The 57,332-nt window shown below is 56.1% G+C and carries 51 protein-coding genes and 1 pseudogene (1 of these 52 running past the window's edge); 31 read left to right on the top strand and 21 right to left on the bottom strand.

Annotation, left to right across the window (positions count from 1 at the left end):
* A protein-coding gene (locus tag ACHH0Z_RS21880) for a molybdopterin guanine dinucleotide-containing S/N-oxide reductase (protein ID WP_045409074.1) crosses the window boundary here: on the bottom strand, positions 1-635 show its 5' portion. The gene continues 1,645 nt to the left of window position 1, outside the view; only the first 635 of its 2,280 coding nucleotides appear in the window; it begins with the start codon at positions 633-635; its stop codon lies beyond the left edge, outside the window.
* Positions 636-847: 212 nt separating this feature from the next.
* Here ACHH0Z_RS21880 and ACHH0Z_RS21875 point away from each other — a divergent pair, with 212 nt between their 5' ends.
* The 6 genes from ACHH0Z_RS21875 to ghrB all read left to right on the top strand — a co-directional run bounded on the left by ACHH0Z_RS21875 (position 848) and on the right by ghrB (position 6,900).
* Entirely contained in the window at positions 848-1,510 is a 663-nt protein-coding gene (locus ACHH0Z_RS21875; protein WP_008502762.1) for an OmpA family lipoprotein, read from the top strand.
* Between the two features lie 179 nt (positions 1,511-1,689).
* Complete coding sequence (locus ACHH0Z_RS21870; RefSeq protein WP_008502761.1) at positions 1,690-2,706, top strand: LacI family DNA-binding transcriptional regulator; 1,017 nt, start codon at positions 1,690-1,692, stop codon at positions 2,704-2,706.
* 103 nt (positions 2,707-2,809) lie between these two features.
* The gene (locus ACHH0Z_RS21865) at positions 2,810-3,559 is read left to right on the top strand and encodes a sugar phosphate isomerase/epimerase (RefSeq protein ID WP_032623049.1); all 750 of its coding nucleotides are present in this window, start codon (positions 2,810-2,812) and stop codon (positions 3,557-3,559) included.
* A gap of 3 nt (positions 3,560-3,562) precedes the next feature.
* Entirely contained in the window at positions 3,563-4,501 is a 939-nt protein-coding gene (locus ACHH0Z_RS21860) for a sugar kinase (RefSeq protein ID WP_023294842.1), read from the top strand.
* A 116-nt stretch (positions 4,502-4,617) separates the two neighbouring features.
* A complete protein-coding gene (locus tag ACHH0Z_RS21855) occupies positions 4,618-5,898 on the top strand; it encodes an MFS transporter (RefSeq protein WP_021242469.1) in 1,281 nt (426 codons plus the stop codon).
* A gap of 27 nt (positions 5,899-5,925) precedes the next feature.
* Positions 5,926-6,900, top strand: coding sequence for a glyoxylate/hydroxypyruvate reductase GhrB (gene ghrB, locus ACHH0Z_RS21850; protein ID WP_045409056.1), 975 nt, complete (start codon positions 5,926-5,928; stop codon positions 6,898-6,900).
* A gap of 58 nt (positions 6,901-6,958) precedes the next feature.
* On the opposite strand, the gene cspA is transcribed toward ghrB, so the two are convergent.
* Together cspA and ACHH0Z_RS21840 are read right to left on the bottom strand one after the other, a co-directional pair.
* Entirely contained in the window at positions 6,959-7,171 is a 213-nt protein-coding gene (cspA, locus tag ACHH0Z_RS21845; RefSeq protein WP_003860775.1) for an RNA chaperone/antiterminator CspA, read from the bottom strand.
* A 247-nt stretch (positions 7,172-7,418) separates the two neighbouring features.
* Positions 7,419-8,129, bottom strand: coding sequence for a DUF3053 domain-containing protein (locus ACHH0Z_RS21840; protein WP_008502756.1), 711 nt, complete (start codon positions 8,127-8,129; stop codon positions 7,419-7,421).
* 331 nt (positions 8,130-8,460) lie between these two features.
* Here ACHH0Z_RS21840 and ACHH0Z_RS21835 point away from each other — a divergent pair, with 331 nt between their 5' ends.
* The gene (locus ACHH0Z_RS21835) at positions 8,461-8,748 is read left to right on the top strand and encodes an HTH-type transcriptional regulator (protein ID WP_008502755.1); all 288 of its coding nucleotides are present in this window, start codon (positions 8,461-8,463) and stop codon (positions 8,746-8,748) included.
* Between the two features lie 39 nt (positions 8,749-8,787).
* Here the strand turns inward: ACHH0Z_RS21835 and ACHH0Z_RS21830 are convergent, their stop codons facing one another.
* The 4 genes from ACHH0Z_RS21830 to ACHH0Z_RS21815 form a co-directional block, all read right to left on the bottom strand.
* On the bottom strand, positions 8,788-10,407 hold the full coding sequence (locus tag ACHH0Z_RS21830; RefSeq protein ID WP_045409054.1) for an ABC-F family ATP-binding cassette domain-containing protein: 1,620 nt from the start codon (positions 10,405-10,407) through the stop codon (positions 8,788-8,790).
* 230 nt (positions 10,408-10,637) lie between these two features.
* Positions 10,638-12,707, bottom strand: coding sequence for a glycine--tRNA ligase subunit beta (gene glyS / locus ACHH0Z_RS21825; protein ID WP_045409052.1), 2,070 nt, complete (start codon positions 12,705-12,707; stop codon positions 10,638-10,640).
* A gap of 9 nt (positions 12,708-12,716) precedes the next feature.
* The gene (gene glyQ / locus ACHH0Z_RS21820; protein WP_003860141.1) at positions 12,717-13,628 is read right to left on the bottom strand and encodes a glycine--tRNA ligase subunit alpha; all 912 of its coding nucleotides are present in this window, start codon (positions 13,626-13,628) and stop codon (positions 12,717-12,719) included.
* Positions 13,629-13,788: 160 nt separating this feature from the next.
* Complete coding sequence (locus ACHH0Z_RS21815; RefSeq protein ID WP_021242465.1) at positions 13,789-14,094, bottom strand: YsaB family lipoprotein; 306 nt, start codon at positions 14,092-14,094, stop codon at positions 13,789-13,791.
* A gap of 182 nt (positions 14,095-14,276) precedes the next feature.
* Between ACHH0Z_RS21815 and ACHH0Z_RS21810 the strand changes: the two genes are divergently transcribed.
* Complete coding sequence (locus ACHH0Z_RS21810; RefSeq protein ID WP_045409050.1) at positions 14,277-15,272, top strand: acyltransferase; 996 nt, start codon at positions 14,277-14,279, stop codon at positions 15,270-15,272.
* Here the strand turns inward: ACHH0Z_RS21810 and ACHH0Z_RS21805 are convergent.
* From ACHH0Z_RS21805 to xylA, 4 genes are all read right to left on the bottom strand, one after another.
* Positions 15,265-16,185, bottom strand: coding sequence for a GlxA family transcriptional regulator (locus ACHH0Z_RS21805; RefSeq protein ID WP_032675749.1), 921 nt, complete (start codon positions 16,183-16,185; stop codon positions 15,265-15,267). The genes ACHH0Z_RS21810 and ACHH0Z_RS21805 overlap by 8 nt on opposite strands.
* On the bottom strand, positions 16,185-16,724 hold the full coding sequence (locus ACHH0Z_RS21800; protein WP_023326455.1) for an isochorismatase family protein: 540 nt from the start codon (positions 16,722-16,724) through the stop codon (positions 16,185-16,187). Before ACHH0Z_RS21800 ends, ACHH0Z_RS21805 begins: the two co-directional genes overlap by 1 nt.
* Before the next feature lie 103 nt (positions 16,725-16,827).
* Positions 16,828-18,282 (bottom strand): xylulokinase, encoded by a 1,455-nt coding sequence (gene xylB / locus ACHH0Z_RS21795; RefSeq protein WP_045409048.1) that lies wholly within the window; start codon positions 18,280-18,282, stop codon positions 16,828-16,830.
* Between the two features lie 67 nt (positions 18,283-18,349).
* Positions 18,350-19,672, bottom strand: coding sequence for a xylose isomerase (gene xylA / locus ACHH0Z_RS21790; protein ID WP_102046728.1), 1,323 nt, complete (start codon positions 19,670-19,672; stop codon positions 18,350-18,352).
* A 371-nt stretch (positions 19,673-20,043) separates the two neighbouring features.
* On the opposite strand from xylA, the gene xylF reads away from it, so the two are divergent.
* The 4 genes from xylF to xylR all read left to right on the top strand — a co-directional run bounded on the left by xylF (position 20,044) and on the right by xylR (position 25,021).
* Positions 20,044-21,036: a D-xylose ABC transporter substrate-binding protein gene (xylF, locus tag ACHH0Z_RS21785; protein WP_008502746.1), complete on the top strand. Its 993-nt coding sequence runs from the start codon at positions 20,044-20,046 to the stop codon at positions 21,034-21,036.
* A gap of 72 nt (positions 21,037-21,108) precedes the next feature.
* A complete protein-coding gene (locus ACHH0Z_RS21780) occupies positions 21,109-22,650 on the top strand; it encodes a xylose ABC transporter ATP-binding protein (protein WP_008502745.1) in 1,542 nt (513 codons plus the stop codon).
* Positions 22,628-23,809: a xylose ABC transporter permease XylH gene (xylH, locus tag ACHH0Z_RS21775; RefSeq protein WP_008502744.1), complete on the top strand. Its 1,182-nt coding sequence runs from the start codon at positions 22,628-22,630 to the stop codon at positions 23,807-23,809. Before ACHH0Z_RS21780 ends, xylH begins: the two co-directional genes overlap by 23 nt.
* Before the next feature lie 33 nt (positions 23,810-23,842).
* Positions 23,843-25,021, top strand: a complete 1,179-nt coding sequence (gene xylR, locus ACHH0Z_RS21770; RefSeq protein ID WP_023345227.1) for a D-xylose utilization transcriptional activator XylR — start codon at positions 23,843-23,845, stop codon at positions 25,019-25,021.
* Between the two features lie 39 nt (positions 25,022-25,060).
* Here xylR and ACHH0Z_RS21765 read toward each other — a convergent pair whose 3' ends face one another.
* Positions 25,061-25,885, bottom strand: coding sequence for a protein bax (locus ACHH0Z_RS21765; RefSeq protein WP_021242459.1), 825 nt, complete (start codon positions 25,883-25,885; stop codon positions 25,061-25,063).
* A gap of 313 nt (positions 25,886-26,198) precedes the next feature.
* On the opposite strand from ACHH0Z_RS21765, the gene ACHH0Z_RS21760 reads away from it, so the two are divergent.
* From ACHH0Z_RS21760 to ACHH0Z_RS21740, 5 genes are all read left to right on the top strand, one after another.
* Positions 26,199-28,229 (top strand): alpha-amylase, encoded by a 2,031-nt coding sequence (locus ACHH0Z_RS21760; RefSeq protein WP_039267037.1) that lies wholly within the window; start codon positions 26,199-26,201, stop codon positions 28,227-28,229.
* 183 nt (positions 28,230-28,412) lie between these two features.
* Complete coding sequence (avtA, locus tag ACHH0Z_RS21755) at positions 28,413-29,669, top strand: valine--pyruvate transaminase (RefSeq protein ID WP_023294831.1); 1,257 nt, start codon at positions 28,413-28,415, stop codon at positions 29,667-29,669.
* Positions 29,670-29,985: 316 nt separating this feature from the next.
* On the top strand, positions 29,986-30,294 hold the full coding sequence (locus tag ACHH0Z_RS21750) for a hypothetical protein (RefSeq protein ID WP_052672922.1): 309 nt from the start codon (positions 29,986-29,988) through the stop codon (positions 30,292-30,294).
* A 29-nt stretch (positions 30,295-30,323) separates the two neighbouring features.
* Positions 30,324-31,160, top strand: a complete 837-nt coding sequence (locus ACHH0Z_RS21745) for a collagen-like triple helix repeat-containing protein (protein WP_229046525.1) — start codon at positions 30,324-30,326, stop codon at positions 31,158-31,160.
* Between the two features lie 90 nt (positions 31,161-31,250).
* Positions 31,251-32,969, top strand: a complete 1,719-nt coding sequence (locus ACHH0Z_RS21740) for a ShlB/FhaC/HecB family hemolysin secretion/activation protein (protein WP_045409043.1) — start codon at positions 31,251-31,253, stop codon at positions 32,967-32,969.
* On the opposite strand, the gene ACHH0Z_RS21735 is transcribed toward ACHH0Z_RS21740, so the two are convergent.
* Positions 32,953-33,408: a 4Fe-4S dicluster domain-containing protein gene (locus ACHH0Z_RS21735; RefSeq protein ID WP_023345224.1), complete on the bottom strand. Its 456-nt coding sequence runs from the start codon at positions 33,406-33,408 to the stop codon at positions 32,953-32,955. The genes ACHH0Z_RS21740 and ACHH0Z_RS21735 overlap by 17 nt on opposite strands.
* Positions 33,409-33,411: 3 nt before the next feature.
* The gene (gene yiaJ, locus ACHH0Z_RS21730) at positions 33,412-34,230 is read right to left on the bottom strand and encodes an IclR family transcriptional regulator YiaJ (protein ID WP_395149563.1); all 819 of its coding nucleotides are present in this window, start codon (positions 34,228-34,230) and stop codon (positions 33,412-33,414) included.
* Between the two features lie 224 nt (positions 34,231-34,454).
* Here yiaJ and yiaK point away from each other — a divergent pair, with 224 nt between their 5' ends.
* The 8 genes and pseudogenes from yiaK to araD all read left to right on the top strand — a co-directional run bounded on the left by yiaK (position 34,455) and on the right by araD (position 42,174).
* Positions 34,455-35,453 (top strand): 3-dehydro-L-gulonate 2-dehydrogenase, encoded by a 999-nt coding sequence (yiaK, locus tag ACHH0Z_RS21725; RefSeq protein ID WP_025910535.1) that lies wholly within the window; start codon positions 34,455-34,457, stop codon positions 35,451-35,453.
* Positions 35,454-35,463: 10 nt separating this feature from the next.
* Positions 35,464-35,931: a YhcH/YjgK/YiaL family protein gene (locus tag ACHH0Z_RS21720; RefSeq protein ID WP_045409036.1), complete on the top strand. Its 468-nt coding sequence runs from the start codon at positions 35,464-35,466 to the stop codon at positions 35,929-35,931.
* A gap of 151 nt (positions 35,932-36,082) precedes the next feature.
* A pseudogene (locus ACHH0Z_RS21715) lies at positions 36,083-37,008 on the top strand (DUF4862 family protein).
* A gap of 43 nt (positions 37,009-37,051) precedes the next feature.
* Positions 37,052-38,371 (top strand): MFS transporter, encoded by a 1,320-nt coding sequence (locus tag ACHH0Z_RS21710; RefSeq protein WP_021242448.1) that lies wholly within the window; start codon positions 37,052-37,054, stop codon positions 38,369-38,371.
* 95 nt (positions 38,372-38,466) lie between these two features.
* Entirely contained in the window at positions 38,467-39,972 is a 1,506-nt protein-coding gene (locus tag ACHH0Z_RS21705; protein ID WP_045409069.1) for an FGGY-family carbohydrate kinase, read from the top strand.
* Complete coding sequence (ulaD, locus tag ACHH0Z_RS21700; protein WP_032654530.1) at positions 39,969-40,622, top strand: 3-keto-L-gulonate-6-phosphate decarboxylase UlaD; 654 nt, start codon at positions 39,969-39,971, stop codon at positions 40,620-40,622. The genes ACHH0Z_RS21705 and ulaD overlap by 4 nt, the downstream gene beginning before the upstream one ends.
* Before the next feature lie 2 nt (positions 40,623-40,624).
* Positions 40,625-41,485 (top strand): L-ribulose-5-phosphate 3-epimerase, encoded by an 861-nt coding sequence (locus ACHH0Z_RS21695; RefSeq protein ID WP_025910545.1) that lies wholly within the window; start codon positions 40,625-40,627, stop codon positions 41,483-41,485.
* Positions 41,479-42,174: an L-ribulose-5-phosphate 4-epimerase gene (araD, locus tag ACHH0Z_RS21690; RefSeq protein WP_045409033.1), complete on the top strand. Its 696-nt coding sequence runs from the start codon at positions 41,479-41,481 to the stop codon at positions 42,172-42,174. The genes ACHH0Z_RS21695 and araD overlap by 7 nt, the downstream gene beginning before the upstream one ends.
* Before the next feature lie 87 nt (positions 42,175-42,261).
* Here araD and ACHH0Z_RS21685 read toward each other — a convergent pair whose 3' ends face one another.
* Positions 42,262-43,002, bottom strand: coding sequence for a MipA/OmpV family protein (locus ACHH0Z_RS21685; protein WP_021242443.1), 741 nt, complete (start codon positions 43,000-43,002; stop codon positions 42,262-42,264).
* 120 nt (positions 43,003-43,122) lie between these two features.
* On the opposite strand from ACHH0Z_RS21685, the gene ACHH0Z_RS21680 reads away from it, so the two are divergent.
* Entirely contained in the window at positions 43,123-44,085 is a 963-nt protein-coding gene (locus tag ACHH0Z_RS21680; protein WP_008502735.1) for a LysR family transcriptional regulator, read from the top strand.
* Here ACHH0Z_RS21680 and aldB read toward each other — a convergent pair.
* The 6 genes from aldB to ACHH0Z_RS21650 all read right to left on the bottom strand — a co-directional run bounded on the left by aldB (position 44,082) and on the right by ACHH0Z_RS21650 (position 51,235).
* Positions 44,082-45,620, bottom strand: coding sequence for an aldehyde dehydrogenase AldB (gene aldB, locus ACHH0Z_RS21675; protein ID WP_023294820.1), 1,539 nt, complete (start codon positions 45,618-45,620; stop codon positions 44,082-44,084). The genes ACHH0Z_RS21680 and aldB overlap by 4 nt on opposite strands.
* Positions 45,621-45,706: 86 nt before the next feature.
* On the bottom strand, positions 45,707-47,554 hold the full coding sequence (selB, locus tag ACHH0Z_RS21670; RefSeq protein ID WP_045409030.1) for a selenocysteine-specific translation elongation factor: 1,848 nt from the start codon (positions 47,552-47,554) through the stop codon (positions 45,707-45,709).
* Positions 47,551-48,936 (bottom strand): L-seryl-tRNA(Sec) selenium transferase, encoded by a 1,386-nt coding sequence (gene selA / locus ACHH0Z_RS21665; protein ID WP_045409028.1) that lies wholly within the window; start codon positions 48,934-48,936, stop codon positions 47,551-47,553. Before selA ends, selB begins: the two co-directional genes overlap by 4 nt.
* 104 nt (positions 48,937-49,040) lie before the next feature.
* Entirely contained in the window at positions 49,041-49,649 is a 609-nt protein-coding gene (locus tag ACHH0Z_RS21660; protein WP_008502731.1) for a glutathione S-transferase, read from the bottom strand.
* Positions 49,650-49,739: 90 nt separating this feature from the next.
* Entirely contained in the window at positions 49,740-50,876 is a 1,137-nt protein-coding gene (locus ACHH0Z_RS21655) for an HlyD family secretion protein (protein ID WP_021242439.1), read from the bottom strand.
* 2 nt (positions 50,877-50,878) lie between these two features.
* The gene (locus ACHH0Z_RS21650; protein ID WP_008502729.1) at positions 50,879-51,235 is read right to left on the bottom strand and encodes a DUF3302 domain-containing protein; all 357 of its coding nucleotides are present in this window, start codon (positions 51,233-51,235) and stop codon (positions 50,879-50,881) included.
* Between the two features lie 658 nt (positions 51,236-51,893).
* On the opposite strand from ACHH0Z_RS21650, the gene ACHH0Z_RS21645 reads away from it, so the two are divergent.
* The 5 genes from ACHH0Z_RS21645 to ACHH0Z_RS21625 all read left to right on the top strand — a co-directional run bounded on the left by ACHH0Z_RS21645 (position 51,894) and on the right by ACHH0Z_RS21625 (position 57,223).
* Positions 51,894-53,801: a PTS mannitol transporter subunit IICBA gene (locus ACHH0Z_RS21645; RefSeq protein ID WP_021242437.1), complete on the top strand. Its 1,908-nt coding sequence runs from the start codon at positions 51,894-51,896 to the stop codon at positions 53,799-53,801.
* A 100-nt stretch (positions 53,802-53,901) separates the two neighbouring features.
* A complete protein-coding gene (gene mtlD, locus ACHH0Z_RS21640; RefSeq protein ID WP_023345214.1) occupies positions 53,902-55,050 on the top strand; it encodes a mannitol-1-phosphate 5-dehydrogenase in 1,149 nt (382 codons plus the stop codon).
* Positions 55,047-55,637 carry a mannitol operon repressor MtlR gene (gene mtlR / locus ACHH0Z_RS21635; RefSeq protein ID WP_008502725.1) on the top strand — a complete coding sequence of 197 codons (591 nt, stop codon included), beginning with the start codon at positions 55,047-55,049 and terminating at the stop codon, positions 55,635-55,637. Before mtlD ends, mtlR begins: the two co-directional genes overlap by 4 nt.
* Before the next feature lie 58 nt (positions 55,638-55,695).
* Positions 55,696-56,058 (top strand): YibL family ribosome-associated protein, encoded by a 363-nt coding sequence (locus ACHH0Z_RS21630; protein WP_008502724.1) that lies wholly within the window; start codon positions 55,696-55,698, stop codon positions 56,056-56,058.
* Positions 56,059-56,323: 265 nt separating this feature from the next.
* Positions 56,324-57,223, top strand: coding sequence for a DUF4011 domain-containing protein (locus ACHH0Z_RS21625; protein WP_052672921.1), 900 nt, complete (start codon positions 56,324-56,326; stop codon positions 57,221-57,223).
* Positions 57,224-57,332 lie beyond the last annotated feature (109 nt).

Below are 57,332 nucleotides of genomic sequence, written 5' to 3'. Positions count from 1 at the left end.
TCCAGGGTTTCAGAGCGCATCGGGTCAATGCAGATGATGCGCTTGCCGCTTTTGCGCAGCGCGTCGAAATAGCCAATGCCCTGCTCGTCGCTGGCATTCCAGGCAATTTTCAGCGTGTTAAGAGGATTAGCGCTCCACAGCACCACCACGTCGGTATGTTCCAGCACCAGCGGCCAGCTGGTCTGCTGCTGGTACACCTCGTTCCCGCCCACGACATACGGCATGATCGCCTGCGCTGCACCGGTGGAGTAATCCCCCAGATGACCGGTATAGCCGCCCGCCAGGCTCATATAGCGCTGCAGCAGCGTCGACGCCTTGTGCAGCACCCCGTTAGAGCGCCAGCCGTAGGACCCGGCGAAAATGGACGACGGACCGTAACTGTCGCGAATGCGCTTGTGCTGGGTGTGGATCAGCGCCAGCGCGTCATCCCAGCTCACGCGAACAAACTCATCCTGACCGCGAATGCCCTGCGGCTTGTCAGGTGAGGCGAGAAAACCTTTACGCACCATCGGCCAGCGCACGCGTGTTTTGCTGTGCACCTGATCGCGAACGACGGTCTGTAAAGAGTTGGGATGTTGTGTTGGCAATGCTCCGCGAGACGACAGAACATTTTCGCCATCGGTTTCGACCAGCATTGGCCCCCAGTGGGCGGCGGTCAGAATGGTTTTCGTTGAGGTGCTCAAGCGTGCGCTCCTGGTTGCGTGCAGGTTTTACGGCCTTCTTGCTGAGACCGTTTATGGTTTGTCACAAATTTCAGAGTTATACCCGGAATTTTCTCCGTATCTGGACGTCATAATCAACTGCCACGTTCGCCGTGGCAAAGAATAAAAAGGATTAAGGAAAGAAGATGAAAAAACGCGTACTCGTTATTGCCGCTCTGGTGAGCGGTGCACTGGCTGTTTCTGGCTGCACAACCAACCCTTACACCGGTGAGCGCGAAGCGGGTAAATCCGGCATTGGCGCGGGTATCGGCTCGCTGGTCGGCGCAGGCGTTGGGGCGCTCTCCTCCTCCAAGAAAGACCGCGGCAAAGGCGCGCTGATTGGCGCAGCGGCGGGCGCGGCCCTGGGCGGCGGCGTCGGTTATTACATGGACGTGCAGGAAGCAAAACTGCGCGACAAAATGAAGGGAACCGGCGTGAGCGTGACGCGCAGCGGCGATAACATCATCCTGAACATGCCGAACAACGTCACCTTCGACAGCAGCAGCGCAACGCTGAAACCCGCGGGTGCGAACACCCTTACCGGCGTGGCGATGGTGCTGAAAGAGTACAACAAGACCGCCGTGAACGTGATTGGCTACACCGACAGCACCGGCAGCCAGGATCTGAACATGCGTCTGTCCCAGCAGCGCGCCGATTCCGTGGCCAGCTCGCTGATTACCCAGGGCGTTGAAGCAAACCGCATCCGCACCAGCGGCATGGGCCCTGCCAACCCTATCGCCAGCAACAGCACGGCGGAAGGCAAGGCGCAGAACCGCCGCGTAGAGATTACGTTAAGCCCAATTCAGTAGGTAAAAGCAAAACGGCAACCCCGTTGCCGTTTTTAGTGTTTGCGCCCTCTCCCGTGGGAGAGGGTTGGGGTGAGGGTATCAGACCGCAACCTCCGGTAAGCGCAGCGCCACCGGGCAAATTACTTGATTCGTCCGATTTTCCCGCTAAGGTATTCTCACTAAATTCAGGGAAATCAGTGATGAGCAAACCAGCCCGGGCCACCATCAGCGACGTGGCGAAAGCCGCCAAAACCGGTAAAACCAGCATTTCGCGCTATCTTAACGGCGAGAAACACCTGCTGTCCGATGCGTTGCTGGCACGTATTGAACAGGCCATTGCCGATCTCGACTACCGTCCCAGCCTCATGGCGCGCGGGCTCAAACGCGGCCGCACCCGCCTTATCGGGCTGATCATCGCCGATATCACCAACCCCTACTCCGTGAACGTGCTCAGCGGTATCGAAGCCGCCTGTCGCGAGAAAGGCTTTACGCCGCTGGTCTGTAATACCAACAACGAAGTCGACCAGGAGCTGCATTATCTCGACCTGCTGCGCAGCTATCAGGTGGAAGGGATTGTGGTCAACGCGGTAGGCATGCGTGAAGAAGGCTTAAATCGCCTGCAGCAATCCTCCCTGCCCATGGTCCTCATCGACCGTAAAATCCCGGAATTTGCCTGCGATGTGGTCGGGCTGGATAACACCCAGGCCGCCACGACCGCCACCGAACATCTGATTGAACAGGGCTTCGAGGCCATTCTGTTTCTGAGTGAACCGCTGGGGATGGTCAACACCCGACGCGAGCGCCTGAGCGCATTTCGCGCCACGCTGGAGCGTTATCCCGGCGTGATCGCCGAAAATGCCGAAACGCCGCTTCACGAAGCCGGGCAGCTTGACAACACCCTGCGTCAGTTCCATACGCGCCATCGTGGGATGCGCAAAGCGGTTATCTCCGCCAACGGGGCGCTGACGCTGCAGGTTGCCCGCTCGCTCAAGCGCATTGGCCTGCACTGGGGCAGCGATATCGGTCTGCTGGGGTTTGATGAACTGGAGTGGGCGGAGCTGGCTGGCGTCGGCATTACTACCCTCAAACAGCCCACCTGGCAGATTGGCTATGCTGCTGTTGAACAAGTCGTTCGTCGTATTGAAGGCACCAGCGATGCCGTTCGCGAGCAGGTCTTCTCCGGCGAGCTGATCGTTCGTGGCTCCACCGCGCGTTAAATTTCCCTTGTGATAGCGATCATAAATTCAACATCCTGACCTTTTCTTTGGAACCGGTTCCATCTAGCGTAATAGTATTGATATGTTGCGATGGAGTCCGAAGATGGGCAGGAAAATTATGGTGGTCACCGCCGCGTACGGTGCGGAACAGGTGCGACAGGCGGGCGGTCAACGGGCGATGCTCCCCGTTATTGCTGGCGCGGGGGCAGACGGCGTGGAGATCCGCCGGGAACTGTTCAACAGCGAAGAGCTGCTGGCGCTGCCCGCGCTGGGCGAATCCATTGAGCTGCTGGGTCTGCTGGCGTGCTACTCCGCACCCGCCGCCCTGTTTATGCCCGACGGCACCCTCAACCCTGACCTGCCCCGCTATCTTTCTGAAGCCAACACCCTGAACGCACTTTGGCTGAAGGTTTCCCTCGGCCATTTCCGCGACGCGCAACCTCTGGACGCCCTGCGTACGCTGCTGAATACCAGCGGCATGGCGCTGGTCGTGGAGAACGATCAGACCGACTGCGGACAGCTCGCGCCCATGCAGCGCTTCCAGGCCGCCTGTCGGGAAATGGCGCTCCCCGTCACGCTGACCTTCGATATGGGGAACTGGCTGTGGGTGGGCGACTCCCCTGAAGAGGCCGCGCGTCACCTGGCCCCTGCCGTGAGCTATATCCACGTGAAGGCCGCCGTGCCGCATAAAGATAACTTCCGCGCCGTCGCACCGGACCGCGCCGATGCGCGCTGGCTGGATCTGCTGGGCCAGCTGCCTGCCGATGCCCCGCGCGGTATCGAGTTCCCGCTGGAAGGGGCGGATTTAACCGCCGTTACCCGCCATTACGTCAACCTGCTGCGCGAGGAGTAAACCATGCACAAGACGCTGGATGTCATCACGATCGGCGAGGCCATGGCCATGTTTGTCGCCACCGAAACGGGCGAGCTGAGTGCGGTGGAGCACTTTATCAAACGCGTCGCAGGCGCTGAGCTCAACGTCGCGACCGGCCTGGCGCGTCTCGGCCTGAACGTGGGCTGGGTCAGCCGCGTGGGGGATGACAGCTTTGGCCATTTCGTTCTCGATTCGCTGAAAAAAGAGGGGATTGATGCTGCAGGGGTCACCCTCGACGGACGCTTCCCTACCGGCTTTCAGCTTAAATCCAAGGTCGAAAATGGAACCGATCCCATCGTGGAGTATTTCCGCAAAGGCTCGGCTGCAAGCCACCTTTCTGTCGCGGATTACCACGCCGATTACTTTGCCTCCGCACGTCATCTGCACCTGAGCGGCGTAGCCGCGGCACTCTCTGCCAGCTCGTATGAGCTGCTGGATCATGCCGCGACCACCATGAAAGCCCAGGGGAAAACCCTATCGTTCGACCCCAACCTGCGTCCGGTGCTGTGGAAAAGCGAAGCGGAAATGGTGGAGAAACTGAACCGTCTGGCGTTCCGGGCGGACTGGGTTCTGCCAGGCCTGAAAGAAGGGATGATTCTGACCGGCGAAAGCACGCCGGAAGGCATCGCCGACTTCTACCTGAATAAAGGGGTAAAAGCGGTGGTGCTGAAGACCGGTGCCGATGGCGCGTGGTTTAAAACGGCCAACGGCGAGCAGGGCGCGGTCGCGGCAGTGAAGGTCGAGAACGTCGTCGACACCGTCGGCGCAGGTGACGGCTTTGCCGTGGGCGTGATTAGCGCCCTGCTGGAAGGTAAAACGCTGCCGCAGGCCGTCGCGCGAGGCAACAAGATTGGCTCGCTGGCCATTCAGGTGCAGGGCGACAGCGAAGGATTACCAACGCGAGCACAGCTCGGCGTTTAAATTCCCTCTCCCTGTGGGAGAGGGCCAGGGTGAGGCAGCAAGCCGCACCAGATAATTAAGCCACCGTGTACCCTACAGACAACGGCGGTAACAACCTCAACAACAGAGGCAAGCCTATGAACAGTTCGACCAATGCAGTAAAACGCTGGTGGTACATCATGCCAATCGTGTTTATCACGTACAGCCTGGCGTACCTTGACCGTGCCAACTTCAGCTTCGCGTCCGCCGCAGGGATCACCGAGGACCTCGGGATCACCAAAGGGATCTCCTCCCTGCTGGGTGCCCTTTTCTTCCTGGGCTACTTCTTCTTCCAGATCCCCGGCGCGATCTATGCGGAACGCCGCAGCGTGCGTAAGCTGATCTTCATCTGTCTGATCCTGTGGGGCGCCTGCGCGTCGCTGACCGGCATGGTGAACAATATTCCTGCCCTGGCCGCCATTCGCTTTATCCTCGGCGTGGTTGAGGCGGCGGTTATGCCCGCGATGCTGATCTACATCAGCAACTGGTTCACCAAATCTGAGCGCTCGCGCGCGAATACCTTCCTGATCCTCGGTAACCCGGTCACGGTACTGTGGATGTCGGTGGTGTCCGGCTACCTGATCCAGGCCTTCGGCTGGCGCGAGATGTTTATCATTGAAGGGGTGCCGGCAATTATCTGGGCCTTCTGCTGGTGGGTGCTGGTGAAAGATAAACCAGCCCAGGCGAAATGGCTTTCCGAAGACGAAAAAGCGGCGCTGCAGGCGCAGCTGGACAAAGAACAGCAAGGCCTGAAGGCGGTGCGTAACTATGGTGAAGCCTTCCGCTCGCGTAACGTGATCCTGCTCTGCGCGCAGTACTTTACCTGGAGCATTGGCGTGTACGGCTTTGTGCTGTGGCTGCCGTCCATTATCCGCAGCGGCGGTGAAAACCTCGGCATGGTCGAAGTAGGCTGGCTGTCATCCGTACCGTATCTGGCGGCAACCATCGCGATGATTATCGTTTCCTGGGCGTCGGACAAGCTGCAGAACCGCAAGCTGTTTGTCTGGCCGCTGCTGCTGATTGCCGCCTTCGCCTTTATTGGCTCCTGGGCCGTGGGCGCAAACCACTTCTGGGTCTCTTATACGCTGCTGGTGGTTGCCGGTGCGGCCATGTACGCCCCTTACGGACCGTTCTTTGCCATCATCCCCGAGATGCTGCCGCGTAACGTGGCGGGGGGTGCGATGGCGCTGATTAACAGTATGGGTGCGCTGGGTTCGTTCTGCGGCTCCTGGTTCGTCGGTTACCTGAACGGTGCCACCGGCAGCCCATCCGCATCGTACATCTTTATGGGGGTGGCGCTTTTCGCCTCGGTATGGCTTACTCTGATTGTTAAGCCTGCTAATAATCAACAACACCCTGTCGGCGCTCGCCACGCCTGAATCCTTAAAAAATCAACGGAGATTAGCATGAAGCCGTCCGTCATTTTGTATAAAACCCTGCCGGAAGATCTGCAGAAACGCCTTGAAGAGCACTTCACCGTCACGCAGGTGAAGAACCTGCGCCCGGAAACCGTGGCACAGCACGCCGACGCGTTCGCGAGCGCGGAAGGCCTGCTGGGTTCAAGCGAAAAAGTGGATGTCGCCCTGCTGGAGAAAATGCCGAAGCTTCGTGCTACCTCAACCGTTTCCGTGGGTTACGACAACTTCGACGTGGATGCGCTTAACGCCCGCAAGATCCTGCTGATGCATACCCCGCATGCTCTGACGGAAACCGTGGCCGATACGCTGATGGCGCTCATGCTCACCACGGCCCGTCGCGTGGTGGAAGTGGCTGAGCGCGTCAAAGCGGGCGAATGGACAAAAAGCATTGGTCCGGACTGGTTCGGTGTGGATGTTCACGGCAAAACGCTGGGCATTGTCGGTATGGGGCGTATCGGGCTGGCGCTGGCGCAGCGCGCGCATTTTGGTTTTAACATGCCGATTCTGTATAACGCGCGTCGCCATCACAGTGAAGCCGAAGAACGCTTCAACGCCCGTTACTGCGAGCTGGATGCCCTGCTGCAGGAAGCCGATTTTGTCTGCCTGGTGCTGCCGCTGACGGATGAAACCCGTCATCTGATCGGTAAAGAGGCGTTTGAAAAAATGAAGGCATCTGCCATTTTCATCAACGCGGGTCGTGGCCCGGTGGTGGATGAGAAGGCGCTGATTGAGGCTCTGAAAAACGGTGAGATCCATGCAGCAGGTCTGGACGTGTTTGAGCAGGAGCCGCTGCCGGTGGATTCGCCACTGCTTTCGCTGCCTAACGTGGTTGCCCTGCCCCACATCGGCTCAGCTACCCATGAGACGCGCTACAACATGGCGGCCACCGCGGTCGATAACCTTATTGCCGCCCTTAGCGGAAAGGTGGAGAGAAACTGCGTGAACCCGCAGGTGCAACGGTAGAAACGAAAAAACCCGCCAGAAGGCGGGTTTTTAAATTCTTTGCTACTGGGTTGGAAGCTTACAGGCTTACAACGTTACCAGCTGCTGGGCCTTTAGCGCCGCTTTCGATGGTGAAGGACACTTTCTGACCTTCGTCCAGAGATTTGTAGCCATCGTTCTGGATAGCAGAGAAGTGTACGAACACGTCTTTAGAGCCATCGTCAGGAGTGATGAAGCCGAAACCTTTATCAGCGTTGAACCATTTTACCAGACCAGTCATTTTAGCAGACATAGAAATTACCTTATTAACAAATATATTGTGCCTTCCGGCTTGATGGATTGCGTTACAGATTTTTAAGCGATGAAGGAAGGGTCACTACGAAGGGTATCTATGGATAACAATCTGGACTGCTTTACTAAACTGCTTTAGGTCTGTGTAACAAACCGACGGGAATAGTTATACCGATGTGGTAGAGGAATGACAAGCGTTATTTTCGCAACGCATAAAAAAACCCCGCCAGAAGCGGGGTTTTTTCGGTTTATTCTGTGGCAGCGACTGCGGCACTCCAGGCCTGGCTGAAGGCCTGATGCTGAGAGGCCAGCGGCCCAATCAGCGTATTGTACTGGCTTGCCTGCTGGGAGGTCGGGAACTGAATACCGTTGGCAACAAAGCTCACCTGCGTATTCTGCTGGGCAATAAAGTCACCCACCTGGACCAGCTGCTGCGTGAAGATTTGCGCGGCCGGAATCAACGGCTGCAGTGCTTCTGACGGTTTGGTCACCACTTTCTCATACACTTTGTCGAAGACCGGTTTGAGATCGTCGCCCTGCTTCAGCGCAGAACGTGACGCGTCAGCCTGCATTTTCGCATTCTGCAGCTGCTGGCTCAGCACGCCAAGCGCACCGTTGGACTGACGCAATGGTTCACGCTGCGTCATGTAATCCTGTGGAACGCGGATGGCGTTCACGCTATCCACTACCGGGCGGATACCGGAATCCATCGCCTGGCTCACCTGCTGTGAATAACCATAAAGAATGGCGTAATCGGACACAAAGGGGCCAAACTGCTTTTTCTGATCCGCAGTCAGCGTTGGCAACCGCTCGCCGCTGCGCATCACTGTATTCTGCAGAAAATCGATAAACGCTTTGCGCTGATCGCCTTCTTTATCAAAACACCCACTCAGGCTAACAACCATCAACAACGCCGCAATAGGCGCAAACCAGCGAGAGCAGGACTTTCCTGTCGCCATTTTATTACTCCTTTCACCCAAAAAAGCGCACACCGGCACACGCGTGCCCGACGCTGACAAGGATAGTCCAGGTCAGCCTTGCAAGATACTCTTTTCATGCAAAACGGCTATTGCCGATTTATTTCTTACCATTTACAAAAAAATACCTGGCGAAGCCGACATATGACTAATCAGGGAATTAGCATAACTCTCCATATTGCTGAATCGGATACAGCGATCGTTACCGCACGATTAATCACACCCGTGACGATCCTGGGTTGGTATTAGGGACTATTCTTAACTGGCTCTCTGATGTTCTTGATCACGATGTGAGATTTAAGAGGAGTCCTCAATGGAATATAAAGATCCTGAGTTTGAGCTGCTGAGCAGCCTGGAACAGATCATTTTTAAAGATGTACCGCAGACGATTACCCTGCAACAAAAATCCAATCCCTTTACAGAATATGAGCAATTGCGCAAAGGGACAGGACTGAAAACCGAAGAATTCGCCAGAGCGATGGGTGTCAGCGTGGCTATGGTGCAGGAGTGGGAGTCAAAACGTGAGAAACCCACCCCAACCGAGTTACGGCTGATGCGCCTGATTCAGGCCAACCCTGCACTCAGCAAGCAGATCGCGTAGTGAAGATTGAATGCCCCCGCCTTTGCGGGGGCTTGTGTTTTACAGGCTATCACAACGCCAACCTGCCTCTTCCCACACCAGCTCATGCGTTAACGTTAAGCCGCTTAAAAACGCCTCATCGTGTGATACCACCAGCAGTGCCCCAGGGAAACCGGCCAGCGCCGCTTCAATGGCCTGGACTGAAGCCAGATCCAGATGGTTGGTCGGTTCATCCAGCAGCAGAAGCTGCGTGGCCTCCGCGCGCCACAGCACGCAGGCCAGGGCAGCCTTAAGACGCTCACCGCCGCTGAGCGCCGCCAATGGGAGCATCACTTTGTCAGCCCCCAGTTGAAGCTGCGCTAAACGGGTTCGCAATACCCCCTCTTCCAGAGGGGTATGACTCAAATTGAGATGCGTCATGACCGACTGCGAGAGATCGAGACGGGAGAGATGCTGGTCGAGATAAGCGCAGCTGACGGACACTTTACAGCTACCCGAACGGGGGGCAACCTCGCCGAGGAGGGTTTTTAACAGCGTCGACTTCCCGCAGCCGTTCGGTCCCTTTAACGCCACGCGCATCGGTCCGTCCATCCGCCAGTTGAGCGGAGGAACAGGTACATGCGGCAGCACCAGATCCTCCAGCACCAGCACCTGCTTCCCCTCCGGGATCTGACTTCCCGGCAGAGTGAACATGACCGGGTTATCGTCTTCAACCCGCTCACGCGCCTTGTTTACCGCGGCGTTCAGCGCTTCGTTTTGCTCGCTGTGCTGTTTTTTCCAGGTGCCGATACGTTCCTTTGCCGCGCCTTTATATTTGACCCGCTCGAACGATGCGATATTCAGGGTATCGACGGTGCGTAACGTCTTTGCCGACCGCCGCTGGCTGTCATCATGCTCTTTTTGCATGCGCGCGCGGGTGCGTTTGCGCTCGGTTGCCGCATGTTCCAGCGCCGCGCGGGCAGCCTGCTGTTCGGCATCGCGCTGGGCTTGATAATCCGCATAATTTCCGCCGTAGCTGCGCAGACCCGAGGCGCTCAGCTCAAGAATACGCGGCACCTGCTCCAGAAGTTCGCGGTCATGCGAGGCCACCAGCACGCCGCCCTGATACCGACTCAACTGGTCGTAGAACCACGCCCGGCCTTGTCGATCCAGATGGTTAGTCGGTTCGTCCAGCAGAAGAAAGTCCGCGCCCGCCGTAAACGCCCCGCACAGCAGGGCGCGGATGCGCTCGCCGCCGCTGAGTTCTATGGCGGGCTTATCAGGCTCAAACGGTGGGAGCGTCGCATTGATAAACGCTTCGCTCAGACGTTCGGCTATATCCCAGTAGCCGTCGAGCAACGCCAGATCGTCAGGCTGGTAATCGCCGCTGTCAATGCGCTTTCGCGCAGTAAAAATCGCGTCATACCCGAGAAGTTCAGCCAGCGTCGTCTGCGAAGAAATAACATGCTGCTGCGCCACCCAGGCATGCGAGCCAAAGCGTTCAATATGACCGGTAGCCGGTTCGTCCAGCCCCGCCAGCAAGCGCAGCAGACGCGTTTTTCCGCTGCCGTTGCGGCCAACCAGCGCGCACAGGGAGGGTTCCAGCGTGAGATTCAGCGGACCAAAAAGGGTATCGCCCGTCGGAAACTGACAGGTGACCTGATGCAAAATAAAAGAAGGGGACTGCGCAAAATGAGCCATAAGCACTCCTGAATGAAATCAAAACATCCCCTGCCGACGCGGTGGCGTTTTAGCAAGGATCGAAATTCATCAGTCGTGTTTGTTCATTTTTGGGGGGCACTCCAGCGCGAGAAAGTTAACGGGGATAAGGATAGCGGTAATGTGTTGACCATTTCAAGGTTAAATTTTCAGCAACACATTATAAAAAAACCCGCCGAAGCGGGTTTTTAGCATTTGTCACAACGGGCATATTACTGCAGCAGCGAAATATCCGCCACGCGCAGGAACAGCTCACGCAGTTTCTCGAGCATAGAGAGACGGTTAATACGCAGCTCTTTATCTTCTACGTTTACCATCACTTTCTCGAAGAAGGCGTCGATGACGTCACGCAACTCGGCCAGCTCCACCAGCGCTTCCTGGTAGCGACCTTCCGCGAAGACCGGCTCGAGCTTGTCGCGCAGCACCACAACCTGCATCGCCAGGGCAATCTCTTCCGGCTCTTTCAGCGTCGCGGCGTTTACGCGCTCGTTCAGCGTCTCGTCGGACTTCGCCAGGATGTTGGAGACACGCTTGTTGGCCGCCGCCAGAGCAGATGCCGCTTCCAGCGTACGGAAGTGGGAAACCGCCTTCATACGCGCATCGAAATCAGCCGGACGGGTCGGACGACGCGCCAGCACCGCCTGAATGGTGTCGACGGTGTAACCTTCATCCTGATACCAGGCGCGGAAACGACCGAGCATAAAGTCGATCACGTCATCCACCACGTTGGCGTTGGTCAGCTTGTTGCCGTACAGACGCACCGCTTCTTCGGTCAGGGTCTGCAGATCCAGGTTCAGGTTCTTCTCAACGATGATACGCAGCACGCCGAGCGCAGCACGACGCAGCGCAAACGGGTCTTTGTCGCCTTTCGGATGCTGGCCGATACCGAAGATACCCGCCAGGGTGTCCATCTTATCGGCAATTGCGACAGCACAAGCTACCGGGTTGGACGGCAGTTCGTCACCCGCAAAGCGCGGCTGATACTGCTCGTTCAGGGCAACCGCCACGTCTTCCGCTTCGCCATCGTGACGCGCGTAGTGCATGCCCATCACGCCCTGGGTGTCGGTAAATTCGAACACCATGTTGGTCATCAGGTCACACTTGGAGAGCAGGCCTGCGCGGGTCGCGTGGTTAACGTCGGCACCGATTTCACGAGCGATCCAGCCGGACAGCTCCGCAATACGGTCGGTCTTGTCGCGCAGCGTACCCAGCTGCTGCTGGAACAGTACGGTCTGCAGGCGTGGAAGATGATCTTCCAGACGCTTTTTACGGTCAGTGTTGAAGAAGAACTCGGCATCCGCCAGACGTGGGCGCACGACCTTCTCGTTACCGGAGATAATCTGGCTCGGATCTTTCGATTCGATGTTCGCCACGAAAATGAAGTTTGGCAGCAGCTTGCCGTCGTTGGCATAGACCGGGAAGTACTTCTGGTCACCCTTCATGGTGTACACCAGCGCTTCAGCCGGAACGGCCAGGAATTTCTCTTCGAACTTCGCGGTCAGCACAACCGGCCATTCCACCAGCGAGGTCACTTCTTCCAGCAGGCTGTCGCTCAGATCGGCTTTACCGCCAATCTTACGCGCCGCGTCTTCCGCGTCCGCTTTAATTTTGGCTTTACGCTGTTCGTAGTCGGCAATCACTTTACCGCGCTCCAGCAGGATCTGCGGGTACTGGTCGGCATTGTCGATGGTGAACTCTGGCTCGCCCATAAAGCGGTGGCCGCGGATCACGCGATCGGACGCCACGCCGAGAATGGTCGCCGGGATAACGGTGTCGCCCAGCAGCAGGGTCACGGTGTGTACCGGACGCACGAAGTGAACGTCAGACGCGCCCCAGCGCATCAGCTTAGGAATCGGCAGCTTCGCCAGAGAAGTGGCGATCATGTTTGGCAGCAGCGCTTCCGCGCTTTCGCCTTTCACGTGGGCACGATACAGCAGCCATTCGCCTTTATCGGTGGTCAGACGCTCGGCCTGATCGACGGTGATGCCGCAGCCGCGCGCCCAGCCTTCCGCCGCTTTGCTCGGCTTGCCTTCCGCGTCAAACGCCTGGGCAATCGCCGGGCCACGTTTTTCGACTTCGCGATCCGGCTGAGACGCCGCCAGGTTTGCCACTTTCAGCGCCAGACGACGCGGAGCAGCAAACCACTCAATTTTACCGTGCGCCAGGCCAGCGTTATCCAGCTCGGCAGTCACGTTCGCAGCAAAAGATTCAGCCAGGCTGCGCAGGGCTTTTGGTGGCAGCTCTTCGGTGCCAATTTCCACCAGGAAAGTTTTCTCAGACATGGCCGCCTCTTATTTGTTTCGGTTGCACATCGGGAAGCCAAGGGCTTCACGGGACGCATAGTAAGCTTCTGCAACGGCTTTGGTCAGGGTACGAATACGCAGAATGTAGCGCTGACGTTCAGTCACGGAGATCGCTTTGCGGGCGTCCAGCAGGTTGAAGCTGTGGGCGGCCTTCAGAATACGCTCGTAGGCAGGCAGCGGCAGCGGAGTCTCCAGCGCCAGCAGCTGCTGCGCTTCTTTCTCATACTGCTCGAAGCAGGTGAACAGGAAGTCCACGTCCGCGTATTCGAAGTTATAGGTGGATTGCTCCACTTCGTTCTGATGGAACACGTCGCCGTAGGTGGTTTTACCCAGCGGGCCGTCGCTCCAGACCAGGTCGTAAACGCTGTCTACGCCCTGAATGTACATCGCCAGACGTTCCAGACCGTAGGTGATCTCACCGGTGATCGGCTTACATTCCAGACCGCCAACCTGCTGGAAGTAAGTGAACTGGGTCACTTCCATGCCGTTCAGCCACACTTCCCAACCCAGACCCCAGGCACCCAGCGTTGGGTTTTCCCAGTTATCTTCCACGAAACGAATGTCGTGAATGGTCGGATCCATACCCAGCTCTTTCAGCGACCCGAGGTACAGTTCCTGAATGTTGTCGGGTGATGGCTTAATCACCACCTGGAACTGATAGTAATGCTGCAGACGGTTCGGGTTCTCACCGTAACGACCATCGGTCGGACGACGGGAAGGCTGCACATACGCGGTCGCCATTGGCTCTGGCCCCAACGCGCGCAGGCTGGTCATCGGGTGTGAAGTGCCGGCGCCGACTTCCATGTCCAAAGGTTGAACAATGGTACAGCCCTGACGAGCCCAGTAATCCTGTAAGGTCAGGATCAGGCCCTGGAAGGTCTTGGTATCAAACTTTTGCATAGTATTTCGTGCTGGATACGTGTGGTTTTAAATGGAAGGGACCAGTATACCCGCTGGCTGCAAGATATACAGTACGAAACGGGGTTGTTTAGGGAAAATTGGGAAATAAGCATTCACGCCAGGGCGCTGCCGGCGTCTGGCTGTTGATTATGCGAGCAGGCTAGCGCATGGAGAGGTGTAAAAACTGGCCGTCCGCATCAAACGAGCAGACAAAGCCTTCTTTACGCGCCGTATAGCCCTTGAGCTCATAGCTGCCCTGAAAGCGCTCAAACCCGGTGACGTTGATTTTCTGCACGTCCGAGTTATAGCGGCGTGCGGCCTGGTCCTTGCAGAGTGACTCCATATTCAGTGAACGTTCCGGGCTCATTTTGCCCTGCTGGGCTTTTTGCACTGGTGCTTCTTGTGGCGCACTGCATCCTGCCAGCATGAAAAGCAGAATGAGTGATGCCACACGCTTCATCATCATTTTTATTACCGTCCTGGTCAGTGGCTGTTATTTTTAGTATCAACACGTTTATAGATTATGGTCAGCCATTCTGCGAATCTCGCGGTCTCCCGGCAAGCCTGCAAATAAAACTCAGAATTTTCCAAACGAAGACTTTTGGACAATGGGAGTCACATTCACTTTACAGGGAATACGAGGAACTGATGCCGTCAAAAATTAACTGGATTGATAACCTGCGAGGAATAGCGTGTCTGATGGTGGTCATGATCCACACGACGACCTGGTACGTCACGAACGCCCACAGCATCAGCCCCGTTAACTGGGATATCGCCAATATTCTCAACTCTGCGTCGCGCGTCAGCGTGCCGCTGTTCTTCATGATTTCCGGCTTTCTCTTTTTTGGTGAACGCAGCGCGCAGCCAAGGCACTTCATCCGCATCGCGGCCTGCCTGGGGTTCTACAGCGCCGTTGCCCTGCTCTATATCACCCTGTTCACCTCCATTAACGCCGGGTTATCCCTCAAATATTTGCTGCAAAAGCCGGTGTTCTACCACCTGTGGTTCTTCTTCGCCATTATCGTGATCTATCTGGCCTCTCCGCTCATTCAGGTGAAAAACGTTAGCGGGAAAATGCTTCTGGCCCTGATGGTGGTGATTGGCATTGTCGCCAACCCGAATACGGTCTCGCAGAAAATCGACGGATTTGAGTGGCTGCCGGTGAACCTCTATATCAACGGCGATACCTTCTATTACGTGCTTTACGGCATGCTGGGGCGCGCCATCGGGATGATGGACACGCAAAAACGCGGTCTGAACTGGCTCTGCGGGGCACTGTTTATCGCCGGCGTGGCGGTGATTTCACGCGGGACGCTGCATGAGCTTCAATGGCGCGGTAATTTTGCCGATACCTGGTATCTCTACTGCGGCCCGATGGTCTTTATCTGTGCCGTATCGCTGCTCACGCTCGTTAAAAACACCCTGAATGCACGTCCCCTTCCCGTACTGAGCGTCATTTCACGACACTCTCTCGGGATTTACGGTTTTCACGCGCTGGTGATCCACGCGCTTCGGACAAGAGGGGTTGAACTAAAAACCTGGCCGGTGCTGGATATCATCTGGATTTTTGCCGCGACCCTGGCGATCAGCCTGCTGCTGTCGATGCTGCTGCAAAAAATAGACGTTCGCCGCTTCGTCAGCTAACGCTTCGCTGCCGCGCGCGATGGTACTGGCGCGGGGAGGAAAACCCTGCCGCCAGGGAAGCCTGCTCCACGCCGCGCCCCTGCAATAGCCACTGTTCCGCCACCGCCAGACGCAGCTGCTCCAGATAATCGCGGACACTAATGCCTAAATGAGTCTGGAAAAGCCGGGTAAGATGGCGCGGGCTGACGTGCGCCAGCGCGGCGATATCAGGCAAGCTCCACGCTTTTTGCGGCTCGGCGGTGAGCGCATCCTGCGCCCGATGAATCGCCGGATGAAGATGATTGCGGTAGCGTAGCCACGGGGAGAGCTGGGGATCGTCACCAGAACGGCGGAACCAGACCACCATCTCGCGCGCCACATTCAGCGCCTTTTCGGGGCCGCACAGGCGGTTAATCATATGCAGCGCCAGGTCGATGCCCGACGTGATCCCCGCGCTGGTCCAGATGTTTTCGTCCTGCACAAAGATGCGGTTTTCTTTAATCGTCGCCGTAGGGGCCGCGGTGCGTAAACGGCTGATAACGTCATGGTGAGTTGTGCACTGTTTGTTATTCAGCAGGCCCGATTTCGCCGCCAGCAACGCTCCTGAACAGACGCACATCACGGTGATTTCCTGGCGCTGGATCTGCGGCTGCCGGCGCATCAGCCAGTGCTGAATCTGCTGCGCCTGCGGGGTGGAGAACTGAAAGCGGGAGTCGCTTACCCCCGGCAGGACCAGCAAGCTGCCCGGAGACAGGCTTTCCGGCAACGGCTGGATGCCGCTCATCGTCAGACCTATCGACGTCGGAACCTCCGGCTGCGGGCCAATGTAATGCAGACGAAACGCGTCGCCTGCCAGCACAAAGGTTTCTGCCGGGCCGGTCATGTCTAATGACAGCACCCCGGGCAACATCACGAACCAGACGTCGATGGGCATTACAGTGACTCCAGCGTCTCCGCTACCGTTTTAATGTCGGCAAAACGCCCGGACAGTACCGTTTCGGTACGGTGGCGAATGTCCGCTGCGCTAAGGGTAATGCCCCTGTACGTCATGGGGAACGTCAGCGTTGCCTCGCTCACAAAGGTCACAGCATAACCCAGATCGGATGCCACCCGGGCGGTGGTTTCACAGCATTGCTCCGTGCGAATGCCGCAGATAATCACACTATTGATATCACGCTCGCGCAGCCAGCGATCGAGCCCGGTATCCGTGAAGGCATTATGGACGTGTTTCTGGAAAACCACATCCGGCTGATGACGCAAAAAGGCCATCGGTTTGACATAGCCGCTTTCCAGCGTAAATGGGCCGTCTTCATCCACATGAAAAATATCAACGACCGGAATACCGCGCGCCTGGCAGCCTTCAATCAGCCCCAGCATCGCCTGCTGAAAAGCGGGAATGTCATCCTCCTGCCAGTAATTGCGGTGATGGAAGGACTGCTGAGTATCAATGTTGATGAGTGCAATGCGTGACATGATGGTTCTCCTCGCCAGTGGGTGTGACACCATACTGGCAAGGAAAGGAAGGCACGCACAGACCAAAAAAGGACATCCTCGTGCCTCTCCCGGACAAGCGAATTTACGTCATCAGCGGCAGCAGCTGCTGGTAGATTTTGCGGAACACGTCGCGCCTTTCCGCGTAGCGCGCATGGCGCGCCGCGTCAGGCAAATGTGCCTGTTCAAGCGTAAGCTGCGGCAGCAGTTGTGAAAGCGGTTTTTCCGGGTTCATAGCAATCTGCGCCAGACGCGCGGCGCCGAGCGCGGGGCCAACATCGCCACCGGTGCGGAAATCCAGCTGCAACCCGCTGATGTCCGACAGCATTTGTCGCCAGTAAGGGCTTCGCGCACCGCCGCCAATCAGGGTGACGCTTGCGGGTTTCAGGCCGCAGTCGTGAACCACGTCCATTCCGTCAGCCAGCGCATATCCGACGCCTTCGAGAACCGCACGCGCCAGTTCTGCCGGACCATGCTGATGGGTTAAGCCAAAGAACACCCCTTTCGCTTCCGGGTTGTTATGTGGCGTACGCTCGCCGGACAGATACGGTAAAAACCAGACGGTACCGGCATTTTCATCCGCCTGCTGTGCTGCGGCAATCAACGCAGGAACATCGGCCATCCCGGTCAGCTTCGCCGCCCAGTCCAGGCACGACGCTGCACTCAGCATCACCGACATCAAATGCCATTTTCCTGGCAGCGCATGACAGAAACTGTGCACCGCGCTTTCGGGATTGCTGCGATAGCCGTCGCTGACGGCAAAATAGACGCCAGAGGTTCCCAGCGACAGCATCGCCTGACCTGCCTCAACCATGCCGACGCCCACGGCCCCTGCGGCATTGTCACCGCCCCCGGCAACCACCGACACGGCAGACATATTCCAGCGTTCCGCAACGTCTGGCAGCAGTGTGCCTGTTACCTCGCTACCTTCGAACAGGGCGGGCATGTGTTCACGGGTCAGATGGCAGGCATCCAGCATCGCCTCGCTCCAGTCGCGTTTCGCCACGTCGAGCCACATCGTGCCGGCGGCATCAGACATGTCGGAGGCGAAATCGCCCGTCATGCGAAAACGCAGATAGTCTTTCGGCAGCAGGACTTTCGCCACCTGCCGGAAAATCTCCGGCTCGTGTCGCTGCACCCACAGAAGCTTAGGCGCGGTAAAGCCGGGCATCATCAGGTTGCCGGTAATCGCGCGGGAAGTGGGTACGCGTCCCTCAAGAAGCGCACACTCTTCTGCACAGCGGCCATCGTTCCAGAGAATGGCGGGTCGCAACACGCGATGCTCGCTGTCCAGCAAGGTTGCACCGTGCATTTGCCCGGCAATCCCCAGCGCTTTCACGTCGCGCAGGCTGTGCTGCTCGCCTAAGGCTTTGATTGCACGATCCGTTGCCTGCCACCACTGCTCCGGGTCCTGTTCCGACCACAGCGGATGCGGACGTGAAACCTGCAGCTTTTCAGTCTGCGTTGCTAACACGTCGCCCTGCTCGCTTAACAGGATGGCTTTCACACCCGATGTGCCCAGATCGATCCCGATATACATATAGTGGATTCCTTAAGTGAAAATGCCCGGTGGCGCTGCGCTTACCGGGCCTACAAGCTGGATGCTGTTATTTATCGAACAGGTAGTGATTGACCAGATTTTCCAGCAGCTCCTGGTGCCCGCTCTGGTGCTGCGGCGCCAGCTGATGGTGTTCAGCGTACTTCGCGATCTCCGCAAGCGATAACTGACCTTTCAAAATTTGCTGGCCCAGCTCACTGTTCCAGCCGCTGTAGCGCTTCGCCACGCGTTTATCGAGCTCGCCGTCTTCAATCATACGTGCCGCTACCTTCAGCGCCAGCGCCATGGTGTCCATCGCGCCAATGTGGCCGTAGAACAGATCGTATTTGTCGGTGCTCTGGCGACGCACCTTGGCGTCAAAGTTCAGGCCGCCGGTAGTAAAGCCGCCCGCTTTGATGATCTCATACATCACCAGCGCATTCTCTTCCACGCTGTTCGGGAACTGGTCGGTATCCCAGCCCAGCTGCGGGTCGCCGCGGTTCGCATCGACAGAGCCGAAGATGCCCAGCGCAATCGCCGACGCGATCTCGTGGTGGAAAGAGTGGCCCGCCAGCGTGGCGTGGTTGGCTTCAATGTTCACTTTGATCTCTTTTTCCAGACCGAACTGCTTCAGGAAGCCATACACCGTCGCCACGTCGTAGTCATACTGGTGCTTCGTCGGTTCCTGCGGTTTTGGCTCAATCAACAGCGTGCCGCGGAAGCCGATTTTGTGCTTGTGGTCGACAACCATCTGCATAAAGCGGCCAATCTGCTCGCGCTCCTGACGCAGGTCGGTGTTGAGCAGGGTTTCATAGCCTTCACGGCCTCCCCACAGGACATAGTTTTCGCCGCCCAGCTGATGCGTGGCATTCATTGCCGTCACCACCTGCGTGGCCGCCCAGCTAAACACTTCCGGATCCGGGTTGGTTGCCGCACCTGCGCCGTAGCGTGGGTTAGTGAAGCAGTTTGCCGTGCCCCACAGCAGCTTCACGCCGCTTTCCTGCTGTTTTGCCGCCAGTACATCCACCATCTGCGCAAAGTTGTTCAGGTACTCTTTCAGCGACGCCCCTTCCGGCGACACGTCAACATCATGGAAGCAGTAGTACGGCACGTTCAGCTTGTGGAAGAACTCAAACGCCACATCGGCTTTGCGCTTTGCTAGCTCGATGGCCTCACCCGGCTGCTGCCACGGGCGGTCAAAGGAGCCCACGCCGAACATATCGGCGCCGTTCCAGCAGAAGGTATGCCAGTAACAGGCGGCAAAGCGCAGATGATCTTCCATGCGCTTACCCAGCACCAGCTCATCCGGGTTGTAGTGACGAAATGCTAAAGGATTGGTCGTTTTCGGGCCTTCGTAACGAACACGATCGAGTTGGTCGAAATAAGCTTGCATATTGAGCTCCATAATCAGGGTATGCGGCGAGTCGTTGATACAGGAGTAATAGTGAATAGACATTTTGGGTTGCTCAATTACGTTATTTCACACTGCTATTGAGAGAATGCACAACTGTGCGCTGGCTCGCAAAATAATGCGCAGGCAAACTATTTTTCGGCGCAGATTCCAGAATCAAATGTAATTAAGACGTTACGTATTTTAAAATCCGATCGCGGTCATAAATTCAGAAATAAACCAAATATCATAATGAGAAGATAAAAATCTGTAATTGCCAGCCTGCCTTTCCGCGTTAAAAATTTGCTGCGTCCCAGCAGTGAATGTTTCTTTTATCTCAGCAACACATACCCCTACAAAAAGGCCTAATAATTATGAAGATAAAGAACCTGACCCTAACGCTCTGCACTACGCTCCTCCTTGCAAGCTTTGCAGGGCATGCCAAGGAGGTCAAAATTGGCATGGCGATTGACGACCTGCGTCTGGAGCGCTGGCAAAAAGATCGCGATATTTTTGTGAAAAAAGCGGAATCACTCGGCGCAAACGTGTTTGTCCAGTCGGCTAACGGCAACGAAGAAACACAAATGTCGCAGATCGAGAATATGATTAACCGCGGCGTCGATGTGCTGGTCATTATCCCCTATAACGGCCAGGTATTAAGTAACGTAGTGAAAGAAGCCAAACAAGAAGGCATAAAAGTGCTGGCCTATGACCGCATGATTAATAATGCGGACATTGATTATTATATTTCGTTCGACAATGAAAAAGTCGGCGAATTACAGGCACAAAGCCTGATCGACAAAGTGCCTCAGGGCAATTATTTCCTGATGGGCGGTTCGCCGGTAGATAACAACGCCAAGCTGTTCCGCGAAGGGCAAATGAAGGTCCTTAAGCCGTACATCGACAACGGGAAAATAAAAGTGGTTGGCGATCAGTGGGCTGACGGATGGTTACCCGAAAACGCCCTGAAGATTATGGAAAACGCGCTGACGGCCAACAACAACAAAATTGACGCGGTTGTGGCCTCCAACGATGCCACCGCAGGCGGTGCGATTCAGGCCCTGAGCGCCCAGGGGCTGGCGGGTAAAGTCGCCATTTCAGGGCAAGATGCCGATCTGGCTGGCGTAAAACGTATTATCGCCGGCACCCAAACCATGACGGTCTACAAACCGATTACCGAGTTGGCCAATACGGCGGCGGAAATCGCCGTGGAACTGGGCAACGGTAAGCAACCAAAAGCAGACGCCACGCTGAATAACGGGCTGAAAGACGTTCCGGCTCGCCTGCTCACCCCTATTGAAGTCAATAAAGAGAACATTGACGCCACCGTCATTAAGGACGGTTTCCACAAGAAGAGCGAACTGTAATCCGGCGCGGCCCCTGCTCTGCGGGGGCGCATCACGTTGCACTGTTCTTTCCTCGGGTTATGTGGAGCAGTTATGCCTTATTTACTTGAAATGAAAAGCATCACCAAGCGCTTCGGCACGGTGAAAGCCGTCGACAACGTCAGTCTCCGGTTGAATCCCGGCGAAGTGGTTTCGCTGTGTGGCGAGAACGGTTCAGGCAAGTCAACGCTGATGAAAGTGCTGTGTGGGATCTACCCGCACGGCAGCTACGAAGGCGAAATCGTCTTTGCCGGCGAAGTGATCCAGGCAACTCACATTCGCGATACCGAACGCAAAGGTATCGCCATCATCCACCAGGAACTGGCGCTGGTGAAACATCTCACCGTGCTGGAGAACATTTTCCTCGGAGCCGAAATCTCCCGCCACGGCGTGCTGGATTACGACACCATGACGCTCCGCTGTGAAAAGCTGCTGGCGCAGGTGAGCCTCCACATTTCACCGGATACCCGCGTGGGCGACCTGGGCCTGGGGCAACAGCAGCTGGTTGAAATCGCTAAAGCGCTCAATAAGCAGGTCAGGCTGCTGATCCTCGATGAGCCAACGGCCTCGCTCACCGAACAGGAAACCGCGGTTCTGCTCAATATCATCCGCGATCTGCAAAACCACGGCATCGCCTGTATCTACATTTCGCACAAGCTGAACGAGGTCAAAGCCATTTCGGACACCATCTGCGTGATCCGCGACGGCCAACACATCGGCACGCGTGAAGCCGCGGGCATGAGCGAAGATGACATCATCACCATGATGGTGGGGCGCGAGCTGACGGCGCTCTACCCGAATGAGCCTCACACCAAAGGTGATGAAGTGCTGCGCGTGGAAAACCTGACCGCGTGGCACCCCGTTAACCGCCACATCAAGCGCGTCAATAACGTCTCGTTTTCTCTGCACAGCGGCGAAATTCTCGGTATTGCCGGGTTAGTCGGCGCCGGGCGCACGGAGGCCGTACAGTGTCTGTTTGGCGTATGGCCGGGGCGCTGGGAGGGCACGATTTATATCGACGGCCAGCCGGTGAAAATCGACAACTGCCAGCAGGCGATTGCCCACGGTATTGCTATGGTGCCGGAAGACCGCAAAAAAGACGGCATCGTGCCGGTCATGGCCGTGGGGAAAAACATTACGCTTGCGGCGCTCGATCGCTTCTCCGGCGCGCTGAGCAGCCTGGACGATGCCGCCGAGCAGCAGTGCATCCTCCAGTCGCTTGCCCGTCTGAAGGTCAAAACCTCCTCACCGGAACTGGCCATTGGCCGCCTGAGCGGCGGCAACCAGCAGAAGGCGATTCTGGCGCGCTGCCTGCTGCTCAACCCGCGCATATTAATCCTCGATGAGCCCACGCGCGGGATTGATATCGGTGCCAAATATGAAATCTACAAACTGATTAATCAGCTTGTACAGCAAGGGATTGCCGTCATTGTCATCTCGTCTGAGTTACCCGAAGTGCTCGGCCTGAGCGACCGCGTGCTGGTCATGCACGAGGGAAAACTGAAAGCCAATCTGATTAACCAGAACCTGACGCAGGAGCAGGTGATGGAAGCCGCTTTAAGGAGCGAACGTCATGTCGAAAAGCAATCCGTCTGATATCAAAGTCGCCGTTCCGACGCCCGGTGCGTTCGCAGGACTAAAAGCACTGAACCTGCAGGTGTTCGTGATGATCGCGGCCATTATCGTCATCATGCTCTTCTTTACCTGGATGACGGATGGCTCGTACCTGAGCGCGCGTAACGTCTCCAACCTGCTCCGCCAGACCGCTATCACCGGCATTCTGGCCGTGGGCATGGTGTTCGTGATTATCTCCGCGGAAATCGATCTGTCGGTCGGCTCGATGATGGGGCTCCTCGGCGGCGTGGCGGCCATTTTTGACGTCTGGCTCGGCTGGCCGCTGCCGCTGACCGTGGCGGTCACGCTGGTGCTGGGTCTGGTTCTGGGGGCCTGGAACGGCTGGTGGGTAGCCTACCGTAAAGTGCCGTCGTTCATTGTCACCCTGGCGGGGATGCTGGCCTTCCGCGGGATCTTAATCGGCATCACCAACGGTACCACCGTCTCCCCGACCAGCGCGGCCATGTCGCAGATTGGTCAAAGCTATCTCCCGGATGGCGTGGGCTTTACCATCGGCGTGGCGGGGCTGCTGGCGTTTGTCGCGTGGCAGTGGCGTGGACGCATGCGCCGTCAGGCGCTGGGGCTGGCGTCGCCAGCATCAACCTCGGTGGTGGGACGTCAGGCGCTGACGGCGGTCATTGTGCTGGGTGCCATCTGGCTTCTTAACGACTATCGCGGCGTTCCGACGCCGGTGCTGCTGCTGGCGCTTTTGCTGCTGGGCGGCATGTTTATGGCGACGCGCACCGCGTTTGGCCGCCGTATTTATGCCATCGGCGGCAACCTTGAGGCTGCCCGTTTGTCGGGGATTAATGTCGAACGCACCAAACTCGCGGTCTTCGCCATTAACGGCCTGATGGTCGCCATCGCCGGGCTGATCCTCAGCTCGCGCCTGGGGGCGGGTTCTCCCTCCGCGGGCAACATCGCCGAGCTGGATGCTATCGCCGCCTGCGTCATCGGTGGCACCAGCCTCGCAGGCGGTATCGGCAGCGTCGCGGGCGCGGTGATGGGGGCATTTATCATGGCGTCGTTGGATAACGGGATGAGTATGATGGACGTCCCGACGTTTTGGCAGTATATCGTCAAGGGGGCCATTCTTTTACTGGCAGTCTGGATGGACTCGGCCACCAAGCGACGGGCCTGATAACGGTATTGTGACTTAATTGGGAAGTGAGCCATGTTTGAAAAGCGTCACCGCATTACGTTGTTATTCAATGCCAACAAAGCCTATGACCGTCAGGTGGTAGAAGGCGTGGGTGAATATTTGCAGGCGTCGCAATCCGAATGGGATATTTTTATTGAAGAAGATTTCCGCACCCGTCTGGAGAACATTAAAGACTGGCTGGGCGATGGCGTTATTGCCGACTATGACGACCCCGTCATTGAACAGCTGCTGACCGACGTCGACGTGCCGATCGTGGGCGTCGGCGGCTCCTACCACTCGCCCGAACACTATCCGCCAGTTCACTATATTGCCACCGATAACCATGCCCTGGTCGAAGCCGCGTTTCTCCATTTAAAAGAGAAAGGCGTCCACCGCTTCGCGTTTTATGGTTTACCCGCCACCAGCGGCAAGCGCTGGGCCGTTGAGCGTGAACACGCATTTTGCCAGCTGGTCGCGCAGGAGAAGTATCGCGGCGTGGTCTATCAGGGGCTGGAAACCGCCCCGGAAAACTGGCAGCACGCGCAGAACCGTCTGGCGGACTGGCTGCAAACGCTGCCGCCGCAAACCGGGATTATTGCCGTAACGGACGCCCGCGCCCGCCACGTGCTGCAGGTCTGCGAACACTTACACATTCCGGTGCCCGAAAAGCTGTGCGTGATTGGTATTGATAACGAAGAGCTTACCCGCTATCTGTCCCGCGTGGCGCTCTCTTCCGTGGCTCAGGGCACGCGTCAAATGGGCTATCAGGCGGCGAAGCTGCTGCACCGCCTGCTGGATAAAGAATCTCTGCCGCTTCAGCGCCTGCTGGTGCCTCCTGTTCGCGTCGTGGAACGCCGCTCGACCGATTATCGCTCCTTAAGCGACCCGGCCGTCATTCAGGCCATGCACTATATTCGCAACCACGCCTGCAAAGGGATTAAGGTCGATCAGGTGCTGGATTCGGTAGGCATTTCGCGTTCGAATCTGGAGAAGCGTTTTAAAGAAGAGGTGGGCGAAACCATTCATGCCGTCATCCATGCTGAAAAGCTGGAGAAAGCACGCAGCCTGCTCGTTTCCACGTCGCTGTCGATCAACGAAATCTCGCAGATGTGCGGTTACCCGTCGCTGCAATATTTCTACTCGGTGTTCCGCAAAGAGTATGACACCACGCCCAAAGAGTACCGGGATCGCCACAGCGAGGTGCTGATATAGAAAAGAAAACGCCTTCCAGTGGAAGGCGTTTTTTTGAGATTACATATGAGCGGCGATTAAGCGCTGGTTATCCTGGTACATGGCGAACAGATAGTTGTTATAGCTCTGTCCCTTCGTCGAATACCCTTTCAGCTTGTGGATCATCGTACTGGCCGTCACTTCCTGGTCCGCTTTACGCAGCTGAGCGCGTGATTTACGGAACGATGAGTAGGCCGGGTGCGTGTTCAGATTCACCACGTAGGCGTTCACGGAATCCTTCACGGATTCAAACTGCGAATAGCCTTTCACCTTGCCAGGCGCATTCGTACAACGACCTTTCACGCATTTCATGCCGAAAAGGTTGTTGTTGTTACGCGCAAGCTTAGACGTTCCCCAGCCGCTTTCGGCTGCAGCCATGGTCGCAACCATGCTGCCCGGGATGATATCCACACGCTCAAGGAGAGCATTCCACGGCACACGACGCGTGTTCCCGTTCCAGCTCAGCTTATAGCGCTTCGTGATATCTTTCAGACGCGCGCGCTCGGATGGCGACCAGCGGCTATCGTACTGTTTGGAAATCAGCCAGTTACGATCCGCAGTAATCGCGGCATTTTGACTCGTGATGTAAGGCATTACCGTCCGGAGAAACGCTTTTTTCCTTGGTGTTCCGGAAGGGTATTTTCGCAAATCAGGAAGTGAACTACTCTTTGCACTATTGCGAGAATACTCTTGTTTACTGCTAACCTTACTACTTGTCGTCTTTATTACGTGGGCTTTCTTACTCGTTGTATCCGTGTGCGTCTTCGCAAGCACCCCACCCGAAAATGCCGTGGTGAGTAACATGAGTATCGCAGCCCCATATCGTCGAATGGGAGTCGATATCATTAGGTCTCCTGGTCGGATGTAATCATCCCAACACCTTATTTTTTCACAAATTTGAGAGCGGAATCTCAAATCATATCAAAAATAGACTTCAAGAGCACGTATAGAAATAGTCCAATTCCGAAACTATGTCACCTGAAACTTGCTCATAAAAACATCATTTCTGGAAAAATGTGTGCGTTATCGCAGATAACTGCCTAATTTTGCGCAAGATCACTCATCCTCACGCATCCTCCTGGCAGAAAGCGACAGGGGATGAGTTTTTCCCGCCCGCCTGCTGGCAAACTGGTCAAAAATGCCGCGACAGGAACCTGGAATGAAACGCACCGCAATAGCCTTTCTGATGTTACCCGCACTGGCACATGCCGACTGGTCATCGCCGGGGTTTGACGCATTTCGCGCCGAAGGCACCGGGATTTTCACCAGCCAGGCAAAGCTTGCGAAGGGTACGCGTCCTCTTACGCTCAGTTTTGACAAGACGTGCTGGCAGCCCACAGGCGCGATAAAACTCAATGAGATGCTGTCGCTCAAGCCCTGTGACGGCACACCGCCGCAGTGGCGCCTTTTCCGCGACGGTGAATACCAGATGCGAATCGATACACGCTCCGGCACGCCCACGCTGCTGCTGGCGGTTCAGAGCGCGACAGAACAGCCGGTGGCCAACGTTATCCGCCAGTGTCCGAAGTGGGACGGTAAGCCGCTGACGCTGGACGTCAGCCATACCTTCCCGGAAGGCTCCGTCGTGCGCGATTTCTACAGTAAACAGACGGTGACCGTACAAGGTGGAAAAATCACCCTGCAGCCAGCCGCCAACAGTAACGGCCTGCTGCTGCTTGAGCGCGCCGAAACCGACAGGCCGGCGCCGTTTAGCTGGCAAAACGCCACCGTCTATTTTGTACTGACTGACCGCTATGTGAATGGTGACCCGAGCAACGACAACAGCTACGGCCGCCACAAAGACGGCATGCAGGAGATTGGTACGTTCCACGGCGGGGATCTCAAGGGACTGACCAGCAAGCTCGATTACCTGCAGCAGCTGGGGGTGAATGCGCTCTGGATAAGCTCCCCGCTTGAGCAGATCCACGGCTGGGTAGGCGGCGGCACCAAAGGTGATTTCCCGCATTATGCCTACCACGGCTACTACACCCAGGACTGGACAACGCTCGACGCCAACATGGGCACCGGGGATGACCTGCGTCAGCTTGTTGATGAAGCGCATAAGCGCGGCATTCGCATCCTGTTTGATATCGTCATGAACCACACGGGCTACGCGACGCTTGCGGACATGCAGGCGTATCAGTTTGGCGCCCTATACCTGCAGGGTGATGAGCTGAAAAAGACGCTGGGAGACCACTGGACGGACTGGAAGCCTGGCGCAGGCCAGACCTGGCATAGCTTCAATGACTACATCAACTTCAGCGACAAAGCCGCATGGGAAAAATGGTGGGGTAAAAAGTGGATCCGCACCGACATCGGTGATTACGACAACCCCGGCTTCGACGATTTAACGATGTCGCTGGCGTTTCTGCCCGACCTGAAAACGGAATCCACCGCCCCTTCCGGGCTACCCAATTTCTACCAACACAAACCCAATACCCACGCGAAAGCTATTCCGGGCTATACCCCGCGCGATTACCTGACCCACTGGCTCAGCCAGTGGGTACGTGACTACGGCATCGACGGTTTCCGCGTGGATACCGCGAAGCACGTTGAGCTCGCGGCCTGGCAGCAGCTGAAAGACCAGGCAAGCCAGGCGCTGGCCGCCTGGAAAGGCGCTCACCCGGACAAAAAGCTCGACAACGCACCGTTCTGGATGACCGGCGAATCCTGGGGTCACGGAGTGATGCAGAGCGATTATTACCGCCACGGCTTCGACGCGATGATCAACTTTGATTATCAGGAGCAGGCGGCGAAAGCGGTAAATTGCCTGGCCGATATGGATCTCACCTGGCAGCAGATGGCGGAGAAGCTGCAAAGCTTCAATGTGCTGAGCTACCTCTCATCACACGATACGCGTCTGTTCCGCGAAGGGGGCCAGCGCGCGGCGGAGCTGCTCCTGCTGGCACCGGGCAGCGTGCAAATCTATTACGGGGATGAGTCCGAGCGTCCGTTCGGGCCGACAGGCTCCGACCCGCTGCAGGGCACCCGCTCGGATATGAACTGGCAGGACGTCACGGGCAAGCAGGCCTTAACCGTCGCCCACTGGCAAACGCTGGGTCAGTTCCGCGCCCGCCACCCGGCGATTGGTGAAGGCAAGCAAACCACGCTGTCGCTGAAAGAGGGGTATGGATTCGTACGTGAACATGATGGCGATAAGGTGATGGTCGTCTGGGCGGGGAATCAGTAGATCATACCCCTCACCCTAACCCTCTCCCCATGGGGAGAGGGGAGAAGCTCCAAAACTATTCACTACACAAATCCACTCCCGCCCTATAAAACCACAAATCCGACCACACCACCCGATTTGCACCAACACGGTGCTAGCGTTATGGTTACCCACTTTCAAAATAAGCTCGACAGATCACCTGCTATGACGTTTTCACTTTTCGGCGACAAATTTACCCGCCATTCAGGCATTACTCGCCTGATGGAGGACCTCAACGACGGGCTGCGCACACCGGGCGCAATCATGCTCGGCGGCGGAAACCCGGCTCAAATCCCGGAGATGAATACCTATTTCCAGACCCTGCTCGCTCAGATGCTGGAAAGCGGCAAAGCAACCGATGCGCTTTGCAACTACGACGGCCCGCAGGGGAAAACCGAGCTGCTGGCACTCCTCGCCGAAATGCTGCGTGACGAGCTGGGCTGGGATATCGAACCACAGAATATTGCACTGACAAACGGCAGCCAGAGCGCGTTTTTCTACTTGTTTAACCTGTTCGCAGGACGTCGCGCGGACGGCACCACCAAAAAAGTGCTGTTTCCGCTGGCGCCGGAGTATATCGGCTATGCTGATTCCGGCCTGGAAGAGGATCTGTTCGTCTCTGCGCGCCCGAACATCGAGCTGCTGCCGGAAGGCCAGTTCAAATATCACGTCGATTTTGAACACCTGCATATTGGCGAAGAGACGGGCATGATCTGCGTATCGCGCCCGACTAACCCAACGGGCAACGTGATCACCGATGACGAACTGATGAAGCTGGATGCGCTGGCCAATCAGCACGGTATTCCGCTGGTGATCGATAACGCCTACGGCGTGCCGTTCCCGGGCATCATCTTCAGCGAAGCACGTCCGCTGTGGAACCCGAACATTGTCCTGTGCATGAGCCTCTCTAAGCTGGGTCTGCCGGGCAGCCGCTGCGGCATCATCATCGCCAATGAGAAAATCATCACCGCCATCACCAATATGAACGGCATTATCAGCCTTTCACCGGGCGGCATTGGCCCGGCGATGATGTGCGAGATGATCAAACGCAAGGACCTGCTGCGTCTGTCGAATGACGTGATCAAGCCTTTCTACTACCAGCGCGTTCAGGAGACGATCGCGACACTTCGTCGCTATTTGCCGGAAGAACGCTGCCTTATCCACAAACCGGAAGGGGCCATTTTCCTGTGGCTGTGGTTTAAGGATTTACCTATCTCCACCGAACTGCTTTACCAGCGACTGAAAAAGCGCGGCGTACTGATGGTGCCGGGCGATTATTTCTTCCCGGGTCTGGATAAGCCATGGCCGCATACCCATCAGTGCATGCGCATGAACTACGTCCCCGACCCGGAAAAAATCGAAGCGGGTGTTAAAATTCTCGCCGAAGAGATCGAAAAAGCCTGGCAAGAAGGCAATTGTTAAAAAATAAGGCTCTTCAAATGAAGAGCCTTATTTTTCCGTGATCTGAATCTTATATTAAGGATATATCCTGTAGCGCTTCATTTATCATTCCCATTGAGTTTTCTTAGGAATATTCCTTTAATTTAGGCTCGCTAACTACCCTCTCAATAATTAAGTAAAAATTAAATATGCTAACTTATTGTTATTTTAAATAACCCTCTTCAACGCAGAAAATACCTTCCTGAGTCGCTTTCATGCATATTTAAAAATACTGCATATACTCACTAATACGCCGCTCGGCGTTCTTTTGCGTGGAGTATTCATATGCTACCTAATAATGTTAGTCGCATCAGCGCTATTGCTGTTGCGGTACTGCTCGCGTTCTCTCTTTCTGCCTGTAGTGGAAGCGGTGGCGGATCTCACTCAACGGCCAAAAATAACCCTGCGACGGGAAGCAGCAGCGGCTCAGATGATGGAAGTGGCACAACCGCGAGCAATGGCGGTTCGGGCAGCAACGGATCGGGCACCGGAACGGGTTCAGGTACCGGGACAGGCGCTGGCGGCGGAACGGGTTCTGGTTCAGGGTCGGGCTCAGGCTCAGGCTCAGGCTCAGGAGGCAGTGGAGGAACCACTACCGCAGGCGTAAATACGATACTGGGTGATGCCGGTAAAACCGTGACCAGCGTCGGATCCACTGTGGATAGCCTCGGAAGCCAGCTTCCGACAAATAATCCCGTCACGTCAACCGTCTCAACCACCGTCAGCGGTGTTGGCAGTGCCGTGTCCACCGTGGGGACAGGCGTCACGACTGGCGTTGGCGATCCAAACAACCCGAACGGTGTGGGTACCACGGTTAAAGGCGTGACCTCGTCGGTCACCTCCCTCGGCAATACCGTTTCAACGGTAGGCACGGGCCTGGCGAGTTCCACTTCCGGAACCCCGGTCAGCGGCGTAACCGGCCTGACGGGCAGCGTGGTAAACAGTACCGGGCAACTGGTCAGTAACACCGGCACGGGTCTCACCAACACGGTAAGCAGCCCTGCTGTCACTCAGGTAACAACCGATACCACGACCCTGGCTAACAAGACGCTGGGCGGAGTACAAGGCGTGACGCAAACCGTAGGCACCACAACGGGTCTCGGCACACCGGTTAACGGTCTGCTGACCCAGGTGGGTGGCACCGTCAGCGGCGTGGGGACCAACATTAGCAGCAGCAATAGCGGGCTTAGCGGTGTCGGTCAGGTCGTTCAAAATGTCGGCCAGACGGTCACGGATAGCGGTACGCTAGTGAAACCCACATCAACCACCGGAGGCAGCGGCACAGGATCTCTGACGGCCGATGCCAATGTGACAGCCACAAACAATAGCCTGAGCACAACGGTCAATACCACCCTCAATACGCTGACTGCGGGTGTAACGGCCAATGCAGGCACAACCCAAAACACATCTACGACAAACCCGATTAACGGGCTCAACACGTTAACCTCGAGCCTACTGACGCCAAAACAGTAATCCTTTTACTGCCTGTCTGCGCCCCTGGTTCAGGGGCGCTTTATTCAGCGACATTTACCCCAACCGGGGATGACGAACAGGGATAGCGCGATGAAACACCACTTCCTTTTTTCGCTGACGGGGCTGGTTGTGCTGAGCATGGCCCGCGCCGATACTCTGCCCTCTATTATTAACCCCGATAACCCGGCGCAAGTTTCTCGTAACGTTGCCCCCGAACAGACTGAGGCCGCGCCACAGCCGAACGTCAAAATAGAAAAACCGAAGTCAACGCTGACGCCTGAAACGCCTATTACCATTCATCACATTCAGTTTATTGGCGGCACGCGTTATCCCTTGAAGGAATTACTTCAGCCCTTCAGGCCTTACGCTGGAAAAACCGTGCCGCTAAAAACGCTTACGGGGCTGGTAAACGATATTACGGAACGCTATAAGGCCGACGGTTTTCCACTCTCTTATGCCTGGCTGCCCGATAATAATTTCCAGCAGGGCAATATTAAAATTGTTCTGGTTGAAGGCTATGTCGCTCATAGCGACATCACCAGTAATAACCCGCACATCGCCGAACGTCTTAAACGTTTGTCCGAAAAAATCATGGCGGAAAAACCGCTGTCTCAGGATACGTTCGATCGCTACAGCCAGCTGATGACGCGCACCCCGAACGTTCCGGTTACGGCTAACGCGCAGCTGCCAACCAATATCTATGGCGCGGCGGCGATGCAAATCACCGGCAACCAGGAGCGGAGCTGGAATATCGCGTCGACGATTGATACCCGTAAAGGGCAAGATTTAATGATGCTGAACGGCACGCTCAGCAACATGACAAGCTATGGCGATCAGCTTGGCGTAGCCACGCTTGTGCCGTTAGATAGCAACACGCGAAAAAACTATGTCGGGCTCAACTGGCAGCAGTTTTTAAACGATGAAGGGCTGACGATGCAGCTCAAAGGCAGCTATTACCGTGAAGATCCGCGAGATTTTTCGCCCCTGCTCTCTTTGCCGAATAATATCAGCGTCGATTCGAAGCAAAAAACAACGCAATACAACGGCGGCGTGACGTTTGGCTATCCCCTGCTGCTGACGCAAAAATCACAAATTAATCTGACCGGCGGTTTTGATTACACCGACCGCCAGGACGATTATGCCCTGCAGGCCAGACTGCTGGGCAAAACCTATAGCCTGGACTCCGTCAACCAGCACGCGCGTTATCCCGCGCTGGAAGTGGGCATCAACGGTGCACATCAGTTCACAACCGCCAGCATCAGCGGCCGACTCAACGTGCGTCAGGGTATTGATGCGATGGGAGCCGATATCGTCTCGGCCCCCAGGCCCGATATTAATTTTACGCTCACGAAAAGCTATCTGGACGCAGCCTGGATGTTTGCCGATAAGTGGCGGCTATCAACGTCCTGGGAGGGGGACTGGTCAAATAACACGTTGCCAGAACCCGAACGCGTTAGCTTCGGTGCCCAGCGGTTTGGCCGTGGATACCAGGACAGTGAAGCAAGCGGTGATTACGGCTATGGCGGGCAGGTAGAACTGCGCTATATCCAGATGCGAAAAGAGAGCACATGGCTTGCCACAATCCAGCCCTACATCCTGGCCGATACCGCGCAAACCTGGTTTAACACCTCCGGCTTGCCTCATCAGCGGCTCGGGTCAGTGGCGGCTGGCGTGATGGTAGGCGATACCCGCCACTATAGCATCACGGTTGAGGCGGCAAGACCCGTCGGGGATGTTCCGACAGACAGTCGCAACAGAGACTGGCGCTACAGTCTGACGTTTACGTGGAATTTCAATAAAATGCAGTAAGCCTTTCAGCCCGAATACTGGCAGGATCAACGCAGCGCAGCGCGTGGGTTGGACAGGCCTCCACGCAGGCCGGTCCGCCTTCGCGCTGCACACATAAATCACATTTCAGCGCTTGTGCCCTGCTTCCCACCAGCCGTACCTGCATCGCCCCAAACGGACAGGCGACCATGCAGCTTTTACAGCCAATACAGCGCATCTGCTCAACAAGCCAGGCGCCTGCCGTAAGGCTGATGGCATGGGTTGGGCAGACATTGGCACAGGGGGCGTCCTCGCACTGATGGCAACCCACCGCCGTAGTGTAGGCGTCCCCCTTCACCACCCGCAGGCGAGAGGTAAAAGCCTCTGCGGTGAAGTCATCCTGATGCGCGACCGCACAGGCCACTTCACAGGTGCGGCACCCGATGCATTTTTCCGCATCCGCCATGATAAATCGGTTCATCTGTTACGCCTCGCGTACGTTAAAACCCAGCTCTTTTGAGATAGCCTCTGCCGTTTCGCGCAGCGGCTTGAGCAGGTTCTTCTCGCCCACCTGCTTCATGCGCGACGTCGATAGCGAGATAGAGATCGCATACGGAACGCGGCCGTGAATATCAAACACCGGCACGGCAATACAGGAGACGCCCAGCTCGTTCTCTTCTTTGTCCATCGCCATGCTGCGATCGCGAATTTCCGCCAGTTCATCATACATGGCGCTCAGTTCAGTGATGGTGTTGCGCGTCAAAGGTTGGATCTGTTCCTGATGGCTTTCCCAGTAGCTCGCCACGTAATCCTGATGACCAAACGCCATGTAAATCTTGCCCATCGCAGAGCAGTACAGCGGCATATGCTGGCCGATATAGGCGCGCGTGCGCAGCATACCGGTTGTCGGTTCGAGCTTATAAATCAGGATGGCGTGGTCATCTTCCCGGCTGGAGAAGTTCACCGTCTCGCCGGTCGCAATGTTCAGCGCTTCGAGGTGCGGAGCGGCCACGTGAATGATATTCAGCGACGACAGCGCCTTTTGCCCGACGGCGATAAATTTGGTGGTCAGGCGATAGCTGCCCGCGGCGGGTGCCGGGGTCACGTACCCGCACGACTGTAGCCCCTGCAGCAAGCGGTGCACGGTGCTCTTATTCAGCCCCGCCAGTTCCGATAAATGTGCAAGCGGACACCCGTTCGGATAGTTGCTGAGGATCTCAATCAGCATCAGGCCGCGAAACAAGCTCTGGCTGCCTGCTGGCCTCTCTTTTTCTTGCCTTATTTCGCTCTCTTTCATGCTCATTACATGGCTCCTGTTTAGCGCGTCCTGATGGTAGCGCAAAGTGTGGGTCAGTTCACGATCTCAACAGAAAAAACACAACCAATTGATTTTAATCGATTTTGAAAAACATGAATGTCGTTGATCTGACAAAATTTGATCGCTATATTTGAAATCAGATTTCGCATAGTGGAATTTAGCGATAAAAAAGCACTCACACTTGCCCTTAAAAGAACAGGAGAACAGGGATGAAAGTGACCTTCGAAGAGTTGAAAGCGGCGTTCAATCGGGTTCTGCTCGATCGCGGCGTGAAAGCGGAAACCGCAGACGCCTGCGCCGAGATGTTTGCCCGCACCACGGAATCCGGCGTCTATTCGCATGGTGTAAACCGTTTCCCGCGTTTTATTCAGCAGCTTGATGCAGGGGATATCATTCCTGACGCCCAGCCCAAACGGGTGATGACATTAGGCGCCATCGAACAGTGGGATGCGCAGCGCTCCATTGGCAACCTGACGGCGAAGAAGATGATGGATCGCGCCACCGAGCTGGCGTCCGATCACGGCATTGGTCTGGTGGCACTGCGTAACGCGAACCACTGGATGCGCGGCGGCAGCTACGGCTGGCAGGCGGCGGAGAAGGGCTATATCGGCATTTGCTGGACCAACTCGATTGCCGTGATGCCCGCGTGGGGATCAAAAGAGTGCTGCATCGGCACAAACCCGCTGATCGTTGCCATTCCGTCGAACCCGATCACCATGGTCGACATGTCGATGTCGATGTTCTCCTACGGCATGCTGGAGGTGAACCGCCTGGCCGGGCGCGCGTTGCCGGTAGATGGCGGCTTTGACGACGAAGGTCACCTCACCAGAGAGCCGGGCGTGATCGAGAAAAACCGCCGTATTCTGCCCATGGGCTACTGGAAAGGGTCCGGCTTATCCATCGTGCTCGATATGATCGCCACCCTGCTCTCAAACGGATCGTCCGTCGCGGAAGTGACCCAGGACAACAGCGACGAGTACGGCGTATCGCAGATCTTCATCGCCATTGAGGTGGATCGCCTGATCGATGGCCCAACCCGCGATGCCAAACTGCAGCGCATTATGGACTTCATCACCACCGCCGAACGCGCGGATGAAAATGTCGCCATCCGTCTGCCAGGGCATGAATTTACCCGTTTGCTTGAAGAGAACCGCAGCAACGGCATCACGGTTGACGACAGCGTGTGGGCGAAAATCCAGTCTCTGTAAGGAGTGGGCCATGATATTCGGACATATTTCCCAGCCAAATCCGTGTCGCCTGCCGCGGGCGATTGAAAAAGCCCTTCATTTTCTGCACACGACGGATTTCACCACCCTGGAGCCAGGCGTAGTAGAAATTGAAGGTCGCAACATTTTTGCCCAGGTTCTCGACCTGACAACAAAGGATCTGCACGAGAATCGCCCGGAAGTGCATCGCCGCTATCTGGATATCCAGTTCCTGGCCTGGGGTGAAGAGAAAATCGGTATCGCTATTGATACTGGTAATAACGAAATAAGCGAATCATTGCTGGAACAGCGCGATATTATTTTTTATCACAACAGTGAAAATGAGTCGTTTATCGAAATGATGCCCGGCAGCTATGCCATATTTTTTCCGCAGGATGTGCACCGTCCTGCCTGTATTAAAAACAAGGAAACCACAATTCGTAAGATTGTGGTGAAAGTGGCAATCAGCGAATTAGATTAATTTTCTGATATACCCTAAATAATTCGAGTTGCAGGAAGGCGGCAAGAGAGTGAATTCCCAGGAGCTTACATAAGTAAGTGACTGGGGTGAACGAGCGCAGCCAACGCACATGCAACTTGAAGTATGACGGGTATAAATACAGGAACGCGAAATGACTAATACCGGTTTTATTATTGGTGCGTACCCCTGCGCACCCTCGTTTCACCAGAAAGGGGAACAAGAAGAACAAACCTTCTGGCGGGAACTTTCCGACACGCCGAATATTCGCGGGCTGGAACAGCCTTGCCTTGAAAATCTTCACCCCCTTGGTGACGAATGGCTGTTCCGCCATACCCCGGGGGACTGGCAAATCGTGGTCACGGCAGTTATGGAAACCATGCGGCGCCGCGGCATCAACGGCGCGTTTGGCCTGGCCTCGGCTGACGACGCGCAGCGTAAAGCGTGCGTGGACTTTTACCGACATTTGCACAAAAAATTAACGCCGTGAATACCCGCTTCCCGGGGAAAGTGATTGCTCTTGAGATGCAGGCGGCCCCGCAGGCGGGCAATGCCTCGGTCGAACAAGCCACCGACGCGTTTTCCCGCTCCGTCCGTGAAATAACAAGCTGGGACTGGGGCTGCGACCTGGTGCTGGAACACTGCGATGCCATGACCGGCGTCGCACCCCGTAAAGGCTTCCTGCCCTTAGAGCAGGTGCTGGAGGTGGTGAAAGACACGGATATCAGCGTCTGCATCAACTGGGCGCGGTCGGTCATCGAAGGCCGTAACACCACCCTTCCGCTTGACCACGTTCAGGCCGCGCTTAATGCCGGGAAACTGGGTGCGCTGATGTTTTCAGGCACCACCCCCGGCGGGGAGTACGGTGAATGGCAGGATCTGCACGCGCCCTTTTCCTCATTCTGCGCCGACAGTTTGATGTCCACTGAACGTGCAAAAGCACTCTTTACTGCGGCGAGCGCCGCAACGTTGAAATTCTCCGGTATTAAATTACTGGAAATAAATGCTAATGCTGATGTCAGCCATCGCATCGCCATTTTGCGCGACGGTATCAGCGCAATGAATAAAGCAACGCAATAACAATAAGAAAAGTTTATTCCGGTTACCTACTGAGAGATTAACTATGAATATTTCTACTCATGCTCTACATGCGGACATTCCGCGCCAGCGCTGGCTAAGAATCATTCCTCCTATTCTTATCGCCTGTATTATTTCATATATGGACCGCGTGAATATCGCGTTTGCAATGCCGGGAGGGATGGACGAAGAATTAGGTATTACCGCCACCATGGCAGGCCTCGCGGGCGGCATATTTTTTATCGGCTATCTGTTCCTGCAGGTACCCGGCGGCAAGATTGCGGTACACGGTAGCGGCAAGAAATTTATCGGCTGGTCACTGGTCGCCTGGGCGGTGATCTCGGTGCTCACGGGTCTCGTGACGAATCAGTACCAGCTGCTGGTGCTGCGCTTCTTACTCGGCGTGGCGGAAGGCGGGATGCTACCCGTTGTGCTCACCATGATCAGCAACTGGTTCCCGGATGCCGAACGCGGTCGCGCCAACGCAATTGTGATCATGTTCGTACCCATCGCCGGGATAATTACCGCCCCGCTGTCGGGATGGATTATTACCGCACTTGACTGGCGCTGGCTGTTCATCATTGAAGGTCTGATGTCCGTCGTTGTGCTGGTGCTGTGGGCGTTCACCGTGTACGACCGTCCGCAGGAAGCCCGCTGGATCTCAGCGGCCGAGAAAAACTATCTGGTACAAACGCTGGCGGCTGAACAGCAGGCCATCGCCGGAAAAGAGGTGAAAAATGCCTCGCTCAGCGCGGTGCTGTCTGACAAAACCATGTGGCAGCTGATCGCCCTGAATTTCTTCTATCAGACCGGGATTTACGGTTACACCCTCTGGTTGCCGACCATTCTGAAGGAGCTGACGCACACCAGCATTGGTCAGGTGGGGATGCTCGCCATCCTGCCCTATATCGGCGCCATTGCGGGCATGTTCCTGTTCTCCTCGCTTTCTGACCGCACCGGCAAGCGCAAGCTGTTTGTCTCCCTGCCGTTGATTGGCTTCGCGCTCTGCATGTTCCTCTCCGTTGCCCTGAAAGCAAACATCTGGCTGGCCTATGCCGCACTGGTGGGCTGTGGTTTCTTCCTGCAATCCGCCGCGGGGGTGTTCTGGACGATACCGGCAAGACTGTTTAGCGCCGAAATGGCAGGTGGCGCGCGCGGCGTGATCAACGCCCTGGGTAACCTCGGTGGCTTCTGCGGCCCGTATGCCGTTGGCGTGCTGATCACCCTGTACAGCAAAGATGCAGGCGTCTACTGCCTGGCCGTTTCACTCGCGCTGGCGTCGCTGCTGGCCCTGCTGTTGCCGGCGAAATGCGATGCCGGGGCAGAGCCCAATCCCACGGTAAATCCCCATAAGCGTGCGGCCTGATGCCCTCACCACAGCCCTCTCCCACGGGGAGAGGGAGAAAACTGAATAGTAGGTCGGGTAAGCGAAGCGCCACCCGGCAATTAAGCGAGATGAAGATGAGTGAAAAAGAGCCCTTCTGGCTGGGTATCGATTGTGGCGGTACTTATCTAAAAGCCGGTTTATACACCCGCCAGGGCAAAGAAGTTTGTATCGAACGCCGCTCCGTTGCCACGCTCAGCCCGCGAGCGGGCTACGCCGAGCGGGATATGCATCAGCTCTGGCAGCACTGCCACGCCACCATCGCCGCGTTGCTCAAGAATGCAGGCGTAAACGGCAACCAGATCAATGGGGTCGGCATTTCTGCGCAGGGTAAGGGGCTGTTTCTGCTCGATAAACAAGACCAACCGTTGGGCAACGCCATCCTCTCCTCCGATCGCCGGGCACTGGAGATTGTGCAGCGCTGGCAGCAGGACGGCATTCCCGAAAAACTCTACCCGCATACGCGCCAGACGCTGTGGACCGGGCATCCGGCCTCGCTTCTGCGCTGGGTCAAAGAGAACGAGCCGCAGCGGTATCAGCAAATTGGCTGCGTGATGATGGCGCACGACTATCTGCGCTGGTGCCTGACCGGCGTGAAGGGCGGTGAAGAGAGCAACATCTCCGAGTCCAATCTCTACAACATGAATACCGGGCAGTATGACCCGCAGCTTACGCGCTGGCTCGGGATCAGCGAGATTGACGGCGCCCTACCGCCGATTGTCGGTTCAGCAGAAATCTGCGGGGAAATCACCGCTCAGGCAGCCGCCCTGACCGGTCTTGCGGCGGGCACGCCCGTCGTGGGGGGACTGTTTGATGTGGTTTCCACCGCGCTCTGTGCCGGACTGCAGGACGAGCACACGCTTAACGCCGTGATGGGCACCTGGGCCGTCACCAGCGGGATCGCCAGTGCGCTTCGCAGCAACGAACCCTTCCCCTACGTTTATGGCCGCTACGTGCATCCGCAGCAGTACATCGTTCACGAAGCCAGCCCGACCTCGTCCGGCAACCTTGAGTGGCTCACCGCGCAGTGGGGCGACATGTCGTTCAGCGAGATCAACCACGCCGTCGCCAGCCTGCCGAAAGCCGAAAGCGATGTATATTTCCTGCCGTTCCTCTATGGCAGCAACGCCGGGCTGGAGATGACCAGCGGTTTCTACGGAATGCAGGCGCTACACACACGCGCGCACCTGCTGCAGGCGGTTTATGAGGGCGTGGTGTTCTGCCACATGACCCACCTCAACCGCATGCTCGAGCGCTTTACCCACGTGCATGCCCTGCGCGTGACGGGTGGCCCAACCCATTCGGACGTATGGATGCAAATGCTCGCGGACGTCAGCGGGCTGGCGATTGAACTGCCGCAATTGGAAGAGACCGGCTGTTCCGGCGCGGCGCTGGCCGCCCTGGTCGGCACCGGCGTGTATCCCGATTTCCATGCGGCGCAATGCGCCCTCCGACACAACATTCGTGTCATTGAGCCTGACATGCGCGCCCACGAGGCCTATCAGCGCAAATATCAGCGCTATCAGCTACTGATTTCAGCACTACAGGGCTATCACGCCCGAGTTAAGGAGAACAACCTATGAGCCGACCATTACTGCAGCTGGCGCTCGACCATACCTCTCTTCAGGCCGCGCAGCGTGATGTCGCGTTGCTTGCCGATCACGTTGATATCGTCGAAGCGGGCACCATTTTGTGCCTGACCGAAGGGCTAAACGCCGTGCGCGCCCTGCGCGAGCAGTGCCCGGATAAAATCATCGTTGCGGACTGGAAAGTGGCCGATGCCGGAGAAACCCTGGCAGAGCAGGCATTTGGCGCGGGTGCAAACTGGATGACCATCATCTGCGCCGCCCCGCTGGCCACCGTTGAACGCGGCCACGAGGTGGCCCTGCGCCGCGGGGGAGAAATCCAGATGGAGCTCTTTGGTCACTGGACGCTGGACGATGCTCGCGCATGGCATCGCATCGGCGTGAAGCAGGCCATTTATCACCGCGGACGTGACGCACAGGCGAGCGGCCAGCAGTGGGGTGAGGAGGATCTCGCAAAAATGAAAGCGCTCTCCGATATCGGTTTGCAGCTTTCTATTACCGGCGGTATCACCCCCGCCGACCTGCCGCTGTTTAAGCAAATCAACGTCAAAGCCTTTATTGCCGGACGCGCGCTGGCAGGCGCCGCCAATCCGCCGCAGGTGGCACAGGCATTCCATTCGCACATTCGCGACATCTGGGGAGCGTAACCATGCGTCAGCATCCGTTAGGTATTTACGAAAAAGCGCTGCCAAAAGATCTCTCCTGGCCCGAGCGGCTGGTACTGGCGAAAAGCTGCGGGTTCGATTTTGTCGAGATGTCTGTCGATGAAACCGACGAGCGATTATCACGCCTCGACTGGAGCACCACGCAGCGCGCCTCTCTGGTGGAAGCGATGCTGGAAACCGGCGTGGCGATCCCCTCTATGTGCTTGTCTGCACACCGTCGCTTCCCGTTTGGCAGCCGCGATGAAACCGTACGCGAACGCGCCCGTGAGATCATGAGCAAAGCCATCAGGCTGGCGCGTGACTTAGGCATTCGCACCATCCAGCTTGCCGGGTATGACGTCTATTACGAAGCGCATGACGAGGGGACGCAACAGCGCTTTGCCGACGGGCTGGCGTGGGCCGTGGAGCAGGCCGCCGCCGCACAGGTGATGCTGGCGGTGGAGATTATGGACACCGCGTTTATGAACTCCATCAGCAAATGGAAAAAGTGGGACGACATGCTCGCCTCACCGTGGTTCAGCGTTTATCCGGACGTTGGCAACCTGAGCGCGTGGGGTAACGACGTCACCGCCGAGCTGACGCTGGGCATTGACCGCATTGCGGCTATTCACCTGAAAGATACCCAACCCGTCACCGCACAAAGCCCCGGACAGTTCCGCGACGTGCCGTTTGGCGAGGGCTGCGTCGATTTCGTTGGCGTGTTTAACACGCTGCATCAACTGAACTATCGCGGCGCATTTCTGATTGAAATGTGGACCGAAAAAGCAAAAGAGCCGGTGCTGGAGATTATCCAGGCGCGCCGCTGGATTGAAGCCCGTATGCAGGAAGGAGGCATGACATGCTAGACGAACTTAAAGCCGAGGTACTGGCAGCAAACCTGGCGTTGCCCGCCCACCAGCTGGTGACCTTTACCTGGGGCAACGTCAGCGCGGTTGACCGCGAAAGCGGCATGATGATCATTAAACCGTCCGGTGTGGAATACGACGTGATGACGGCGGAGGATATGGTGGTGGTGAGTATCGCCACGGGCCAGGTCGTCGAGGGGAATAAAAAGCCCTCTTCAGACACGCCTACCCATCTTGCGCTGTATCGTCGTTACCCGGAGATTGGCGGCATCGTGCATACCCATTCGCGCCACGCCACTATCTGGTCCCAGGCGGGGCTGGATTTACCGGCCTGGGGTACCACGCACGCGGACTATTTCTACGGAACCATCCCCTGCACGCGCCTGATGACCACGGCAGAGATTGCAGAGGAATACGAATACCAGACGGGTGAAGTGATCATCAAAACCTTCGAGGAGCGCGATCTTAGCCCGATGCAGATCCCGGCGGTGCTGGTCCACTCCCACGGCCCGTTCGCCTGGGGTAAAGACGCGGCCGATGCGGTTCACAATGCCGTGGTGCTGGAAGAGTGCGCCTATATGGGCCTGTTCTCACGCCAGCTCGCACCGCAGCTACCGGTTATGCAGCAGGAGCTGCTCGACAAGCATTATCTGCGCAAGCACGGGGCGAATGCCTACTACGGGCAGTGATCGGGCATTGAGATGGGCTTTAAGGAACAGCAGTGCAGGCACGATCGTAGGCCGGGTAAGGCAACGCCGCCACCCGGCTTTACCGCATCAGAAACGCCAGGTCAGGCCGGTCATCAGCGCGAAGCTGTCGTCGCGGTCGATCATCGGGCTATTCTTCACGTCGTCAGGCAACACGGTGTAGACCGCGCTGGCGTTAAGATACAGCTTCTGGGTTAACTGATATTTAGCCGCCAGGCCAACGTATGGCGTCCAGCTGTCGCCGGCGGTGTATTGATCCAGTCCGGAGCGGCGAGACTCGCTGCCGGATACGCCGTAGTAGTAGTCGTTATAGCTTTCGTCGCTGTAGAACACACCTACGGAAGGCGTCAGGGTCAGGCGCTCCATTTTGATCGGACGGAAGTACGATACTTCGCCGATCACGCCGCCGCTTTCATCCGTGGCATCACCAGAGACCGCCACTTTCAGCGATCCCCAGCTTTCGTGGCGGTAGTACGCCCCACCGAGGAAGGCGGACGCTTTACGCTCATCCAGCTGCTTCATCTGATGATCGTCGTTATCGTCAGGGTCGAAATGCAGCGGCATCCACGTTGCGGTCAGGCTCAATTCATTTTTTGCATCTTTCCACAGGATCCATCCGCCCGTGGTCTGACGAACGTAGAAACGATCGCCTTCGTAGCTAATCAACGGTACTGCGGTCGTATTTTCGTTATAGCCTTTGTAAGGAGACTCATTAAATACAGCCCCCGCACCAAGTGAAAATTCACCGGCCATGGCAGACGTTGATGCAAATAACGTGGCAGCGATGAGTAAATTGTATTTAATAGTCATTCCATGTAATCCATATATATGCCAAACAAGCGAGGCGCATAATAATGGTTACAAAATTGCCAATGCAACGCTGCGGTTTATATAATATTATATATAAAATCATATAGATGGGTGTGCATAATGAGTACATTACAGCTAAAACCACGCGAATTAAAAATTATCTCCGTCATTGCAGCCACCCACAGCATTGGTGATGCCGCCGCCCTGCTGGGTATGGCGCAGGCCAACGTCAGTAAATATCTGTCTGATTTTGAAACGCGGGTTGGGCTCAAGGTTTTTGAGCGCACCACGCGGCAGCTGGCCCTGACCCAGTTTGGTGAAGCGTTACTCCCCTACGTGAATGCCACGCTGGATAAGAACAGTCAGCTTGTTAATTTCATTGCTGATTATAAGCATGAAAAGCGCGGAAAAGTGACGATCTATGCCCCAACAGGTATCGTAACCTACCTCGCGCGACACGTGATCCATCAGATAGAAGACATCGGCGACATCCGCATCTCCCTGAAAACCTACAATCTGGACCGGAATGAATTTTCAGAAGGCGTTACCTTTCCGGATGACTGCGACATTTTAATTACCTATGCTCAGCCGAAAGACGAAAGCCTGGTTGCTAGCGTGTTGACACAATATTCCGTTACGGCCTTCGCAACCGTAGAATATTTAAATAAGCATCCCTTAACCGGACCTGAAGATTTAATTAATCACTCCTGTATTCTCATTGACTCCATGCTGGTCGATGAAGCTAACATCTGGCGTTTCCGCGTGCACGGCAGCGATGACGTGCATGACTACCGGGTGACCGGTAATTATATTTGCGACAATACGCAGACGGCCCTGGAGCTGGCAAGGAATAATCTTGGGATTGTTTTTGCGCCAAAAGAGAGCCTGAAAAAAGAATTAACGAAAGGCATGCTCGTCCCCTGCTTCCCGCATCAGGAAGAGTGGTGGCTCGACCTGACCGCCATCTTCCGCAAACGCGAATACCAGCCCTGGCGCGTGCAATACGTTCTGGATGGCGTACTGAACTGCCTGCGCCAGCAAATTGCTCAGGCCGCCCACGGACGGCCTGAGCTGGGCGACTAGAACAGCCCCAGCGGCTTATCGGAATAGCTGACCAGCAGACATTTGGTCTGTTGGTAATGCTCCAGCATCATCTTGTGGGTTTCACGCCCGATGCCCGACTGCTTATAACCGCCAAATGCCGCGTGTGCCGGATAGGCGTGATAGCAGTTGGTCCAGACGCGCCCGGCCTGAATGCCGCGGCCCATTTTATAGGCCAGATTACCGTTGCGGCTCCAGACGCCTGCCCCCAGGCCATACGGCGTGTCGTTGGCAATCGCCAGCGCCTCCTCCATCGTTTTAAAGGTGGTCACGGCCAGCACCGGTCCGAAGATTTCCTCCTGGAAAACGCGCATGGTGTTCTGCCCGAACAGGATCGTCGGCTCAAGGTAATACCCGTCCTGCAGATCCCCTCCGAGCACCTTACGGCGTCCGCCGGTGAGAATATCCGCCCCCTCCTTCTTGCCGATGTCGATGTAGTTGAGGATCGTTTCCAGCTGTCCATGCGAGACCTGCGCCCCCATCTGGGTGACATTATCGAGCGGGTTACCGCTGCGGATAGACTCGACGCGGCGAATGGCCCGCTCCATAAAGCGCTCGTAGATGGATTCCTGCACCAGCGCGCGGCTTGGGCAGGTGCAGACTTCGCCCTGGTTAAACGCAAACAACGCAAACCCTTCCAGGGCTTTATCGAAGAAGGCATCCTCTTCCTCCATCACGTCCTCGAAGAAGATGTTCGGGGATTTCCCGCCCAGCTCGAGGGTCACCGGAATGATGTTTTGCGTGGCGTACTGCATGATCTGCTGGCCCACCTCCGTCGACCCGGTAAACGCCACTTTGGCAATCCGTTTTGAGGTAGCCAGATATTCGCCTATCTCCCCGCCCGCGCCGTTCACTACGTTAATCACGCCCGGCGGCAGGAGATCGCCAACGATTTCCATCAGCAGCAGGACCGAGAGCGGGGTCAGACGCGCCGGTTTGAGCACAATACAGTTTCCGGCCGCGAGCGCGGGCGCCATTTTCCAGCTCGCCATCAGCAGCGGGAAGTTCCACGGAATAATTTGGCCTACTACCCCCAGCGGTTCGTGGAAGTGATACGCCACGGTGTCGTTGTCAACTTCGCTGATCCCGCCCTCCTGCGCGCGAATACAGGAGGCAAAATAGCGGAAGTGGTCGATAGCCAGCGGCACGTCAGCCGCCATCGTTTCCCGGATCGGCTTGCCGTTATCCCAGGTTTCCGCCGTCGCCAGCAGCTCCAGATTTTGCTCCATCCGGTCGGCGATTTTGAACAGGATCGCCGCCCGGTCCTGCACGGAGGTGTGAGCCCATTTCTCTTTCGCTTTGTGCGCCGCATCCAGCGCCAGGTCGATATCACGCTTACCGGAGCTGGCAATCTCGCACAGCGGCTGGCCGGTAACCGGGGTCAGGTTGGAATAGTATTCGCCGTCGACGGGCGCGACCCAGTCGCCGCCAATAAAGTTGTCATAACGGGGCTTCAGCTTGAGGGGAAAACCATACTCGCCGGGCTGGATACGCGATGAGGGAGGATTGTTTGTCATGTCCGTCTCCTTGCTGTTGGTGTACAACAAGGGTAGTTCCGGCTGGCGATTTTCTCGCCAACCGGTAACGGTGTTTACGACGGAGGTCACGGAGTTTCAGGAAATAATAACGAATCGCGCAACAGATGATCGTTACCGCGACGGCGGGTAAAGCCGATGCGGTTGAAATACTCCAGGATCTGAATCGCCAGCTTGCGGCCCACGTTCAGCCGATCGCGGAAATCCGCTGCGCAGGTCGAGCCGCGCGCCTGATCCAGCTCGCGGATCAGGTTGGCAAACGCCACAATGCGATCGTTACGGTAGTAACGATCTTTCACGATCGCGACGATTAGCCCCTGCTGCGCCGCATGGCGCAACACCTGCCGCATCAGCTGCTCTTCGGTATTCGTTTCGCGAGCCAGATCCCGAACCCACCACGGCTCATCGCCAAACAGCGGGGCTACTTTTTGCCATATCGCCTCCTGATCTGCGGTGAACCCGGCCTTGTGATCCGGCAGGTGCAGCCAGCCGTGGTGGCTTTTAATCACCCCGCTTTCGCGCATGTTTTCGATCAGCAGCAGCACCAGCGCATCGTCTTCCATCGGCAGCGCCATGCGTCGCAGACGCTCACGGCCCGGGCCTGGCTCGTCCTGATGCTGTTCGTGGTAAATCGCAAGCGTGTTCAGTATCTTACGCTGCCATTGCGCAGCAACCGGGGCATTGAGCAGGCTGTCTCCGGCCTGTATAAAGCCCGGCTCCTGGGTCAGCTGGCGTAAGCCTTCCCCGCTCAGCTGGCGTGCCCATGCAAAATCACGCAGACTCACCGCCCCGCGATCGAGGTGCACCCGCAGCGCGGCGTTATCCTCTTTGGCCTGCGCCAGCGCGGCCAGCCACTGCAGATATTCCGGCTTACGCTTGCCGCGTCGAGGTGGGTTAAGCGCCACCACGCGCGCCCCCGCCAGCGTTTCCCTTGCAGAAATGTCACGCAGTACCAGACGATCGTTGTCTGCCAGCCAGAGCGGCGAATCGAATACCAGCTCGGCAAGGTCGTTTTCCAGCAGCGACACGCGCCCGGTGATATGGCTGGCCGCGTGGTGAATATGCAGCGGCTGCCATTGGGTCAACGGTATGTGTGTCTGCAGGGAGACAATCACGCGTTCAGACGGTTCCGGTGGAGCATCGGCCAGCAGCCAGTCTCCGCGGTTCAGCTGCTCTTTTTCCGCATCCCCGGCAATGTTCAGCGCGATACGTTGTCCGGCGTGGGCACGGTCAGCGGGCTGGTTTTGTGCGTGCAGTCCGCGCACGCGCATCGGTTTATTCACGCCCGTCAGCCAGAGGGTATCTCCCACGCTGACTTCACCGCTCAGCGCGGTGCCGGTTACGACCAGCCCCGCACCTTTTACGGTAAAAGCCCGGTCGATCGCCAGACGAAAGCGGTGATGGCTGGCGTGAGCGCGTGATGAAAGGTGCTGTAAATGGTGGCGAAGTTCGTCGATACCACGCCCTTCTGTCGCCACGGTGACAAAAAGCGACGCATCGGCAAAGCCATACTCCCGTAAGGTCGCCTGGACCGTTTCGCGCACCTCGCTGACGCGCGCGTCATCCACGCGATCGGCTTTGGTCAGCGCCACGGTCAGCTGCGGGTTGCCGGTTAGCTGCAGGATCGCCAGGTGCTCGCGGGTTTGCGCCATCACGCCGTCATCGCAGGCCACCACCAGCAGGGCATGATCGATGCCGCCCACGCCCGCCAGCATGTTAGACAGAAACTTTTCATGCCCCGGCACATCAATAAAGCCCAGCACGCGGCCATCAGGCTGGGGCCAGTAGGCATAGCCCAGATCGATGGTCATGCCGCGCTTTTTCTCTTCCGGCAGGCGGTCGGCGTTTACGCCGGTAATCGCCTGCAGTAACGTGGTTTTTCCGTGGTCAACGTGACCGGCGGTGGCAATAATCATTTCAACAACATCTCCAGAAATCGCTCTTCATCTTCAAGGCAGCGCAGATCCAGCCACATTCGGCCGTCGTAAATCCGCCCGAGAACCGGCGTCGGCAGGCCACGCCAGCGTGACGACAGGGCTTCAAGATGGCTACCGCGCCCGTCACGCGGCGTGAACGTCAGCGCCTCACTCGGCAGCCTGTCCACCGGCAGCGAACCGCTGCCAATCTGCGACTGGCAGGGCTCAATGCGAACGTCAAAATCGGGGTAGTGCGGGGCGACGCGCGGCAGCAGTAACTCGGCCTGGGCGCGAATCGAGGCGGCATCCCGGCTTAACAGACGCAGCGTGGGCAGGCGGTCGGCCAGTTTTTCGGGGTAAAGATAGAGCCGCAGCGTCGCCTCCAGTGCGGCAAGCGTCATTTTATCGGCGCGCAGGGCGCGCTTGAGCGGATGCTGCTGCAGCTGCGCAATCAGCTCGCGCTTGCCGACGATAATCCCGGCCTGCGGCCCGCCCAGCAGTTTGTCGCCGGAAAAGCTGACCAGGCTAACGCCCGCCGCAATCATCTCTTGCGGCATCGGCTCTTTTGGCAGCCCGTACAGGCTCAGATCCACCAGCGAGCCGCTGCCGAGATCGGCAATCACCGGTATATTCAGTTCGCGCCCAATCGCCGCCAGCTCCGCCTCTTCAACCGTTTTGGTGAAGCCTTCAATATGGTAATTGCTGGTATGGACCTTCATCAGCAGGGCGGTATTTTCATTCACCGCCGCGCGATAGTCTTTCGCATGGGTACGGTTAGTGGTACCCACCTCATGCAGCGTACAGCCCGCCTGGCGCATCACGTCAGGAATACGAAACGCCCCGCCAATCTCCACCAGCTCGCCGCGGGACACCACCACCTCTTTGCCGCTGGCGGTGGCCGCCAGCATCAGCAGCACCGCTGCGGCGTTATTATTCACAATGCAGGCATCTTCCGCGCCGGTCAGCTGGCACAGCAGCTCCGCCAGCGCGCGGTCGCGGTGCCCGCGTCCGGCGCCGTCCAGATCGTACTCCAGCGTTACGGGCGCTTGCATGGCCTGCACGACCGCGGCAACGGCCTCTTCCGCCTGCTGCGCGCGCCCCAGGTTGGTATGCAGCACGGTTCCGGTCAGGTTTATCACCGGGCGTAATGCGCTTTGCGCCTTCTCATCCAGCCGCTGTTCAACTTCCTGCTCCCACGCGCTACACCAGGCGGGCAAGGCGTTTTCTGCCTGAATCGCGCATCGGGCTTCGTCCTGAAGCAGGCGTAACATTTCCACCGTCGCGGTATGGCCGAAACGCTCAGCAACAGTATGAATGCGGGGTTCGCGAAGAAGACGGTCGGTAGCGGGGATCTGGCTGTACAGCGAATGATGAGTAGTCATGAAGGCGCCTGGCGAGTAAATATCTTCCCCCCTCCCGACGGGAGAGGGAGTTAACATGTGGGGGGGATTGTACCGCCTCCGACGGCGAAGTGTTATAACCCGCGTCAAGCCTTTGGTGGTTCGGTACGGGCAAAGCTCTCGCGGCTAAACAGCGTGTCTGCAAGCTTCACCAGCAGCGGACGGTCGACGCACCAGCCCGGGGAGACGTGGCGGAAGTTGAGATAACCAATCGCGCAGGCGATGGCGATGGTCCCCAGGTTCAGGCTGTCGGTGTCGATCTTTCCCTCCCGGATAAGCTGTTCACACCTGTCCAGGCTGCGGCTGATTTTTTCCCGCTGGCGTAACAGTTCCGTTTCCGACTGCTGGGCAGCGGGCCTTGCCTGTTCCCGTACGGAGGTTAACGCCGCATCCATAATACCGTCGGCCAGGGCTTCGACCTGCTTCACCGCCAGCGCCGCTTTTGGGTCAGCAGGCAGCATAGCCGGGGCAACGCCCAGCAGCTCAATGTACTCGGCAATTATTGGGGAATCGAACCAGTACTCGCCCTCGTCCGTGACCAGCGCCGGGACTTTTCCCAGCGGGTTGTACTGCGCAACGCCGTTTTCCGCGTTGTAAGGCTGTTCATTCACAAATTCAAATTCAATCCCCTTCTCCAGCAGGAGAATCGAGATTTTTCGCACGAAGGGACTGGTGTAGCTGCCGATGAGTTTCATTGCCTGATCCTTAATGCCGGAAAAAAGTCAGTATGGATCAAGCGATGAAAAAAGGGCAGGTCTGCATGTCGCATTCCTGCCCTGGAAGGATTAGTGATCGAGGTAGAGGTAGTGCATCCAGCTGGTCATACGCAGCAGTACTTTACGCATGACCGAGACGTGGGCGAAGTGGTCCGAATAGACCGCCACCTGGGCATAGATACCGTCCGGCAGGGCATCGACTTCAGCGTCAGGGCTCAGCTCGATGATGGCCTGCACGCCATCCGTGCCCGGCGTGACCGTCAGCGACTGGAGCGCACCCTGCGCCTGATAGGTTCCCCCCGGCACCACCGGCAGAATTGCGGTGAGCTTCCCGGAGAATACCTGGCCCGGCAGGGCGTTAAACACCACTTCCGCTTCATCGCCCGGTTTCAGACGCAGCAGCGAGTTCTGGCGGAACTGGGCCACAATCTGACGCTTCTGTTCAGGAATGAAGACCATTACCGGACGCAGAGGCAGCGCGGCGGCATAGGTCCCCGGACGGATCAGCACCTGGGTGATGTAACCATCGCTCGGCGCACGCACTACGGTCTGGTCCAGGTTATATTTGGCTTCGGCAAGCTGGGCACGTAACGAAGCAATCTGTGACTGCTCGCCGTTCACCATGCTGTCTAACTGGCTTTGAATCTGCACCTGCTCAGCCACGGAGCCTTTCACCATGGCATCCTGTGCCAGATAGTTTTGCCGCGCGTTGTCGATATCGCTTTCAGAGAAAGGATTCACCTTCGCCTGGCTGCCTTTCAGGTAGCGCTGATAATCTTTATAGAGGCGATCGCGCTCAGCGGAGACGCGTGTGGTATTGGCAACCGCTTCCGACAGCTGCGCTTTCAGGTTATCGATATTGTGCGTCGCGGTCACCAGGTCAGCCTGGAGTCTGTCGACGCGCGCCTGGTAGCGGCCAGGATCCAGTTTAAATAACACTTCGCCTTTTTTAATAAGCTGGTTATTTTTATCCGTAACTTCACTGACCACACCGGTCACCTGCGGCGTGATTGGAATAGAAATAACCGCTTTTTGCGCCGTAAAGGTATACGGATGGTTATAGTTCATTAACAGAATAAGACCGGCAACAATAAATACGCCGCCTAATGTTGCGGTGGCAAGCGTCCACTGGTTGACCGGAATACGGAATATTTTAAAAATGGCCCAGGCAAATGCCACGTAGGTCAAAATAATCAACAGATCCATGATTAGCGCTCCAGCGTGTTCTTATCAGCAGTGGGCTGTACTGCAGCCAGCTTTTGTTCGAGTTCCGCCACGCGTTTGGCCAGCGCATCCATGCCCGGAACTTCATCAGGCTTTGTGATGTGGTTTTGCATGCCCCAGCCGCGATCTTCGCGGTACAGCGTGGCCCAAATCCACAGGAATGGCCAGATGGCATGGAGTGTAAACAGGCTAATCCAGCCTGCCGTATGAATGGCATCGGCATGCGGATGGTTACGCTTTTTGGCCATATTATAAGGAATATCATGGATGGCGATGATTCCGTAAAAGAGAACCAGAAATACAAAAATCAATACGCCCAGCGCAAAATAGTTGAGAAACATATTCTCCTCACTTAAACAACGTCAACTCATTAAATTAATAAAACGGTACGCAACCTAATTAATTTTTTTTTAAACACGGGGATGTGCTTACTATTTCCGAGCCGGGGAGTATGAGTTTTTATAATATCTCCATGCAAGTTTATAAGCGTGTCAAAATATATCCTGAATAATAATAGACTTAACCTTACAATATGAGCGTAATCCACCTTTTAACTTTTCGCCATACCACACATCAAAAGTGGTTTTTTAGCTTATCGTGTCGTGCCATATCATCCTGGCGCTGAAACGCGAAGCAGAGTTTGCCGCCGATCACAGCCGGAGAAATCTGCATAAAAATATTTTGTGAAATCAGTCACAATCCAGAAACAAACACGTCATGACAAAACGTGACGGTAATCACACAAAGGGGTGGATTTTGCTTTTTTTATCGCCATCGTATTTTTTTTGCCCACTTATTTTGTGATTGAGATCACTTCATTGACATCCCTACCCCCTGCCTTTACGTGACACACATCACATAAATTTTCCCTGTCTGGACAGTTGAACGATTCAGTGCCAGATTTCACAGCATCAGAACAGGGCCCGGCTACCTCTGCCGCCTCATTAACAATAAACCTCGGGCCATAAGCCTAAGCGTAAACAGAAGAAGGGGTGTTTTATGTCATCCGATTTCAAGATCAAAGTTCAAAGCTTTGGTCGTTTCCTCAGCAACATGGTGATGCCAAATATCGGCGCGTTTATCGCGTGGGGTATCATCACTGCATTGTTCATTCCGACAGGGTGGTTGCCTAACGAAACGCTGGCGAAACTTGTTGGCCCAATGATTACCTATCTCCTGCCGCTGCTCATCGGTTTCACCGGGGGTCGTCTGGTGGGCGGTGACCGTGGTGGCGTCGTGGGTGCCATCACAACCATGGGTGTTATCGTCGGTGCGGATATGCCGATGTTCCTCGGGGCGATGATTGCCGGTCCTCTGGGCGGTTGGGCGATTAAGAAATTCGACGTCTGGGTTGATGGTAAGATCAAATCCGGCTTCGAAATGCTGGTGAACAACTTCTCTGCGGGCATCATCGGGATGATCCTCGCCATTCTGGCGTTCCTCGGCATTGGCCCTGCGGTTGAAGTGCTGTCTAAAGTTCTGGCGGCAGGCGTAAACTTCATGGTGGCGCATGAGATGCTGCCGCTGGCGTCGATCTTCGTTGAACCGGCGAAAATCCTGTTCCTTAACAACGCCATCAACCACGGTATCTTCTCGCCTCTGGGCATTCAGCAGTCACACGATCTCGGCAAGTCCATCTTCTTCCTGATTGAAGCCAACCCGGGTCCAGGTATGGGCGTACTGCTGGCGTACATCTTCTTTGGCCGTGGCAGCGCAAAACAGTCTGCTGGCGGTGCGGCGATCATCCACTTCCTGGGCGGTATCCATGAAATTTACTTCCCATACGTGCTGATGAACCCACGTCTGATCCTGGCCGTTATCCTCGGCGGTATGACCGGCGTGTTCACGCTGAGCGTCCTGGGCGGTGGTCTGGTTTCTCCGGCCTCTCCGGGTTCTATCCTGGCGGTACTGGCGATGACGCCAAAAGGCGCTTATTTCGCGAACCTCGCAGCTATCTTTGCGGCAATGGCCGTCTCCTTCGTGGTCTCTTCTATCCTGCTGAAAACCAGCAAGGTGAAAGAAGATGATGACATCGAAGCCGCAACCCGTCGTATGCACGACATGAAAGCCGAATCCAAAGGCGCAACGCCACTGGCAGCAGGTGATGTTTCTAACGACCTGAGCCACGTGCGTAAAATCATCGTTGCTTGTGATGCCGGTATGGGTTCCAGCGCAATGGGTGCAGGCGTGCTGCGTAAGAAAGTGCAGGATGCGGGCCTGACCAACATCTCCGTGACCAACAGCGCCATTAACAGCCTGCCGCCGGATGTTGACCTGGTGATCACGCACCGCGATCTGACCGAACGCGCCATGCGCCAGGTGCCGCAGGCACAGCACATTTCGCTGACCAACTTCCTCGATAGCGGCCTGTACACCAGCCTGACCGAACGTCTGGTTGCCGCGCAGCGTCACGAAGACAACGAAGTGAAAGTGCGCTCCAGCCTGCAGGACAGCTTTGACGAGAGCAATGCCCACCTGTTTAAGCTGGGTGCGGAAAACATCTTCCTCGGTCGTACCGCGGCCACCAAAGAAGACGCGATTCGCTTTGCCGGTGAGCAGCTGGTGAAAGGCGGCTACGTTCAGCCTGAATATGTCGACGCGATGCTGGAACGCGAAAAACTGACCCCGACCTATCTGGGCGAATCCATCGCGGTGCCGCACGGTACGGTTGAAGCGAAAGATCGCGTCCTGAAAACCGGCGTCGTATTCTGTCAGTACCCGCAGGGCGTGCGCTTCGGTGAAGAAGAAGATGACATCGCCCGTCTGGTAATTGGTATCGCCGCTCGCAACAACGAGCACATTCAGGTGATTACCAGCCTGACCAACGCGCTGGATGATGAAACGGTTATTGAGCGTCTGGCGAACACCACCAGCGTTGAAGAAGTTCTGGCTCTGCTTAACAAATAACGGTACTCCTCCCTCTCCCCCCGGGGAGAGGGCTAGGGTGAGGGGAAAACGTTCCTCACCCCAGCCCTCTCGGGTAAAAACATTGATGAAGGTTAACACTATGAAAGCATTACATTTTGGCGCAGGTAATATCGGTCGTGGTTTTATCGGTAAACTGCTGGCAGACGCGGGCATTACCCTGACATTCGCCGATGTGAATCAGGTCGTCCTGGATGCCCTGAATGCCCGTCATAGCTATCAGGTCCATGTGGTGGGCGAAAACGAGCAGGTTGAGACAGTATCTGGCGTAAACGCGGTCAGCAGCATCGGCGACGACGTTATTGACCTTATCGCCAGCGTCGATCTGGTCACCACCGCCGTGGGCCCGGTTGTGCTTGAGCGCATCGCCCCTGCGGTCGCGAAAGGCCTGGCAAAACGTAAAGCGCAGGGTATCGACACCCCGCTGAACATCATCGCCTGTGAAAACATGGTGCGCGGCACCACGCAGCTGAAAGGCCACGTTCTCAACGCTGTGGCAGATGAAGATAAAGCCTGGGTGGAAGCGCACGTCGGTTTTGTGGATTCCGCCGTTGACCGTATCGTCCCGCCGTCAGAATCTGCGACCAACGATCCGCTGGAAGTGACCGTGGAAACCTTCAGCGAGTGGATCGTCGATAAAACCCAGTTTAAAGGCGCGCTGCCGACCATTCCGGGAATGGAATTAACCGATAACCTGATGGCATTTGTCGAACGCAAACTCTTCACGCTGAACACCGGGCATGCTATAACCGCGTACCTCGGAAAATTGGCCGGTCATCAGACCATTCGTGATGCGATCCTCGATGAGAAGATCCGCGCGGTGGTAAAAGGGGCAATGGAAGAGAGCGGCGCGGTGCTGATCAAACGCTACGGTTTTGATGCTGAGAAACACGCAGCATACATCCAGAAAATCCTCGGTCGCTTTGAAAACCCGTATCTGAAAGATGACGTTGAGCGCGTGGGGCGTCAGCCGCTGCGTAAGCTGAGCGCGGGCGACCGCCTGATTAAGCCGCTGCTGGGCACGCTGGAATACGGTCTGCCGCACGCCAACCTGGTGAAAGGGATTGCCGCCGCGATGCACTACCGCAGCGAGCAGGATCCACAGGCGCAGGAACTGGCTCAGCTGATTGATACCCAGGGCGCGCAGGCTGCGCTGGCGCAGATTTCCGGTCTGGACGCCAACAGCGACGTGGTTGTGGAGGCGGTTAACGCATACAACGCAACCAAATGATGCAGAATGCGGCGCAGGTAATCCTGCGCCCTGATTACAGATTGTCAGATATGCAGGCAATAATGGAACAAACCCAGGCCTTTGAAAATCGTGTGCTTGAGCGTCTGAATGCTGGCAAAACCGTACGAAGTTTCCTGATTGCCGCCGTCGAGCTGTTAACCGAGGCGGTGAATATCCTGGTGCTTCAGGTGTTTCGCAAAGACGACTACGCGGTAAAATATGCTGTAGAACCGTTACTGGACGGAGACGGACCGCTGGGCGATCTATCCGTGCGTCTGAAGCTGATTTATGGTCTTGGCGTGCTGAACCGACAAGAGTATGAAGATGCGGAGCTGCTAATGGCGCTGCGCGAAGAGCTCAACCATGACGGTAACGAATACACCTTTACCGACGATGAGATCCTGGGGCCGTTCGGCGAGCTGCACTGCGTCACCGCGCTCCCTCCGGCACCGCAGTTTGATAACAGCGACCCGGAGCTCTACGCGATGCAAAAGCTGCGTTATCAACAGGTTGTCCGTTCTACGATGGTCCTTTCCCTGACTGAGCTGATTTCCCGAATCAGCTTAAAAAAAGCGTTTCAGAAGTAAGCCTGCTCACATTGGTGTATCCTTCCCTGTAAATTCCCCGTTTTCAGAGTTATTTGTCATGAAAGAAGTCGAAAAGAACGAAATTAAACGCCTGAGCGACCGCCTGGATCTCATCCGCCATCAGATGGCGGGCCTGTCGCTGGTCGATTCCGCCGAGAAATATGCCGAGCTTGAAAAAGAGACCGCAAAGCTGGAAGCGGAGATTGAACGCCTGCGCGAGGTTAAAGGCCAGAAGCTGAGCAAAGAAGCGCAGAAGCTGATGAACATGCCGCACCGCCGTGCGATCACCAAAAAAGAGCAGGCCGACATGGGCAAGCTGAAGAAAAGCGTCCGTGGTCTGGTGGTGGTTCACCCGATGACCGAGCTTGGCCGCGAAATGGGCCTGAAAGAGATGACGGGTTTTTGTAAGACGGCGTTCTGATACTTAATCTAAGTAAAATTTTATACAAGCCAGCCCAATATATTCATCAGAAGAATGTATTGGGTTTTTTAATGTCCAAAACTACAGGATTACTTCCCGTAAATGTAAACAAGCAATAGTGAAATCTGCAGGTTCACAATTCTCATTCTTGAGAGTAAAGTGGACATTCATTTCTTTCGATCTAACTAATACACACGGCACGTCATTGAAATATAACATATTTCATTGGCATGATGGTATGTCATTGCATTAGGTTATAAATTTTATGAATTCTACTGAGAGCTCTACCTTTCAAAACAGCGCCCTTTCTTTAGAACAAAAACTTGAAAAAGCCAGGGCTGAACTTCTGGATTTGGGGGCAAGAAACCGCTTACTAAACATTCCGCGATCGAAGAATACACGTTTCCTGGAAGTGATTGATGAGCGTTCTGAACTGGTCTACAACCTTCTGTTTAATGAAAAAAAAACGTTCACATTTTTGCATGGTAAATCAGGTAAAGAAGACGACCAGGAGACTGAAGATGGTCTTTCAGACGAAAAAGCTTTTATTTATCAATTTGATGAAAAAAACACCGAAATCAAATCGCAGCATCTTGATACTAAACTGCAGACTCGTTTAACCCCTAAAGGGTTGCAAACTCGATTACTTGATTTGTACCACGACTCCAAAACGCTTGAAGAGGAGCAAGGCGCAAACATTCTTTTCCTGGCACTGGGCACATTGAAGTGGGTAGATCCCGCCAATAAAGAGAATTTCCGTTATGCTCCTCTGATACTAGTGCCAGTAAGTCTGGAACGCGGTAGTGCTGGAGAAAGATTTAAACTAAAAGCACGTTCAGAAGACATCATTCCTAACCTCTCTTTGGAAGCATTCCTTGAACGCGTACATCAGATCACATTACCTGTGATGCAATCTGATGATGATGAAATTAACATAAGTAGTTACTTTGAAGCTGTACAGCAATCAATAGCTTTGAAAACAGACTGGGAAGTTATAACAAATGACATCATCCTTGGTTTGTTCTCATTTTCTAAATTTTTGATGTATCGAGATCTCGATCCTGCAAACTGGCCCGATGATGAAGCTATTACATCAAAATATCTTATTCGCGCCCTCATGGAAGAAGGGTTTGATGAAAGCGATGGACTGAATCGCCACGGATAATCTAGACACTTCTGAGCCGTTGATAATATAGGTTTTCATATTCAGCCGGTGGCATCTGCTCGCTCGAACCATGCCGACGCTTACTGTTATAAAACATTTCGATATAATC

The organism is Enterobacter cloacae complex sp. 2024EL-00227, from assembly GCF_043945315.1.
Lineage (GTDB): Bacteria > Pseudomonadota > Gammaproteobacteria > Enterobacterales > Enterobacteriaceae > Enterobacter > Enterobacter roggenkampii.
Note: the sequence above shows the minus strand (reverse complement) of the source record. Positions and strands in the feature narration are given on the sequence as shown.

Bases quoted from the DNA above. Each gene is read 5' to 3' on its own strand.
- ACHH0Z_RS21875 (WP_008502762.1), top strand. From the start codon at position 848: ATGAAAAAACGCGTACTCGTTATTGCCGCTCTGGTGAGCGGTGCACTG.
- ACHH0Z_RS21870 (WP_008502761.1), top strand. From the start codon at position 1,690: ATGAGCAAACCAGCCCGGGCCACCATCAGCGACGTGGCGAAAGCCGCC.
- ACHH0Z_RS21865 (WP_032623049.1), top strand. From the start codon at position 2,810: ATGGGCAGGAAAATTATGGTGGTCACCGCCGCGTACGGTGCGGAACAG.
- ACHH0Z_RS21860 (WP_023294842.1), top strand. From the start codon at position 3,563: ATGCACAAGACGCTGGATGTCATCACGATCGGCGAGGCCATGGCCATG.
- ACHH0Z_RS21855 (WP_021242469.1), top strand. From the start codon at position 4,618: ATGAACAGTTCGACCAATGCAGTAAAACGCTGGTGGTACATCATGCCA.
- ghrB (WP_045409056.1), top strand. From the start codon at position 5,926: ATGAAGCCGTCCGTCATTTTGTATAAAACCCTGCCGGAAGATCTGCAG.
- cspA (WP_003860775.1), bottom strand. From the start codon at position 7,171: ATGTCTGCTAAAATGACTGGTCTGGTAAAATGGTTCAACGCTGATAAA.
- ACHH0Z_RS21840 (WP_008502756.1), bottom strand. From the start codon at position 8,129: ATGGCGACAGGAAAGTCCTGCTCTCGCTGGTTTGCGCCTATTGCGGCG.
- ACHH0Z_RS21835 (WP_008502755.1), top strand. From the start codon at position 8,461: ATGGAATATAAAGATCCTGAGTTTGAGCTGCTGAGCAGCCTGGAACAG.
- ACHH0Z_RS21830 (WP_045409054.1), bottom strand. From the start codon at position 10,407: ATGGCTCATTTTGCGCAGTCCCCTTCTTTTATTTTGCATCAGGTCACC.
- glyS (WP_045409052.1), bottom strand. From the start codon at position 12,707: ATGTCTGAGAAAACTTTCCTGGTGGAAATTGGCACCGAAGAGCTGCCA.
- glyQ (WP_003860141.1), bottom strand. From the start codon at position 13,628: ATGCAAAAGTTTGATACCAAGACCTTCCAGGGCCTGATCCTGACCTTA.
- ACHH0Z_RS21815 (WP_021242465.1), bottom strand. From the start codon at position 14,094: ATGATGATGAAGCGTGTGGCATCACTCATTCTGCTTTTCATGCTGGCA.
- ACHH0Z_RS21810 (WP_045409050.1), top strand. From the start codon at position 14,277: ATGCCGTCAAAAATTAACTGGATTGATAACCTGCGAGGAATAGCGTGT.
- ACHH0Z_RS21805 (WP_032675749.1), bottom strand. From the start codon at position 16,185: ATGCCCATCGACGTCTGGTTCGTGATGTTGCCCGGGGTGCTGTCATTA.
- ACHH0Z_RS21800 (WP_023326455.1), bottom strand. From the start codon at position 16,724: ATGTCACGCATTGCACTCATCAACATTGATACTCAGCAGTCCTTCCAT.
- xylB (WP_045409048.1), bottom strand. From the start codon at position 18,282: ATGTATATCGGGATCGATCTGGGCACATCGGGTGTGAAAGCCATCCTG.
- xylA (WP_102046728.1), bottom strand. From the start codon at position 19,672: ATGCAAGCTTATTTCGACCAACTCGATCGTGTTCGTTACGAAGGCCCG.
- xylF (WP_008502746.1), top strand. From the start codon at position 20,044: ATGAAGATAAAGAACCTGACCCTAACGCTCTGCACTACGCTCCTCCTT.
- ACHH0Z_RS21780 (WP_008502745.1), top strand. From the start codon at position 21,109: ATGCCTTATTTACTTGAAATGAAAAGCATCACCAAGCGCTTCGGCACG.
- xylH (WP_008502744.1), top strand. From the start codon at position 22,628: ATGTCGAAAAGCAATCCGTCTGATATCAAAGTCGCCGTTCCGACGCCC.
- xylR (WP_023345227.1), top strand. From the start codon at position 23,843: ATGTTTGAAAAGCGTCACCGCATTACGTTGTTATTCAATGCCAACAAA.
- ACHH0Z_RS21765 (WP_021242459.1), bottom strand. From the start codon at position 25,885: ATGATATCGACTCCCATTCGACGATATGGGGCTGCGATACTCATGTTA.
- ACHH0Z_RS21760 (WP_039267037.1), top strand. From the start codon at position 26,199: ATGAAACGCACCGCAATAGCCTTTCTGATGTTACCCGCACTGGCACAT.
- avtA (WP_023294831.1), top strand. From the start codon at position 28,413: ATGACGTTTTCACTTTTCGGCGACAAATTTACCCGCCATTCAGGCATT.
- ACHH0Z_RS21750 (WP_052672922.1), top strand. From the start codon at position 29,986: ATGTTAGTCGCATCAGCGCTATTGCTGTTGCGGTACTGCTCGCGTTCT.
- ACHH0Z_RS21740 (WP_045409043.1), top strand. From the start codon at position 31,251: ATGAAACACCACTTCCTTTTTTCGCTGACGGGGCTGGTTGTGCTGAGC.
- ACHH0Z_RS21735 (WP_023345224.1), bottom strand. From the start codon at position 33,408: ATGAACCGATTTATCATGGCGGATGCGGAAAAATGCATCGGGTGCCGC.
- yiaJ (WP_395149563.1), bottom strand. From the start codon at position 34,230: ATGAGCATGAAAGAGAGCGAAATAAGGCAAGAAAAAGAGAGGCCAGCA.
- yiaK (WP_025910535.1), top strand. From the start codon at position 34,455: ATGAAAGTGACCTTCGAAGAGTTGAAAGCGGCGTTCAATCGGGTTCTG.
- ACHH0Z_RS21720 (WP_045409036.1), top strand. From the start codon at position 35,464: ATGATATTCGGACATATTTCCCAGCCAAATCCGTGTCGCCTGCCGCGG.
- ACHH0Z_RS21710 (WP_021242448.1), top strand. From the start codon at position 37,052: ATGAATATTTCTACTCATGCTCTACATGCGGACATTCCGCGCCAGCGC.
- ACHH0Z_RS21705 (WP_045409069.1), top strand. From the start codon at position 38,467: ATGAGTGAAAAAGAGCCCTTCTGGCTGGGTATCGATTGTGGCGGTACT.
- ulaD (WP_032654530.1), top strand. From the start codon at position 39,969: ATGAGCCGACCATTACTGCAGCTGGCGCTCGACCATACCTCTCTTCAG.
- ACHH0Z_RS21695 (WP_025910545.1), top strand. From the start codon at position 40,625: ATGCGTCAGCATCCGTTAGGTATTTACGAAAAAGCGCTGCCAAAAGAT.
- araD (WP_045409033.1), top strand. From the start codon at position 41,479: ATGCTAGACGAACTTAAAGCCGAGGTACTGGCAGCAAACCTGGCGTTG.
- ACHH0Z_RS21685 (WP_021242443.1), bottom strand. From the start codon at position 43,002: ATGACTATTAAATACAATTTACTCATCGCTGCCACGTTATTTGCATCA.
- ACHH0Z_RS21680 (WP_008502735.1), top strand. From the start codon at position 43,123: ATGAGTACATTACAGCTAAAACCACGCGAATTAAAAATTATCTCCGTC.
- aldB (WP_023294820.1), bottom strand. From the start codon at position 45,620: ATGACAAACAATCCTCCCTCATCGCGTATCCAGCCCGGCGAGTATGGT.
- selB (WP_045409030.1), bottom strand. From the start codon at position 47,554: ATGATTATTGCCACCGCCGGTCACGTTGACCACGGAAAAACCACGTTA.
- selA (WP_045409028.1), bottom strand. From the start codon at position 48,936: ATGACTACTCATCATTCGCTGTACAGCCAGATCCCCGCTACCGACCGT.
- ACHH0Z_RS21660 (WP_008502731.1), bottom strand. From the start codon at position 49,649: ATGAAACTCATCGGCAGCTACACCAGTCCCTTCGTGCGAAAAATCTCG.
- ACHH0Z_RS21655 (WP_021242439.1), bottom strand. From the start codon at position 50,876: ATGGATCTGTTGATTATTTTGACCTACGTGGCATTTGCCTGGGCCATT.
- ACHH0Z_RS21650 (WP_008502729.1), bottom strand. From the start codon at position 51,235: ATGTTTCTCAACTATTTTGCGCTGGGCGTATTGATTTTTGTATTTCTG.
- ACHH0Z_RS21645 (WP_021242437.1), top strand. From the start codon at position 51,894: ATGTCATCCGATTTCAAGATCAAAGTTCAAAGCTTTGGTCGTTTCCTC.
- mtlD (WP_023345214.1), top strand. From the start codon at position 53,902: ATGAAAGCATTACATTTTGGCGCAGGTAATATCGGTCGTGGTTTTATC.
- mtlR (WP_008502725.1), top strand. From the start codon at position 55,047: ATGATGCAGAATGCGGCGCAGGTAATCCTGCGCCCTGATTACAGATTG.
- ACHH0Z_RS21630 (WP_008502724.1), top strand. From the start codon at position 55,696: ATGAAAGAAGTCGAAAAGAACGAAATTAAACGCCTGAGCGACCGCCTG.
- ACHH0Z_RS21625 (WP_052672921.1), top strand. From the start codon at position 56,324: ATGAATTCTACTGAGAGCTCTACCTTTCAAAACAGCGCCCTTTCTTTA.